The 55,907-nt window shown below is 61.8% G+C and carries 38 protein-coding genes; 19 read left to right on the forward strand and 19 right to left on the reverse strand.

All coding sequences use genetic code 11. The features are described from left to right. Positions 1-137 precede the first annotated feature (137 nt). Together QM624_RS03970 and QM624_RS03975 are read right to left on the reverse strand one after the other, a co-directional pair. Positions 138-1,631 (reverse strand): sugar transferase, encoded by a 1,494-nt coding sequence (locus QM624_RS03970; protein ID WP_415088955.1) that lies wholly within the window; start codon positions 1,629-1,631, stop codon positions 138-140. 1,152 nt (positions 1,632-2,783) lie between these two features. Next, complete coding sequence (locus QM624_RS03975; RefSeq protein WP_415088958.1) at positions 2,784-3,803, reverse strand: phosphotransferase family protein; 1,020 nt, start codon at positions 3,801-3,803, stop codon at positions 2,784-2,786. Positions 3,804-4,107: 304 nt separating this feature from the next. Here QM624_RS03975 and QM624_RS03980 point away from each other — a divergent pair, with 304 nt between their 5' ends. Next, complete coding sequence (locus QM624_RS03980) at positions 4,108-5,670, forward strand: oligosaccharide flippase family protein (protein ID WP_415088960.1); 1,563 nt, start codon at positions 4,108-4,110, stop codon at positions 5,668-5,670. A 4-nt stretch (positions 5,671-5,674) separates the two neighbouring features. Next, positions 5,675-6,562, forward strand: a complete 888-nt coding sequence (locus QM624_RS03985; protein ID WP_415088962.1) for a sulfotransferase family protein — start codon at positions 5,675-5,677, stop codon at positions 6,560-6,562. A 3-nt stretch (positions 6,563-6,565) separates the two neighbouring features. Here the strand turns inward: QM624_RS03985 and QM624_RS03990 are convergent, their stop codons facing one another. The 4 genes from QM624_RS03990 to QM624_RS04005 all read right to left on the reverse strand — a co-directional run bounded on the left by QM624_RS03990 (position 6,566) and on the right by QM624_RS04005 (position 10,584). Further along, entirely contained in the window at positions 6,566-7,168 is a 603-nt protein-coding gene (locus QM624_RS03990; protein WP_415088964.1) for a hypothetical protein, read from the reverse strand. A gap of 93 nt (positions 7,169-7,261) precedes the next feature. Continuing rightward, the gene (locus QM624_RS03995; RefSeq protein WP_415088966.1) at positions 7,262-8,218 is read right to left on the reverse strand and encodes a hypothetical protein; all 957 of its coding nucleotides are present in this window, start codon (positions 8,216-8,218) and stop codon (positions 7,262-7,264) included. A gap of 11 nt (positions 8,219-8,229) precedes the next feature. After that, on the reverse strand, positions 8,230-9,546 hold the full coding sequence (locus tag QM624_RS04000) for an O-antigen ligase family protein (RefSeq protein ID WP_415088968.1): 1,317 nt from the start codon (positions 9,544-9,546) through the stop codon (positions 8,230-8,232). Positions 9,547-9,672: 126 nt separating this feature from the next. After that, positions 9,673-10,584 carry a glycosyltransferase family 2 protein gene (locus QM624_RS04005; RefSeq protein WP_415088970.1) on the reverse strand — a complete coding sequence of 304 codons (912 nt, stop codon included), beginning with the start codon at positions 10,582-10,584 and terminating at the stop codon, positions 9,673-9,675. A gap of 169 nt (positions 10,585-10,753) precedes the next feature. Here QM624_RS04005 and QM624_RS04010 point away from each other — a divergent pair, with 169 nt between their 5' ends. The 3 genes from QM624_RS04010 (at position 10,754) to QM624_RS04020 (ending at position 17,829) form a co-directional block, all read left to right on the forward strand. After that, a complete protein-coding gene (locus QM624_RS04010) occupies positions 10,754-11,911 on the forward strand; it encodes a Gfo/Idh/MocA family protein (protein ID WP_415088972.1) in 1,158 nt (385 codons plus the stop codon). Next, positions 11,908-12,798 carry a hypothetical protein gene (locus QM624_RS04015; RefSeq protein WP_415088974.1) on the forward strand — a complete coding sequence of 297 codons (891 nt, stop codon included), beginning with the start codon at positions 11,908-11,910 and terminating at the stop codon, positions 12,796-12,798. The genes QM624_RS04010 and QM624_RS04015 overlap by 4 nt, the downstream gene beginning before the upstream one ends. A 210-nt stretch (positions 12,799-13,008) precedes the next feature. Continuing rightward, the gene (locus QM624_RS04020; protein WP_415088976.1) at positions 13,009-17,829 is read left to right on the forward strand and encodes a PKD domain-containing protein; all 4,821 of its coding nucleotides are present in this window, start codon (positions 13,009-13,011) and stop codon (positions 17,827-17,829) included. An 843-nt stretch (positions 17,830-18,672) separates the two neighbouring features. Here QM624_RS04020 and QM624_RS04025 read toward each other — a convergent pair. Next, positions 18,673-20,016, reverse strand: a complete 1,344-nt coding sequence (locus tag QM624_RS04025) for a hypothetical protein (RefSeq protein WP_415088978.1) — start codon at positions 20,014-20,016, stop codon at positions 18,673-18,675. Positions 20,017-20,125: 109 nt separating this feature from the next. Beyond that, positions 20,126-21,553, reverse strand: a complete 1,428-nt coding sequence (locus QM624_RS04030) for a carbohydrate binding domain-containing protein (RefSeq protein ID WP_415088980.1) — start codon at positions 21,551-21,553, stop codon at positions 20,126-20,128. A 414-nt stretch (positions 21,554-21,967) separates the two neighbouring features. On the opposite strand from QM624_RS04030, the gene QM624_RS04035 reads away from it, so the two are divergent. The 5 genes from QM624_RS04035 to QM624_RS04055 are packed head-to-tail and all read left to right on the forward strand — an operon-like array spanning position 21,968 to position 27,068. Beyond that, positions 21,968-22,918 carry a sulfite exporter TauE/SafE family protein gene (locus tag QM624_RS04035; protein WP_415088982.1) on the forward strand — a complete coding sequence of 317 codons (951 nt, stop codon included), beginning with the start codon at positions 21,968-21,970 and terminating at the stop codon, positions 22,916-22,918. Then, entirely contained in the window at positions 22,915-24,162 is a 1,248-nt protein-coding gene (gene cysC, locus QM624_RS04040; RefSeq protein ID WP_415088984.1) for an adenylyl-sulfate kinase, read from the forward strand. The genes QM624_RS04035 and cysC overlap by 4 nt, the downstream gene beginning before the upstream one ends. Then, on the forward strand, positions 24,152-24,916 hold the full coding sequence (locus QM624_RS04045; protein WP_415088986.1) for a 3'(2'),5'-bisphosphate nucleotidase CysQ: 765 nt from the start codon (positions 24,152-24,154) through the stop codon (positions 24,914-24,916). Before cysC ends, QM624_RS04045 begins: the two co-directional genes overlap by 11 nt. Then, positions 24,916-25,818 (forward strand): sulfate adenylyltransferase subunit CysD, encoded by a 903-nt coding sequence (gene cysD / locus QM624_RS04050; protein WP_415088989.1) that lies wholly within the window; start codon positions 24,916-24,918, stop codon positions 25,816-25,818. The genes QM624_RS04045 and cysD overlap by 1 nt, the downstream gene beginning before the upstream one ends. Continuing rightward, positions 25,818-27,068: a sulfate adenylyltransferase subunit 1 gene (locus QM624_RS04055; RefSeq protein WP_415088991.1), complete on the forward strand. Its 1,251-nt coding sequence runs from the start codon at positions 25,818-25,820 to the stop codon at positions 27,066-27,068. Before cysD ends, QM624_RS04055 begins: the two co-directional genes overlap by 1 nt. A gap of 94 nt (positions 27,069-27,162) precedes the next feature. On the opposite strand, the gene QM624_RS04060 is transcribed toward QM624_RS04055, so the two are convergent. The 3 genes from QM624_RS04060 to QM624_RS04070 all read right to left on the reverse strand — a co-directional run bounded on the left by QM624_RS04060 (position 27,163) and on the right by QM624_RS04070 (position 30,651). Further along, complete coding sequence (locus tag QM624_RS04060) at positions 27,163-28,779, reverse strand: metallophosphoesterase (RefSeq protein WP_415088993.1); 1,617 nt, start codon at positions 28,777-28,779, stop codon at positions 27,163-27,165. 39 nt (positions 28,780-28,818) lie between these two features. Continuing rightward, entirely contained in the window at positions 28,819-29,199 is a 381-nt protein-coding gene (locus QM624_RS04065; protein ID WP_415088995.1) for a hypothetical protein, read from the reverse strand. A 66-nt stretch (positions 29,200-29,265) separates the two neighbouring features. After that, entirely contained in the window at positions 29,266-30,651 is a 1,386-nt protein-coding gene (locus QM624_RS04070) for a glycoside-pentoside-hexuronide (GPH):cation symporter (RefSeq protein WP_415088997.1), read from the reverse strand. A 465-nt stretch (positions 30,652-31,116) separates the two neighbouring features. Here QM624_RS04070 and QM624_RS04075 point away from each other — a divergent pair, with 465 nt between their 5' ends. The 5 genes from QM624_RS04075 to QM624_RS04095 all read left to right on the forward strand — a co-directional run bounded on the left by QM624_RS04075 (position 31,117) and on the right by QM624_RS04095 (position 37,136). After that, complete coding sequence (locus QM624_RS04075) at positions 31,117-32,244, forward strand: Gfo/Idh/MocA family protein (protein ID WP_415088999.1); 1,128 nt, start codon at positions 31,117-31,119, stop codon at positions 32,242-32,244. Further along, positions 32,241-33,281, forward strand: a complete 1,041-nt coding sequence (locus QM624_RS04080; protein ID WP_415089001.1) for an NAD-dependent epimerase/dehydratase family protein — start codon at positions 32,241-32,243, stop codon at positions 33,279-33,281. The genes QM624_RS04075 and QM624_RS04080 overlap by 4 nt, the downstream gene beginning before the upstream one ends. Continuing rightward, the gene (locus QM624_RS04085; RefSeq protein ID WP_415089003.1) at positions 33,278-34,549 is read left to right on the forward strand and encodes a glycosyltransferase family 4 protein; all 1,272 of its coding nucleotides are present in this window, start codon (positions 33,278-33,280) and stop codon (positions 34,547-34,549) included. The genes QM624_RS04080 and QM624_RS04085 overlap by 4 nt, the downstream gene beginning before the upstream one ends. Positions 34,550-34,990: 441 nt before the next feature. Beyond that, complete coding sequence (locus QM624_RS04090; RefSeq protein WP_415089005.1) at positions 34,991-35,944, forward strand: glycosyltransferase family 2 protein; 954 nt, start codon at positions 34,991-34,993, stop codon at positions 35,942-35,944. A 73-nt stretch (positions 35,945-36,017) separates the two neighbouring features. After that, positions 36,018-37,136, forward strand: coding sequence for a polysaccharide pyruvyl transferase family protein (locus tag QM624_RS04095; RefSeq protein ID WP_415089007.1), 1,119 nt, complete (start codon positions 36,018-36,020; stop codon positions 37,134-37,136). Between the two features lie 514 nt (positions 37,137-37,650). On the opposite strand, the gene QM624_RS04100 is transcribed toward QM624_RS04095, so the two are convergent. Continuing rightward, positions 37,651-38,790: an acyltransferase gene (locus QM624_RS04100; protein WP_415089009.1), complete on the reverse strand. Its 1,140-nt coding sequence runs from the start codon at positions 38,788-38,790 to the stop codon at positions 37,651-37,653. 544 nt (positions 38,791-39,334) lie between these two features. Between QM624_RS04100 and QM624_RS04105 the strand changes: the two genes are divergently transcribed. Continuing rightward, positions 39,335-40,978 carry a lipopolysaccharide biosynthesis protein gene (locus QM624_RS04105; RefSeq protein ID WP_415089011.1) on the forward strand — a complete coding sequence of 548 codons (1,644 nt, stop codon included), beginning with the start codon at positions 39,335-39,337 and terminating at the stop codon, positions 40,976-40,978. Positions 40,979-41,378: 400 nt separating this feature from the next. Continuing rightward, positions 41,379-43,172 carry a LamG domain-containing protein gene (locus tag QM624_RS04110; RefSeq protein ID WP_415089013.1) on the forward strand — a complete coding sequence of 598 codons (1,794 nt, stop codon included), beginning with the start codon at positions 41,379-41,381 and terminating at the stop codon, positions 43,170-43,172. 93 nt (positions 43,173-43,265) lie between these two features. Here QM624_RS04110 and QM624_RS04115 read toward each other — a convergent pair whose 3' ends face one another. Continuing rightward, positions 43,266-44,573, reverse strand: coding sequence for an O-antigen ligase family protein (locus QM624_RS04115; RefSeq protein ID WP_415089015.1), 1,308 nt, complete (start codon positions 44,571-44,573; stop codon positions 43,266-43,268). A gap of 1 nt (position 44,574) precedes the next feature. Further along, on the reverse strand, positions 44,575-45,447 hold the full coding sequence (locus QM624_RS04120) for a hypothetical protein (RefSeq protein ID WP_415089017.1): 873 nt from the start codon (positions 45,445-45,447) through the stop codon (positions 44,575-44,577). A 417-nt stretch (positions 45,448-45,864) separates the two neighbouring features. On the opposite strand from QM624_RS04120, the gene QM624_RS04125 reads away from it, so the two are divergent. Beyond that, positions 45,865-46,449 (forward strand): acyltransferase, encoded by a 585-nt coding sequence (locus QM624_RS04125; RefSeq protein ID WP_415089019.1) that lies wholly within the window; start codon positions 45,865-45,867, stop codon positions 46,447-46,449. 21 nt (positions 46,450-46,470) lie between these two features. Here QM624_RS04125 and QM624_RS04130 read toward each other — a convergent pair whose 3' ends face one another. From QM624_RS04130 to QM624_RS04150, 5 genes are all read right to left on the reverse strand, one after another. Continuing rightward, a complete protein-coding gene (locus QM624_RS04130; protein WP_415089021.1) occupies positions 46,471-47,418 on the reverse strand; it encodes a glycoside hydrolase family 5 protein in 948 nt (315 codons plus the stop codon). Positions 47,419-47,690: 272 nt separating this feature from the next. Further along, positions 47,691-48,674 (reverse strand): glycosyltransferase family 2 protein, encoded by a 984-nt coding sequence (locus QM624_RS04135; RefSeq protein WP_415089023.1) that lies wholly within the window; start codon positions 48,672-48,674, stop codon positions 47,691-47,693. 253 nt (positions 48,675-48,927) lie between these two features. Continuing rightward, positions 48,928-50,244 carry a glycoside hydrolase family 1 protein gene (locus QM624_RS04140; RefSeq protein ID WP_415089025.1) on the reverse strand — a complete coding sequence of 439 codons (1,317 nt, stop codon included), beginning with the start codon at positions 50,242-50,244 and terminating at the stop codon, positions 48,928-48,930. Positions 50,245-50,391: 147 nt separating this feature from the next. Beyond that, positions 50,392-51,420, reverse strand: coding sequence for a class I SAM-dependent methyltransferase (locus tag QM624_RS04145; protein WP_415089027.1), 1,029 nt, complete (start codon positions 51,418-51,420; stop codon positions 50,392-50,394). Positions 51,421-51,432: 12 nt separating this feature from the next. Then, positions 51,433-52,947 (reverse strand): phosphatase PAP2 family protein, encoded by a 1,515-nt coding sequence (locus QM624_RS04150; protein WP_415089029.1) that lies wholly within the window; start codon positions 52,945-52,947, stop codon positions 51,433-51,435. Between the two features lie 247 nt (positions 52,948-53,194). On the opposite strand from QM624_RS04150, the gene ppdK reads away from it, so the two are divergent. Then, positions 53,195-55,816 (forward strand): pyruvate, phosphate dikinase, encoded by a 2,622-nt coding sequence (gene ppdK / locus QM624_RS04155; protein WP_415089031.1) that lies wholly within the window; start codon positions 53,195-53,197, stop codon positions 55,814-55,816. Positions 55,817-55,907: the final 91 nt, after the last annotated feature.

The raw sequence follows: 55,907 nt of genomic DNA on the forward strand, positions 1-55,907 counted from the left end.
GATGATGTCGGTGTTCCTCGACATCGTCGGGGAGCAGCGGGTGATAAAGAAAGAGCAGTGCGGGGCCGGTAGGGCCCGCACGGCTCCGGGAGCCCGGGGGGATGGGCTCGTCTATGGGGAGACGGTTTCGTCTCCGGTCAGTAGGCCCCGTCCGATCCGAAGACGGCGCGTGCCGTCTTCATCAGGATCGTGAGGTCCTGCATGATCGACCAGTTGTCGACGTAGTAGACGTCCAGGCGGACGGTTTCCTCCCAGGAGAGGTTCGACCGGCCCGAGACCTGCCACAGGCCGGTGAGGCCGGGCAGCACGTCGAGTCGACGCACGGTGTCGCTGTCGTACTGGGCAACTTCCTTGGGCAGAGCCGGACGCGGTCCGACCAGGCTCATGTCGCCACGGAAGACGTTCCAGAGCTGAGGCAGCTCATCGATCGAGAAGCGACGGATGACGTGGCCGACCTTGGTGATCCGCGGATCCTTGGCCATCTTGAACAGGACGCCGGCGCCTTCGTTCTGCGCCTCAAGTTCAGCCTTGCGAGCCTCGGCGTCGACGACCATGGAGCGGATCTTGAGGCACTGGAACTCCTCGCCACGGCGTCCGACCCGGGTCTGCTTGAAGAAGACCGGACCACGATCCTCCAGCTTCACCGCCAGAGCAACCACCGCGATGATCGGCGCGGCGACCAGCAGCAGCAGCCCGGAGCCGATGATGTCGAAGGCACGCTTGCTCCAGCGACCCGCGGCGACAGCCTGGGGCTGCTCCACGTACACCAGCGGCAGGCCGGCGACCGGACGCGAGCTGAGTCGCTGCGAACTGATGTCGGTCAGTGCCGGCGCGACGATCATCTGGACGTCGAGGTCTTCCAGCTCCCACGCCATGCGCTTGAAGTGCTGGCTGTCCGGGAAGGAACCCTCGGCGAAGATCACCGTGTCCACCGACGAGTCGGTGACGAGATCAACCACATCGGAAACCCGGCCGAGAACCGGAAGCCCAGCGGGAGTCTCCTCGATGGACGCCGACGTGACCGCACCCACCACCTGGTAGCCGAGCCACTTCTCGCGGCGCAGCACCCGAGCAACCTCGTCGACGTGGGACGGGGAGCCGGCAACGAGCACCGAGGTCTGAAGTTGGCCACGGATCCGGAGATGGCTCAGGGTGCGTCGTCGAGCCAGCCGACTCAGGAGCAGCGCTGGAACGCCGATCGTGAAGAGCAGGACGAAGAACCCACGCGACAGGTCGTACTTGGCGAGGAAGCAAGCTATGCCAACGGCGCCCGCAAACAGCCCGGAGCCGAGCGCCACTCGCTGGTACTCGACCATTCCTGTTTGAAGGTGATGAAGCGAGTACGCTCCGCACGCCGCCAGCAGCGCCATCCAGACACTCGGCACTGCGTAATAGACCCAGACGGATCCCTCAACCGTGAGGTGATCGTTCAGGAAGCTGAGCCCAAAGCGACCGGCATAGGCTGCCAGTGCCGTCGCAGTGATGATCAAGGCATCCAGCAATGCGACTCCTGCTTGGCGCACTGCTGCGCTGTGTCGCGCGGAGCGACCAAGAGTACGGCTGAAGCGTTGGTGGGCGGCGTAAACACGCTCATCTAGTGCAGTCACGTAAAGATTCCCCCCCGGAAACATCGCGAGAACCCCCGAACTCGCGAGCAGGTGCCCCCAGCACCCACCACCCGAACTATGCCATGTCTTGGGGGCTCGTCACAAGTAGGACGCGACCGGTTTACGGTCTAGTCAGACTGTGTTAAGGGGCCCCTTTAAGAGACCTCTGCTGCCACCCGCAACGTTCTCGGACGGCCGATACGGCCTAGCTAGCGAAGCCGATGCTTCAGTTACCAGATCCGGACGTACACGTTGTCGATGGTTCCGTTGAACTGGTCGGGGTCAGCCCCGACCCGTCCGTTGTCCCAAGTCTTTGCTCCGATGCTGAGCTGTGTGGTCGGGGACTCAGGCCGGACATCTCCGGTCTTTCCTTCCACGGTCCGAGACCAGACCTTCGTTGCCCCAAGTCGCCGAACGATCACTGTGACTGTGTCGCCTTCGCGGACGCACTGCGCTGTGTACCACGCATGCGGTGTCACAACATGACCAGATCGCGCGGTCACTTGGCCGGTGGAGCCTTTGATCGAACACGCTGGCCGTCCGCCGTCGATCTCAAGCTTGTATTGCCCGCGGTCGGTGTACAACCCGCGTTGGACGACGTTGTCACCATCGTCCCAGTCTCCGTCCGCCATGAAGTCGGCGCCATAGGTGAACTTTGCTGTTCCCGGTGTGAGATCACTTGGAGAACTGGGCTGGACCACAACTGCCACCGATTCACTTCCGAGGCTCGGAAACTGAAGCGCGGCGCCCCGACCAGCTGGACCCGCCACGGTCATAACACGGCCGTCACCTCTGGCGATTACTCGGGCGTCGATGCGTACGCCCCCTCGCCCTGTAACGGGAATCGTCGAACCCTCACCAAGGGTGCGACCGATCTCCTCACCGAAATCGGCCTCCAATACGGTGGTCGGTGCGCCGGGTGTTGGAAGGATGCTTGTCGGCCGGGGTGTCTCCGACACGACCCGGGCAGCGATGCGAGGCGTCGTGAGGGTCACCGCCACCCAAACCCCAACCACCACTGCTATGGCACCAGTTCCAAGGGCCCAACGAGACCTCGAACTCAACCTCACGGCACGAGTCTCCCACAGGCTAGGCGCGTGGTGACGGCCACGCTATTGGCTTCGGCGTTATGCAACGGGTCCTCCTGACTGGGTCGCGCGAACCGCAACCAATGGGTCACCGCAGGCTCGAGCCTTCTGAAAGTTGTGCGCTCCCCCACGCCAGAATCTGCTCCAGCAGCGCCGGGGAGTGCTTAACCCGCTCCCAGTCGCCCAGCGCCTCTGCGAGACGGACTTCGTTAGCCACCAGCGTCACGGCGTACCACGCGGCGAGTATGGAGGTTGATGCCGCGGAATGCCCGAGAGAGCGGAGTAGTGGCTGCGTGTGGGCGAGCGCCGCCTCGACGCGGGTTACCACGGAGTCCGGGTTCTCTGCATCCGCAGTGTGTGTGTACCAGTGGAGCGAGTCCATACCTGCGGGAGCGTCAGCCTGCGCAGTCTCCCAGTCGAAGAGCCAGAGTTGGCCTCGTGGATCGCGGCCGGTATTCCACCAGACGAAGTCGCCATGCCAGAAGTTTGCGATCGGTACCTTGGTAGACGCTGCTGCGACTCTCGCCGCAAGTTTGTAGGCACGTTCCGAGAGTGCCGGAGGGGTCGTCGATGTCGTGGTGCGGAGCCCCTGCAAGACGAGCTGGACCTGTCCTGAGTCGCCGATGGGTGCCCACCTTTGGACTGCGCCAGGACCTAACGCCTCGCTTGGTCGCAAGGATGAGTACGTTGCGGGCACATGACGTATCCCTCGCGGCAACGGCTCCGTCATGACGAAGCGCCGGCCATCGACCAGCCCGTCGGCTAGGACTCGCGGCGCCAGGATCGCCGAGCGTGACGAGCCGCCCATCGTAGTCATGGCAGTCGCTTCGTTCTCGACGGCCTCGGCGGTCACCGGATTCCATGCGAGCTTCACGAATCCGATCGCATCACCCTTCGGATCGCGGAGCTCGAGAGTTGGCTTGGCGTTCGCCGCTGTCCGCACGCCGAAGGTGGCGAAGGCACGAGCTGCGCCAACCTGCCTTGCGATCTGCGCGACTGTCGTCTCCGGCGCACGCTCCGGCGCGAGAATCTGCAACCTGTCCCGCGACAGCGGAACACCTGCGGCCGCGAGGGAGGTCAGTGCATGGCGCGCCAGTCGCTTCTTCAAGGGGCGAAGCTGTGCGTAATCGCCGAGGGTCCGAACGGCTGCTTGCCGATTGCAGGGGACGAGTAACTGCGCCGACCTCGCGTTTGGGACCGCCCAGTACTGCTCTCGGAGTTCCCAGCCCGCGGGTACCTCAGTTGAGATACTGGCTCGAGTCTCACCGCGCTTGACGCCGGGGCCCCATATCTGCTCGACGACATAGTCGAGCCGTGCTGATCCAGTGGTCCGCAATGCATGCTCCTTGGCTGTCACAATCCGCGAATCGCCATGGTAGTTGAGGCTCGCCACGCCGCTATAATCCACCACGATGAGCGCGGAGCAGGCAGCTAAGGCGGCAATGAGCGACAAGAGTCGACCAAACTCGGGCGAGGTCCTCAAGGCCACCGCTCGAAGCAGTGTATTGAGCTTCGTGGGTGCGATGATCAGTGGCCTCGCCGGCTTCGGGCTGTCGTTCATCCTCGGGAGAATGGTCGGCCCAGAGGGCAACGGCGTCGTCTTCCAGATGATCTCGGTGTTCATGATCGTGAGCGCCATCGCGAAGCTCGGCCTCGATACGACCTGTGTGTGGCTTCTACCACGGCTCGCGATCGATGGCCGCGCGGATGTGCGCCGAGCCACCATGCTGCTCCTAGCTGGTTCGCTTGTTGGAGGATTGCTTGCTGGCCTAGCAGTCCTGCTCAGCGCGTCGTGGCTGAGTGGGGGTCACCCCGACCTGCTGGTACTAATGCAGTGGTCATCCCTCTTCACGCCGATTGCGTCGGTCGGAACGGTGGCGCTGGCCGTGACCCGTGGGTTGGGTGGTATTCGGCCGTATGTGCTGATCGGCTCGGTCGGCCTGCCAACAGCAAGGTTGGCGGCGATAGCGGCTGCGATGGCGATCGTGGCGAGTGCCTTGCTCGCAGGCCTGATTTGGCTGGCATTGCTGGCGGTGGCGACACTTGCCTCTTTGATGGCAGTTGGAAGGCGACTTCGTCCGTTCGATAAGCCTGGGCCTAACACTCGATCCCGTCGCGCGATAACGAGACAGATCAGCTCCTACAGCGGGCCACGGCTGGCCTCGTCGATCATGGAGCAGGCCACTCTCTGGCAGGATGTTTTGATTGTGGGTTTGATTGCCGGCCCGGCCGCGGCGGGCATCTACGGTGTTGTCTCGCGGTTGGCGCAGGCGGGCTTTATTCCTTCAACCTCAATGCGTATCGTCGTTGGACCTGAGTTTTCGCGAATGCTCCACCAGAATCACATGGCGGAACTATCCGAGTTTTATCGAAGGACCACGCAATGGATCGCGCTGATGTCGACGCCGGTCTACGTTCTCTTCATGATTGACGCGCAGCCCGTTCTGTCCGTTTTCGGCGAAGGCTTCGACGCGGGAGCACGGGCCCTGATCATTGCCAGCGTTGGCGCGCTGGTATGGACAGGCGTTGGCAATGTGCAATCGCTGCTACTGATGAGCGGACTCACCGGCTGGGCGGCAATCAATAAGTTGTGCGTCCTGGCAGTCAGTCTGGTACTTCTTCTGGTGCTGGTTCCGATCTGGGGAATCGAGGGCGCAGCCCTTGCCTGGAGCATCTCGATGGTGGTCGACGCAGTCCTAGCGATCTTGGTAGTGCGCAAGGGTGTGGGGGTCCAGCTACATCTCAGCGGTACGCTGCTGGCGATCGCCGCTGCTGCGGTGAGCACGGCAATCCCTGCCGCCGGTGCTCGGTTGATGCTCGGCGACACGCTGCTTGCGCTGTTGGTCGGTGGACTCGGCGCGATTATGGTCTACGCCGTCGTAATGTACCTTATGCGCGAGCGGTTCGCGCTCCACCACGCGATCGCGCTTCTTGCGCGCAGGCCGCAAAATAACACCGGAATGAGGAAGCGCTGATCCTATGCTCAGTCGACTGAATGAGATCTCACCTAAGTGGCTCAAGACCGTTGCCAACGGAGCGACGCGCGGGTGGGCGGTGTTAACTGCGGGCGACCGTCCGCTGCCGGACTACGTCATTATCGGCTGCAAGCGCGGCGGGACAACATCCCTGTTCAACTACCTTGTGCAGCACCCGGGGATCCTCCGGATGTACCCATTGGCCAGAGGTCTCAAGAGCACAGACTTCTTCTTCAAGCGCGACGGTCGCTCGGTGCGTTGGTATCGCTCGCACTTTCCTTCCGAAGTCTACCGTCGACGATTGGCGCGAAAACTTGGTTATCGCCCGATCTCGGGGGAGGCGTCACCATACTATGTGTGGGATCCGCGGGTAGCTGGAAAAATGCGGGAGGTCGCGCCCGATGTAAAGTGCATCCTGTTACTCAGGGACCCAGTCAAACGGGCTTGGTCACACTATCAGGAGCGGCGCGAGAATAACACTGAACCACTCACGTTTGGCCAGGCGATTGAAGCAGAGGATGCTCGCTTGGAGGGCGAACTCGAGAAGATGCTAGCCGACCCTGACTATTACAGCGAGGCGCACGATTTCTACAGCTATCGCCAGCGCGGGGTCTATGCGCCGCAGATTCGCAACTGGCTGCAGCACTTTCCACGAGAGCAACTCCTGGTCATTTACGCTGAGGATCTGTACCGAAACACAACCGAGACGTTCGGCGAAGTCTGCGACTTCCTGGGCGTTCCTCGAGCAGAGATGGCCACAACCGAGGGTTACAACTCAATGCCTGGCTCTAAGGATAAGCCTCCGCAGGAGGTGGTCGATGCTCTACGGGAGTTCTATGCCCCGCTGCAAGCCGAATTGGAGGAGTTGGTCGGTAGGCCAGCCCCTTGGTGATCACTAGCAACTTGGCTTACTCGGGAAGGTGCGTTTCGCGACCAGCCAATGCCCATCCACTTCGTGGAGTACCAGTATCGATGCAACGCGCTGGGGCGCCTTCCGGTTCTTGACCGAGGTTCCGTCGGGCGCCTGAACGTCAACGGTGGAGTAGTCCAAGCAGATGCGCACGGTTGCTGTCGGCGGCTTGGCTCTTTCCTTGAGATTGGTAACAGTCGCTTTGATGAGCTTCGGTGATCCCACCTGCACGATGCCGTCCTCGGCCTTTTCCTGTGCGCTGACCTTGAGGTCTTCAAGGGCGGCTCCCGTAGCGATGGAACTGAAATCGATGGCCCGCGTGATATCTGTGCGGGAGGCCGTCTCAGCTGAGATGAACGGATCAACCATCCTGCTACCGTCGCCCTTTACGCGTCCGGGCTTCCCGGTGGCTGGGGGAACTGGGGCGGGCACCGTCGGGACAGGGGTGTTCTCGGTGTCCGAAGGAGTTGGCGCCGTGTCAGGTTCTGTGTTGGACGACGGGCGGTTCACGAGGAACACGATCACCGCCACGGCGATCAGGACGGCAGCTACTCCGGCGCCGAGGATGCGCACTGTTCCACGCTTCATGGATTCTCCCCCTCTTTCAAGCATTTGATTATCGCCCATGCCTAGGTCACGAAGTGGGTGGCACCCGGCCTCACAGCTTCAGCAATGCGTGGCCTATTGCGTAGGCTGAGTATCTCGACGACTGAAATTCGCCCGGCGTCGAGCACTCAGGCTGGCGGCCCGTACTAGGTGGTCCAAGCTGAGGTCGTCGGGGTCAACACTAATCGCCAGACCGCGCTCGGCGAGAACGGATGCAATCTCGGTTTGATGATCATCGACCATCTCCTTGTGGTGCTGTCGCCGGGGAAGAATCACGGGAACCTTCCCCTCATCGAGTGCCACTAGCACTGAGCCTACGCCAGCATGCATAACGACCACGTCCGACAGCGCGATAGCAGCGCGCAGCTTGTTGGCCGGGAGCCACTGGGGGAGTGGCTGACCTTCGCGGCTGTACTCGGTGACACCCACTTGCCAGGTGACGTCCGCGTCGGGGAGCAGTCGCTCGACCCTCTCGATGGCCCGGGGAAATTGCCACAGTTCCGATCCCAGGCTTACCGTCGCACGGGCGAGCTTCGATGGCCGGTCAGCGATGGGAAGTTCATATGCTTCGAACGCATCGAACACACTGGGCACGGGTGTCCACCTCTGATCCGTCCAGCGGTCGCTCTGAGTGTAGAGTTTGGCCTTCGTAAAGCGCTGTACGAACTTTCCGGTCGAAGAGGGTCCGGCCACGCGAGTGGCGCTGTCAATGAACCAGGTCTCACATCCTGCAAGGGCAGCCGCTAGGAGATGGGGGGTTGAGAACAACGCACCTGTACTCACCACGAGATCCGGCCTGATTCTGCGATGGATCTTCATAGCGGCGGGCAAGCCCAGTGCAGCCTTAGCGATCTCCCCAGAGCCGACTCGGGGCACCCAAACGACGTCCTGACCACTGAGCAGTGACTCGGTCTGCGGTGTCGGACTGGTCACCCATATGGTGCTCGACCGATCGATCCCGAGACGGTCGATGTGAATCATCAACTCATCCAGGTGTCCGCCGGCGGATGCGACGAGCAGTGTCCTGGTCATTGGGCGTGCTCCTAGGTGTATGACGGGTTGCGGATATAACGGGACCGATTGCGCGGCGGCGTGCGAGTGCGGGTTCGGAGTGCTAAGGCTGCAGCGATCATGATGAGCGGCAAAGTATGAGGCACTGCGCCGTAGTAGAAGAACTGAACGGTGCCCACGAGAAGCACCGTGCTTGCGGCCAATCCGGCTGAGCCTTGCCACCTGATTGAACGGATGAAGGCGAAGATGAACCATCCTACGAAGAACAAGACGCCTAGCACTCCGTATGACACAAGGACGATCCAGAACTCGCCCTGCGTTCCTACGGGGTCAATGGAACCCGGGACCGTTAACGTCCGACCGTATCCGAAGAATGGTGAGTCCTTGACAACGTCGAGAGACTGTAGATATAGCGACGCGCGGTCTAGGATGCTCGGAGCCGCACTCCGAGTCTCGAGCCTGTCCGATATCGGTAAGAGTTGGGCTACTAGCGCCGCAACCGCGGCAGCGCCTCCCAGAGCAAGTACACCCCGGACGTCGCGTCGAAACAGCATGCACCCTGCTGCATACACCGCGCCCACTGCGATACCCAGGAGCATGCCACGATTGGTGGTCAAAATGGCTGGGACGAAGGAGACGGGCAGCGCAGCGACGATCCACCAGAAACGCCGAGTCCCGCGGACACTTATCAGATAGGCGATGACGAATGGGAGTAGTAGCGAGTAAACGCTGCCCCATTGATTCGTATATACAAAGGGCGCACTTGGTCTGGGGTCGAGCTGGAAATATGAGTCGGGATTGTACTGATTCAGTGGCCTGATGACCATCAATCTAACCCACGAGTTGCTTAGCAACCAGTCGGGGAGAATCATACTCACAGGAGTCCGGACTGCTCCGGTCGGGAACATGAGTGCTATGTATCCGCCGGCGACCACGATCAGCCACCACAGGGTAAGTGTGCCCGTCACAAATCGGTCGGTGAGCGTCTTTCGGGAGTTGAAGACATAGAGGAAAACTATGGTGCAGGCGACGTAGTTGGCGAGCCGGTAGCCGAACACCAAGAGCTGGGGAGCCTGGGTGAGCCCGATGACCGCACATGTCGCACATACCAAAAACAGTAGCCACCCACCGAATCCCCGTGGGGCCAATGTTTGTCGACGCTGGACCATGTAGCCGGCCATGACTATCGCAAAGGGAACCCAGACGAAGTCCAGGATTCCCACAAGCCACCAAATTGGAAAGCCGACCAGCAACAGCGTTAGGGGCCAGGTGGGAAGCGTTTGGATGGAACGCGGTGACCCACCGGTAGAGACCCTTGAATCAGCGGTTCGCGTCGCGTGTTCGCTCATGTGTCTTCTTCCCTCCATGAACTCTCGTACGCGGCCCGGGCCCCGCGCGAACCAGTGCGTGCGGTCAGCGTGCGGGCATGTATCCGCGGGAAGTTTACCAGTTCACGTGAGTGGGGCGACGCCTAGCTAAATGCCCTTGCCGAGGCGCTGGACAGTCTTCGCGACCCATGTAGCGGACACCAGTCGCAATGAGATCGCCAGAGCAAGCCAGGCCTTGATTTGGGTCGGATCTCTCCGGACAGAGGTCCACACCCACCTACGTGCGGCGCCATGGTCTCCATTAGAGGCACGGGCGAACGCAATTTGGCCAGCCAGTCGACTGTAGGCCTTGGGGTCGAGTTTGAAGCCGGCATGCGTCTCCAATAGGTACTCAAGCCCCTCCGCGTACGCGCCCCACTTGCCAAAGAAGTACGAATTCTGGCTCCAAGTTACTGATACGAGCGGCCTATTGACTACACCGATGGCACCGAGTCGCGATGTCCTGAGCAGCAGGTCGTAGTCTTCGCCGTAGCTTCCGGGAAGGTCCTCGTCGACGAGGCCGAGCTCGCCGAGGAGCGCTGACCGGCGGAACACGAAGGAACTCGAGTGGAGCCCGGCCATTCTGTCACGCAGCAAGGCCTCGTGGGTCACCCGATCCACTGGGATGAGCCGTTCATGCTGTCGCTCCCCGTCGTCGAGGACGATCGCGGAACCGACGAGTAGCATGTCGGGTTCGAAGATCGCCATCTGAGCGGTCAGCTTTCCAGGCATCCACCAGTCATCGTCGTCGAGAAAGGCCACGTAGTCGTTGGTCGCTGCCAGGATGCCGCTGTTGCGGGCACCCGCGAGGCCCCGGCTCCGCCGATTGGCAATCGTTGCGACCGAGCGACGGTCGCCGATGTGCACCTCCGGGAGGTACGGCTCCTCGGCATCGAAGACCACAATGGTATCGATCGTGCCGCCGTACTCCTGGGCCAGTACGCTCTCAAGCGCTCGCTTCATCTGCTCGGGGCGATTGTGGGTCGGGATGACGACGGTGACCGCCGGAAGGGCGTCCATATCAACTCTCTTAAAGGTGTTCGCACTGTGGAAGCTCAGAGCCTAGCGGCTCGCGTAACCATACTGTCGAAGCGCCGAGGGTCGGATGTGCCGTTTGAGTCGATGCTAGGCTACGCCTCCGGCCCGACCCGTCGCAGAGAGCGGCGTGCGTGGATACTGATCTTTGGGAGTGAGTTACAAGATGATTCGCATTGCCGTGGTAGGAGTGGGCAAGATGGGATTATCCCACCTGTCCATACTCGGCGCGCATCCGCAGGTGGCACTAGCTGCCATCTGCGACACGAGTGGCTACATGCTGGATGTCCTCGAAAAGTACACGGGTGTGAAGGGCTATACGGACTATCAAAAGATGCTCGGTCAAGCCGATTTGGACGCCGTCGTGATCGCAACGCCCACCAAGGCGCATTATCCGATGGTCAAGGCGGCCGTTGATCGTGGGCTTCATGTGTTCTGCGAGAAGCCGTTGACCCTTCGATCAGATGAGTCTCGCGAACTCGCGAGGATCGCCAGTGAGAAGGGCTTGCACTGCCAGGTTGGATACCACAATCGGTTCGTCGCGGCGTTCAGTGAGGCCAAGCGACTATTAGATGCAGGGGCGATCGGCGAGGTAACGCATGCCTTGGCGGAAGCATACGGCCCGGTAGTGCTGCGGCCCAAGGGTGGGACGTGGCGCTCGCGCCGCAACGAGGGTGGGGGTGCGTTGTACGATTATGCGGCGCACCCTCTGGACTTGCTCACCTGGTACATGGGTGAACCCCGCCAGGTTGGGGGAACTGTGCTTGGGAAAGTCTTCTCCGCCGACACCGAGGATGAGGTCTACTCAACCCTGTTCTATCCAGGCGGTGCGACTGCCCAACTGTCGGTCAATTGGTCTGACGAGTCCTTTAGGAAGATGAGTACCAAGATCTCGCTGACGGGAACTGGCGGTCGAATCATGGTGGACCGGCAGGAGTGTCAGGTCTATATCCGAGATACGGTTGACCCCCCCGAGGGCTATCGGCACGGCTGGAATGTGCGATATACCACCGATCTTACCCCGCCGGTGTGGTTCTACGTCCGCGGTGAAGAATACAGCGGAGAATGGGCGTACTTCGTCGACGCAGTTGCCGGGTCGTTGCCGGACGGGCAGCCGGCGGGCCAGAACTCTTTCGATTCGGCGGCGGTTACCGATCGCGTGATCGAGTTGATGGTGGAGGATGCGACAAGCCCAGGCGTGGCTGAGCGTGCCGTCAACACGTCGGCGCGCCCTGAAGTTGGATCGACGCTGTTGCAGAGGTTTAGGGACATGTTGCCGTGGGGTAAGGCCAGTGGGAAGGGTTCGAAGTGACTGTGCATACCGAGGTCGAGCTTGACCGACTGCTATTCGGGGACAATCAGTTCTTTGGTGTCAACCATATGTCGGAGGAGAAGGCGAGGGCGCAGGCAATGCGATTCCAAGACTTCTCGGCGATGATGGGTGTTCTGGACGCCGCGTATGATCAGGGAATCCACACGTTCATGTGCACCACGCATGAACGCATCGCCGAGGTTGCCCAGCATGTGCGAAGCGACCGCGAGCGGTACGAGTCGTTTACCTTCTATCCGTGCATGCCGTACGCCCACAAGTACGCCAACGCCATGACGGAGTTGGGCCCGCTGGGTGCGGTTAAGTCCTTCTTGCCTGCGGATCAAAGCCTGTTGTCGATGGCTTTTCAGGGAGGGAAGGCGGTTGCAAAGAAGGACATCGAGGGCATTATCAAGATGCTGGTCGACGCAGAGATGTTGATGTTCGATGGGCTGCGCACTCCGGTGATATTCCTGCAGAACGTCGTCGTTGACTTGCTGCTGGGCTTGGGCTTCGATGAGGCATTTGTCGTCTTTGCGGACCATGTTCGAAGCCGGTATGGGGCGGAGCCCGGTTTTATCACGATGAACCTCCCACGTATGCTGGATACGCTCGAGCGTGTTGGAATTGAGCGGCCGATCGTGTGCAGCAATATGAACAAGATTGGTTTTCGTATGAGCGGTGGGGCGGAAGAGTACGAGCGGGTCCTCCGTGAGCGTGACTTCCGCGCCATCGCAATGTCGGTTTATGCCTCGGGCGCGATCTCGCCCCGTGAGGCCTTTGAATGGGTTGCTGCTCATCCCGCGATCGAGTCCGTCGTCTTCGGGGCGTCGAGCCTCGGGAATATCCGCGGCACCAGGTTGGCCGCCGAAGAAGCGGGGTTTGTCTGATCGCTCACCAATATCAGTGGCGAGGTGAGCCCGCCGGTCCAGGATTCGGGACCGGCGGGCTCATGAGTTGACGAGGGCGTCTGTGCAGTAGATCATTGCGCCTGGGCGTACGATGCGCCGTTGCTGGGTCCGGGGGGACCTGGAAGAACTCTGGGGGGAGTCAAGGTGTCCAGTTGGCACCGCCGCGTTCGCGGCTTCATAGGGTCTGTCGTGGCCCTGGCAATGGGAACCACGTTGATCGCGCTCGGCGCGCCGAGGGCGTCTGCCGAGGAGCCGGCGGCCGGGACGGCCGACGCGCCGTGGGTCGATCCATCGCTCTATACAGGCCTGACGTCCGACACGGCGGCTGCTTCGTGTTGGGAGATCAAGCAACTACATCCGGATGCTCCAACGGGCGCGTACTGGTTGCTGACGCCATCGATGGCGGCACCGCAGCAGTTCTGGTGTGATCAGGACACTGACGGAGGCGGTTGGGTCAAGGTTGGCCAGGGCCGGCAGAACTGGGAGTATGAGACGAAAGGCCGCGGTACAGCGTCCGATCTACTTCAAGCATTGCCCGCGGCCGATTCGGGCACCACCCAGTTGCCCACTCAGCTCATCGATCAAGTGCTCAACAAGCAGCCGATCACCAGCCTTGCAGACGGCATCCGGGTGCGTCGCGCGCTCAATGTTGGTGGTACCGACTGGCAGGAGGTGCGCCTCAAGCCGACGAAGAGCGTGGGCTGGTTCTGGAGCTTCGGCGCAATCTGGCCGCTGTCAAGCTGGACAGTTGGCACGGCGTCGGGTACCTCGGGCAACACCTCGAGCTTCGGATCGGGTAGTGGTCAGTTGGCGGTGAATACTCTTGATGCTCAGAACCAGAACTACACCTGGGGATTCTCCTACGGCTCAGGGGTGACCGGTTCGCCCGCCGCAGGCAGCTACCTGTGGTCGGCCACTGCTGGCGTAGGTGGCGCTCGACCCTACAGCTTCGTCTACGTTCGGCCCACGCTGATGAGTGCGGATATGTCATATACCCGAGTGCCGAACTCGGGCACGAGCAAGGTCGAGCAGGAGATTGTCCCCGATGCGAACGCGATGACCAACCCGTGGGGGGTCACCGGGCTAGCAGTCCCACGCCAGCGAGAAGGCGACGTCGAGGTGCAGGACATGGTGGCGATTGGCAACACCATGTATGTGGGTGGCCAGTTCCGCTACGTGCAGCGTGATGAGGCAGGCACGGGCCGCGTCGAGCAGCCGTTCCTCGCGGCGTTCAACGCGACAACAGGTGAGTACATCCCGTCGTTCAAACCAGTTCTCAATCAAGCCGTCCTTGCCGTCGCACCAGCAGGCAACGGGCGGCTTGCGGTCGGTGGAAAGTTCTCGACAGTCGGCGGTCAGCCCGCACCCGGGTTTGCGCTTATCGATGCCACCACTGGCGCGCTGTCGGGGCCGCAGCCGACCCTGACCGACGCCAGTTCGCCAGGAACTGTGCGTGTAGAGGTCATCAAGGCAGCTGCCGGCGATCTCTATATCGGCGGCTCATTCACCCATACTGCAGGGCCAACGGGAGCCACCCGCTACACGCGCAACGTCTCGCGGATCAACGCCACGACCGCGATGCCCGTCGTGGGATGGCAGCCTGAGTTCAACGGTACGGTGAACGATCTTGCCGTCGAAGACGATGGTGCAAAGGTCTTTTTCGCGGGCTTCTTCACCCAAGTCGGTACTGCCACGACCAATAGGGCAGCGGCGCTTCCGACCTCAGGTAGCCCGGTGCCCTATTCATGGAGCCCGGTGTGGTCGTCAACGAATGACTACCAGCGAACGATTGAGACCAAAGGCAATCGTGTTTACGTCGGTGGGTCCGAGCATTCGATGTTCTCGTTTGATACGACAAGCTTCGCGCGGATCTCGACGCACGTGACCAACCCCAAGGGAGATTTCCAGACCCTTCAGGTTGCCGGCGACTTCCTGATCGGTGGCTCTCACTCCAACTGGTTCATCTACCAGGGGGGGACGAACTGGCCGAATGTGGGCAGTGCCTGGGATCGGGCCGACGCTGTCTCCTGGATCAATGCCTGGCGCTTGGACGGCAACAAGACCCGATCCGTCGAGTCCTTCAGTCCAGCCATCACGTCCCGCACTGGTGAGGCTGGCTGGGCTACCGCGGTGGCGCCTGATGGCACGATCTGGGCAGGCGGTGATTTCACGCGAGCCCGAGTGCAGAGCGGCGGTGGTGCCTGGACAGGCGCATTCGTCCGTTTCGGGTATACGGATGGGGCCGCACCCAATATCCCGACCAACTTCCGCTCAACAGCGACCACAAGCACGACGGCCACGTTGGCTTGGAGCGCTCCGTCCGGAGGTGTCGGGAATGGCGGGAGCTATCAGGTCCTTCGCGACAACAAGGTAATCGCCTCCACTACCTCGACGAGCATCACAGTCCCCCTCGGTGGCGAGCGCCGGTACTTCGTGCGGGCCGCTGATCGGGCAGGCAATATCAGTGCCAGCACCGCTGTCGTGACGGTTCCGGGAGGCAATCCGGCTCCAGTTGCCAATATTCAGCACACGGTCAGCGGGTTGAATGTCGCCTTCGACGCCAATGGGTCAACGGACAACGGGTCCATCGCTAGCTACCACTGGTCCTTCGGCGATGGAGAGACCTCGACCGACCCGGTCGTCACGCATCACTATGCACATGGTGGAACCTACGATGTGCGTTTGACTGTCGTGGACAATGACGGGGCTTGGACGACGGCAACCTACTCGCTGGAGCTCGCTCAGCCGGCCCCGGCCGACATCTATGGAGCTACAGTCTTCGGCGATCAGCCTTGGGCCTACTGGCGTCTTGACGAACTCAGTGGTGACAGCGCGACAGATGTCGCTACGGGATTGCACAACGCCAGTTACCAGCAGGGTGTCACTCGTGGCGTCACCGGCATCGTGACGGAGAATGCGGCTGCTCGTTTCGACGGCGCAGACGACGTCGTCGTCTCTACTGATCGGGTCGCCGGGCCGACTACCTACTCCACAGAAGCCTGGTTCCGAACCACGACAAATCGCGGCGGTAAGATCATCGGCTTCGGTGGCTCTCCTTCGGGACTGTCGAGTAGCTACGACAGGCACGTCTACATGCAGAACGATGGCCGCCTGGTGTTCGGTGTCTATGTCGGCGGTGAGTACAAGATCACGACCAACAACGCGTTGAACGACGGCTCGTGGCACCATGTGGTGGCGACTCAATCGAGCGATGGCATGCGGCTCTACGTGGACGGGGTGCTTGCCGGCACCAATCCGCAGAACAGTGCCGAAGGCACGACGGGCTACTGGCGTGTCGGCGGCGACAACACATGGGGGTCGACGTCGCCGTACTTCCAAGGCGATATTGACGAGCCTGCGATCTACACCGTTGCGCTCACTCCGCAGCAGGTGGCGGCCCATTACGCGGAAGGCACTGCGGCGCCGAATCAGCTGCCGACAGCGTCGTTTACTGCGACGGTTGATCAGCTGAAGGTAGATGTGAACGGTTCGGCCTCGAGCGATCCGGATGGAACGATTGCGTCCTACAAGTGGGAGTTCGGTGATGGTTCGGACCCGGTGACGGGCTCGTCGCCGACTGCGGATCACACCTATGCAACTGCAGGTGATTTCACGATCAAGTTGACGGTGACCGATAACCGCGGTGGCACGGCGACGAAGACCGAACAGGTCACGACGGGCACTCAGGCATCAGGCCAAGTGATTGCCGAGTCTGCGAACTGGCGGTACTACTACGATGCGTCGGCCCCGGCCGCCGCCTGGAAGACGTCGACCTTCGACGATTCTGGTTGGTCAACCGGCGCAGCGCCGATCGGCTATGGGTCCGCCCTAGTGGCCACGAATCTGAACCCGACCTCGGTCACGAGCGATCGCCCACGTGCGGTGTATTTCCGCACGGACTTCACAGTCGTGGACCCGTCTCGGGTGTCGCAGTTGAAGTTGACTGGGGTGGCCGACGACGGCGTGGTGATCTACGTCAATGGCACTGAGGTGAAGCGGGAGAACATGCCTAGTGGCAGTGTGTCGCACGCAACCTATGCAACAGCACCGCCGCCGCGGACCACTGCGGCGAACGCGAATCCGGTCGAGGTGGAGGTTCCGACGAGTCTCCTGGTGGCGGGGCGCAATGTTGTCTCAGCGGAGACGCATGTGAACTACCGCGGGACGCCGGATGTGTCGTTCAAGCTCAAAGCCGATATCACGATCTCCAGCACACCGATCAACAGGAACCCGGTGGCCTCACTCACTACGAGTGTTTCGGGTTTGAAAGTTGATGTGGATGGGACGGGTTCGTCGGATCCTGACGGGACGGTGTCGACCTTCGCTTGGGATTTCGGTGACGGCGCAAGCGGGACTGGCAGCACTGCTACGCACACGTACACTGCGCAGGGAACCTATACGGTGAAGCTCAAGGTGACTGACAACCAGGGCGCAACGGACGTGGCCACCAAGCAGGTCACTGTTGCTCCGGCGGGTCCGGAGACCCAGGAGCTGGTGGCATCTTCGGCGTCGTGGAAGTACTACTACGACCTCACCGCTCCGGCAGCGGCGTGGAAATCACCGTCGTTCGACGACTCTGGTTGGTCCGCTGGTGTTGGGCCGATTGGGTACGGGTCGTCTAGCGTCGAGACGGCCTTGTCCCCGGCTGCGAATACGAGTGATCGGCCTCGCGCGGTGTACTTCCGTAACAGCTTCAATATCACGAACAAGTCGCAGTTCGCTTCGCTGGAAATAACAAGTGTGGCCGACGACGGTGTAGTGATTTACGTCAACGGCACCGAGGTGAAGCGTGAGAACATGCCGAGCGGTACCATTTCTCACACGACTTTCGCGAACGAGCCGCCGCCGCGGACCACAGCCGCGAACGCAAATCCCGTGGTTGTGCAAGTTCCGATGGATTTGCTGGTCAATGGCGTGAACGTGATCACGGCGGAGACGCATGTGAATTACCGCGGGACTCCGGACCTGTCGTTCAAGCTGAAGGCCGTGGCGACCCTTGGTGGGAACTAGACGTCTATAGCTAGCTAGACAGCTCCAGCAGGGGGCCAGTCCGTCGTTGACGGCTGGCCCCCTTCTGGCATGTGCTTCAGACGAGTTCTGAACTTCTGTGCTCGTCCTGACTATCGATGCTTTGTGGCTCTTTCGCGCAGGTGCGTGAGTGAGCTCCGCACGGCCGGTTCAGGGTCCGTGGTTGTCGCCCTATGGGCTTCCGTAGGCAGACGGCCCTACCTGCCCCATAGACGGCCCTGCCCATCTAGGAGCCATCGGCGCAGCCCTGGGCAGACTGTTTCGTCGTGCTGATCTGGCCGCTATCGCTGGACTTGGCGGCGCTCGGATTGGCTAGCCGTGGGCTAGGCTCACTCGGAGAGGTCACGGAATGTGCTAGACACTCTTGATGAGTAGGCCTTGACGAGTAGGCCGATGACGAAGTCCTGATGGATGACTGACGATCGACTTCCACTGGCGCGTGACCACCCGGGACCGGAGTTGGATCGACACGGTCGGCTGCCGTTGAAGCCGGAGCTCAAACCGACTCACCAGCCCGCGTGAACTAGGCATGGCGCGTGACCGAACTGACATCTGCTGCTATGGGCGGGTTCACCGGTTTCAAAAGACCGCTACCGAGCAGCCGTCCGGTGTAGCGACGGTGCTGAATGCGCTCCACGCCCGCCCGACGAGGTATTCAATGAGTGCCGCCTCACCGGACGATCCCGTTGTAGTGGTTTCGGGCCCCGGCGCTGGCCGATGCATTTCTGACTCGGTGAACGCTTCGGGCCCAGGCACGCCAAGCGTTCTTGGCCGGCCAGATCGGCTATCACATCCTCGAGGCAGCTCGGCGAGCAAGGAGGGAGCTTAGGCGGGGGTGCCTGCAGTGTCCTCTGCGCGGTTTGGTGCTGCTTCCTCAGCCGATGCATAGCGACCAGGGCGATGGGTCACCAAAGCCGCACCAATGATGTGGGAGCCCATCTCCGCTGCATCGCCGACCACTACCGCAAGATCTCGCATTCGTGTCGCGCCGGGCCGAACTACTAGAACGGAGGCGTCGCTGAGCCGTAGTGCTTGCAGACGAGCGGCAGTCGAAGCGTCAGGCGCAACGGGTATGATCACGAGCCCGGCACCCTCATTTGACAGGGCACCACCCGCCAGAGAAGGGTCGGCTGTGACTACAGTGCTGCCGGCAGCCTGGAGCTCTGCGACGATCCGATCAGTGAGTGCGGTGTATCCCGCGATGTGCGAATCAAAGACGAGAGACACAGCCCGTGCGCCGTCTCGGCTTGCAGAGCGGAGTAGTCGCTGCGCAACGGAGGCGGCATTCCGCGGTGCAGAATCATCGTCCATCGCGCCCAGCGTCTCGATATCGAACTCCCTACGTAGGTCGTTCGCCGAATGAATGGCCTTCCGGCGTGAGTGTGTGACGAATGCGGCAATAATGCCGAGCAACAGGCCTGCTGCGAGGCCGGTTGCCAACATGGTGATGCGAGCGGGCTTCCTTGTGATCTGAGTTACGGACGCGGGGTTCAGGATCACGCCCGCAGTCGAATCGACTCCCTCAAGTGACCGAGCGCGGGTGAAGAGGGCAGAGAGCTGCAAGCTGATGATCTGCTGGTCGGCGCTCGCCTCGGCTGCGGCAGGGCTACCGGGCTTTGCGCTGGCCAAGCGCTTCAAAGCGGCGTTGAGGCTCTGACGCAAGCTGCTGATGCGCTCTTGATCCTTCTGCATCGCGTTGTCGATGCTCAGCTTGACTTGGTCCGAGCGCGTTTTGATGTAGGCATCTGCCATTGCGCCTGCGCCGCTTCGAGCCTTCTCCTCCGAGTCTGCCGTGACGCTGATAGTCATGGTCGAACTTCCTGTACCCGCAGCGACTTCGGTGCTGTCCCGCAGCTCGATCGGGTTCCACTGATCGGCCCCTGACTTAGCGGCAAGTTCTGCAACCTTGAACGATCGGGCTGTCGTGGCCTCAGCGTTCATGTCGAGAAGGTTGTTGTTATTGCGATTTGCCGCGTATGGATCGGAGGTGATCGGAAGGACGGACAAGGTGGTGACCGCCACGTAGGTGGTAGGCACGATCAGCAAGTAGGATCCGGCAATCAACAGGCCGAGTATCACTCCCGCCACGACGGTCTGCCACCGAGACACGAGCACGGTCCAATAGCGACCGACGTCAATTCCAGGTTGCTCCGTCGTGGCGTCTGGCATTTTTTCGAGCTCCCTAGTGCAGTCCTGCAGACAGCTGTGGACCCACAGCCTGGACGATCTTACCCGAAGGTCTTGACCGCCCAAGCCGTGGGTCCGGAGCGAACCTCAGCTACCGCGGGGAGCTACTGACAGCCGCCCTCCAGGCATCCTGCGAAGGTTTGTCGAGAAGGCGCCACTCGCCATCATTGGTCGACTGGAAGTAGGTCACGAACTGGGCGCCGTTGGAGCGGGTGTAGTTCGCCACGTCGGTTAGCCATGCCGCGCGCTTGCTTCCACTCGGATCGCTGGGGATCTTCCGGGAACCGATCTCGGCGATTCCCCAAGGCTTTCCAGCGGCTTTCGCCACCTTAACAACGGTGTCCATCATGCTGGCTGGCGTGGCGTAGTAGTCGCGACCTGGATCGTGGACGCCGTTGTATGGGTCAAATGCGATCACATCAATGACATCCGAGCCCGCGTAGTAGTTTCGCCAGTCCTTCTTGGAAGCGGGCGTGGTCGTCCAAGCCATGAGGACGAGCGTCGCGTACATGTTCTTCCTGCACACGGAGTCCGCAATCTTGTCGATATGTTGCCACGCGCGACGGTACTGATCTGCGGAGAAGATCTTCTGATCATCGATCGGTGTCTCAGGCTCGTGGTAGTAGTTCCAATAAATCGTGGACGACGACGGTGCTTCCTGGAACCACTTCCGAAGCTCTGCGTCATGCTTACCGCTCAGGACATCAGCGGGCTTAGGACGGAACGACATCACCAGGGTACGGCCCTCTAGTGCCTTAAGTCGCGCGGAACTCCAAGCGAATGGCATGGGCTCGTCCCAGATGCGGACGGATGCGATCTTGCCGAACTTGGCATCGCGGTCCTTGAGTGCGTCCTCAAGCCAGATCGTGCTCGTCATGGAGACGCTGGACCCGAACTGGGTGCCCTTGGGTGGGGCTGGCCGTGAACAACTTGCGCCAGGGGCTGGAGGGTTGGGCTGAGGTGCGGGTTGTTCTACGGGAGTGGTGCCGGTTGCTCCTTCTAGGAACGAGACGTCGTCGACATAGAGTCTCTGACCGGCTTGAGTGCCGGTGAATCGGATCTCTAGGTCGAGCTTTGAACCTCCCCGCTTCGCCGTGAAGTCCATCGTCAGCTTGCGCCAGTTGGTGTCGTTGAGCTTGGTCGTGGCCGTTGTGGTGTTGTTCCCGGCGCTGTTCTGCTCTGTTACGCGGGCCTCGGCCGTGACTCCGGCGCGGCTCGAACGTACATAGAGGGCGACCGAGTACTTGGTACCTGCTGTAGTCGATGACACAGTGCTCGCCTTGTCGCCGAGAACCACCGTCGCGGCATTGGCTGGGGTGATCTGGGCACCTAAGCCGGAGCGCCCGGTATTGGTTGCAGTGAACGAGTGTTGCGTGCTGCTGGTCGCCCAGCCGGTGGTGCCCTGGCTGAAGTTCCCATTGACGATGCGTTGGCGGGTTGCAGCGGACGCACTCTCTAGTGGAGGTGCAGCGGTGAAGGCGACTACCAGTGCAGCAAAGATCGCGAGCGTAGCTCGCATGGTTCTTGGGGTGGGTCGGGCGTGGGGGATGTTCGTAGCCATGACGGCCTTTCGTTGTCGGACGGGTGAGCACGGGTTGGGAGGTCCGTGGTCGGAAGCTGGGTGGCTTGCCGGAGGCTCGTACAGGCGGAAACACGTCGAAACTGTGATTCGCCTGAGAGTCCTGAGAGAAACCTTAGAGTATTTACTTAGGGGAGTTCAAGTGATCTCACTCCAAGTGCGCTCGGCGGCATCCCAGTTGCCCTGCGACGGGCTGGGTGCGATCGGCCAACGAGAGTCCGCTCTGCCTCCTCCTTGCGAGCGTCACGACCAATGGCACCGTGTCAATCCCGCGGATACGGCTTGGGATCAGGTGATGGGCTGGCACCGATAGAGTGTCGGTGCCGCCCTCAAGTTGTTTCGAAAGGAGACGCCATGCCCGAGATCAGCCCGGCATTCATCCTGGCTGGCCTGTTCGTTGGGTTCGTGGTGGGTTTGACTGGTATGGGTGGGGGTGCGCTCATGACGCCGGCACTTGTGTTCTTCTTCAATGTCAATCCGTTGACCGCGATTTCATCAGACGTCGTGACCAGCCTCTTCATGAAGCCTGCCGGCGCAATCGTGCATATCGTGCGACGAACGGCCCACCTAGGTCTTGTCCTTTGGCTTTGCGTGGGCTCTGTTCCCGCTGCCTTCCTGGGGGCAGTGCTCGTCGACCAACTTCGCGTCTACGACGGCTTCGAGCAGATTCTGCTCACGATTCTAGGCGTCGCGTTGCTGGTCACATCAGGAGGATTGATCTTCCGGGCTTGGTCGACAATGGTGCGCTACAACAGCGCGGCGGGTGAGGGGCCCGCCGAGCCGCGGCGCCCGGACGTTGAGGTGCGGCGTCTAGTCACAGTGCTCCTGGGTGCGCTCGCGGGCCTGCTGGTGGGTCTCACGTCGGTTGGGGCAGGGTCCCTGATCATCACATTGCTGCTCGTGCTCTATCCAACCCTCAAGCCGTCTCAGTTAGTCGGAACAGACTTGGTGCAAGCTGTTCCGCTCGTTGCGTCTGCCTCCCTCGGCCATCTGCTGTTCGGTGAGGTGTCCTTTGATCTGACCTTGGCCCTGCTCATTGGTGCCATCCCGGGCGCGTTCATCGGTGCTCAGGTGTCCGCGCGAGCGCCCGGGGGTCTGATTCGCCGAGCTCTCGCCATTCTGCTAATGGCGTCAGGATTGAAGCTTGCCGGTGCCTCGACGGAGATCGTCCTTGTTGCCACTGGTGCGGCGATCATTCTCGGGCCGGTAGTGTGGGCGCTGCTACGTAAACGCTTCCGCGGCAGTCGGTCGCCGAACGCAGAGCCTCAAAATTCTCACTACGTCGAAGGAGAGTCAGAGCGATGACGGCGCCGGAATGTGGCACTCCTGTCGAGTGGTCGCAGATCGCTGAACTCTCGTCGCTGACCGTTGAAGGCGAGGACCTCGACATTGTCGAGTTGTGCCAGGAGGGGCTCGCCGAGCCGCTGGAGTTGACGGCAGAGGGCTTTGACCTGGTCGGTCACTCGTCGCGATTTGTGATACGCGACGTCGAGTCCACTCCATTGGTGCTCGGTACTCATCGAAATCGCGAAGCGTCTCATCAGTCGCTTATCGTCAGTGCGCAGGTTCTTCGCGCGGTGGCGCCAGGAGCGCCAGTGGCTGATGCTGAGTGGCGGCCTGATCTGGCGGTAGTGGTGAAATCGCTCCCGAGTCAGGATGACCTGGCGCGAGTCCAGACGCTGCTCCACAGTGATATGCGCGTCACCTGGATAGTCCTTGCCGGACGGGCTCGGCAAGGCCATCAACTGGTGGCGGAGGTAAACGAGACCGTGCAGGGCATCGGCCTAGGAGAGCATTGCGTCACCCGTCTGGCTTGGCCCGGCGCTGATGGGCAGTTCTTGAAGAGGCCCCGGCTCCCCGAAGCGGGTGCGATCGCAAGCCGGTTCGGAGCCCAGCATCATGTGATCGTGGGTGATCCGGATGCGCGGGGGGCATCGCGTCTGGATCGTGGGGGCACGGTGGTCTTCTTCACAGGTCTCTCGGGCTCGGGAAAATCTACCATCGCCAAGGCGCTGCGCGAGAACATCGAGGTGATCAGCGATCGGCCGGTGAACCTCCTGGACGGTGATGATCTGAGACGCATGTTGTCGGCTGGGCTCGGTTTCGATGAGGAGGGCCGTGCCGCCAATGTTCGACGAGTGAGCTGGGTGGCTGCGCTTGTTGCCGGTAACGGTGGGATCGCGATCACGGCTTTGATTGCACCGCATGCCGCCATTCGCGATGAGGCTCGCCAGATGGCGACCAAGGCCGGCGCGGACTTCCTGGAAGTATGGGTGTCCACGCCCCTGAGCGAGTGCGAACGACGTGATCGCAAAGGGCTTTATGCTATGGCAAGGGCGGGCAAGATTCCGAACTTTACCGGCATTGACTCGCCATACGAGGCTCCCGCGAGGGCTGACCTCATCGTCGACACATCTAAAGAATCGATAGAGAAGACCGTGGCGATTCTCGTCGAGGAACTTGAGCGCCGAGCTGTCCGTCGGGGCACTCCAGCATTGGCGCGGCGACCCACGCAACTAGCTGACCAGGGGCCAACCTATGACATCTGATGATCTTGATCTTGCCGAAGAGTTGGCACGCGGAGCCGGACAGATATTGCTTGCGCTTCGCGAGCGGGACGGATCGGCGGTCTCAGGCGCCAGCGGCGATCGTGAGTCAAACCAATACTTGCTTGATGCACTGTCGCGCAAGCGCCCAGGGGACGCGGTGTTGTCTGAGGAGGCGGCGGACGACCCGCGGCGACTGGCCGCCGAAAGGGTGTGGATCATCGATCCGCTGGACGGAACACGTGAGTTCGCTGAGCAATCGGACGACGGCAGTTGGCGTAGCGACTTCGCAGTCCATGTCGCGCTATGGACCCAATCTGGGGGCCTGGCCGGGGGTGTGGTGGGCCTGCCGGCGCGGGATCTGGTCTACCGCTCGGACAGTGTTCCGTTCGTTCCGCCAGCAGTTCCGAGTGAGCCAGTGCGTGTCGCGGTGAGCCGCAGTCGGCCTCCGCGCCTGGTCAGCGAGATTGGTCGCGAGTTGCCAGTCCAACTAGTGCCGATGGGATCTGCCGGTGTGAAGGTGATGGCGGTCGTGTCGGGAGAGGCCGACGCCTACATCCATGGTGGCGGCCAGTACGAGTGGGATTCTGCGGCGCCCGTGGCCGTCGCGCTCGGAGCAGGACTTCACGCCAGTAGACTGGACGGCTCGCCGTTACTCTACAACCAGAGCGACCCGTGGCTGCCGGACTTGTTAGTTTGTCACAAACAAGCAGCCCCCACGCTTCTAGCCATTCTGGCGAAAATCGAAGGAAACTGATGTCGAACTATGTGTTGAGTCATTTACGCGCTCTCGAGGCAGAGAGTATTCATATCATTCGCGAGGTTGCTGCCGAAATGCAGCGACCGTGCCTGCTATTCTCTGGTGGCAAGGATTCGGTAGTGATGAGTGCGCTTGCCCGTAAAGCATTTGCGCCGTCGCGGGTGCCCTTCCCTTTCATGCATGTCGACACTGGGCTGAATTTTCCCGAAGTCATTTCATTTCGTGACTGGTGGGCTGACCAACTCGAAGTGCAGTTGGTGGTCGCCTCTGTTCCCGATGCCATTGAGGAGGGTTTCGTGCGGCAGGAACCCAACGGATCTCGCAATCGCATCCAGACTCCCGTGCTCCTTCGAGCGACGGAGGAGCACCGCTTCGACGCACTCTTCGGCGGCGCACGACGTGACGAGGAGAAGGCTCGCGCCAAAGAGCGCGTGTTCTCATTCCGCGACGAGTTCGGCCAATGGGATCCGAAGAATCAGCGGCCCGAGTTGTGGAGCATGTACAACGGTCGAGTCAACCAGGGTGAGAGTATTCGGGTGTTTCCGATCTCCAACTGGACCGAACTGGATACTTGGGCCTATATCACCCAGGAAAGACTGCCGCTGCCGAACCTCTACTATGCGGCAGAGCGCGAGGTGGTTGAGCGGGATGGAATGCTGTACGCGGTCAACGAGTTCGTGCGCCCTCGCGACGGAGAGACTGTGCTATCCCGATCTGTGCGCTATCGCACCATGGGCGATGCCAACTTGACGGCTGCGGTTCCTTCTGAGGCCGATACGAACGAAAAGATCGTGGCCGAGATTGCTGCTACTCGCTACACCGAGCGAGGTGCCACGCGAGGCGACGACAAAGTCAGTGAGGCCGCAATGGAGGATCGTAAGAAGGAAGGATACTTCTGATGAGCAGCGACCTGTTGAGGTTCGCAACGGCTGGAAGCGTCGATGACGGCAAGAGCACGTTGATCGGGCGACTCCTCTATGATTCGAAGGGCATCTTCATCGACCAGTATGAAGCTGTCGAGCGCGTCAGTAGCCAGCGTGGTGACGACTATGTCGACTTGGCTCTTCTCACGGACGGACTGCGAGCCGAGCGTGAACAGGGCATCACCATTGATGTGGCGTACCGCTACTTTACGACTCCGAATCGCAAGTTCATCATCGCTGATACTCCGGGCCACCCGCAGTACACGCGCAATATGGTGACGGGGGCATCGACGGCGGACGCGGCACTGATTTTGGTAGATGCTCGGAAAGGCATGTCCGAGCAGAGTCGACGGCATGCATTCCTCACGACGCTACTTGGTGTCCGTCACCTAATTGTCTGCGTGAACAAGATGGACCTCGTCGACTACGCACGCGAGGCGTTCGACGCGATCGCCGATGAATTCACGGCCTTCGCCACGCGCCTGAACGTGCACGATCTCGCGTTCATCCCGATCTCCGCGTTGGCAGGTGACAATGTCGTGACTCGGAGCGATCGGACCCCTTGGTACGACGGGCCCTCACTGCTGTATCACCTCGAACATCTGCACGTAGCCAGCGACCGGAACCTGACGGACGTTCGGTTCCCGGTGCAGTACGTGATTCGCCCGCAGCAGGCGAAAGCTCGTGACTATCGTGGGTATGCGGGGACGGTCGCCAGCGGTCTGATTAAGCCAGGCGATCCGATCATGGCTTTGCCCAGCGGGTTCACAACCACTGTAGAAGCGATCGACAGCCCCTCAGGCCCGATTGATGCCGCGTATCCTCCGATGTCCGTGGTGCTGCGGTTGGCGGACGAAATCGACATCTCCCGGGGGGATATGTTGGTTCGGCCGAACAACCCGGCACCCGCGGTTCAGGACCTTGATCTCAGGGTGTGTTGGATGGATGAGGCTATGCGGCTCACCCCAGGGCGGACGTTGGCGATAAAGCACACCACGACCTGGGCGAGGGTCAAGGTTCGGGAGGTGCTGTACCGAATCGATATCAACACCCTTCACCGCGATGACTCCGTGACCTCACTTGGTCTGAATGACATCGGGCGCGTACGTATGCGGTGCACGAAGCCGCTGTTCATGGATGACTACAGCGAGAATCGAGTCACCGGTTCGGTGATCTTGGTGGACGAGTCTACCAATCGGACTGTCGGGGCGGGCTTCCTCCAGTAGGAGTGCGGCGCAGTCGCACTCAACTGCCTCGTGCCAGGCGGTGCCTGGCACGAGGCAGTCGCCGTTTCGCGTCCGGCGAGTTGAACGCGACGACCTACTTGATGATCGAGATCTTCGTGCTTCCAGCGCTGTAGGTCGTGGCGCCCTTGGGGCCTACCTCGCTGTAGACAGTGTTTGCGAGTTCTCCGGTGCCTGTGTTGATGGTGAGGATGCGAACTGGGTTGTTCTTCCCATTCAGATAGTTGCCCAAGTAGGCCGCCGTGACATTGCCCCGGTTTTTGTCCGTGCGACTCGTGAAGTGGCCCACATGCCCGGAGAGGACGATCTTCACGTTGGAGTATTTCGCGACGATCTGCTCGTAGACATACCGTGCGGTCTGGCCATCGCCTGCGTTTGAAGTCGATATGCCACCCTTGCTGTTGAGATACGAGTGGGTAGCAAGGATGACGTTGTAGTCGGAGTGGGAGGCGACTACCTTGCGTGCCCATTCGACAGCATCCTTGCGCGGAGCGAACTCTAAGTTCAGCACCAGCCACTTGGTGCCCCTTGCGGTGAAGCTTGTCCAAGCGTTGTCGATCTTTCCAGGTTCGAAAGTGCCACCGAGGTTGATGAGGTTCTTCACGGGGAAGCTGGCGTTGAACTCTTGCGTCTGGCGGGTGAGGCGCCAGTAGTTGCACTGGTACTCGGACAGCCTGATGGGGCATTCGGGATTTTTCGAGTAGGGCCCACCCCCGTATCCGCTGGATCCGGCGATGTTGTTCCAACCCGTCGAGCGGGTGTCGTGGTTACCAACCGCGACCGACCAAGGAACCCCGGCGTCGGTCAGCTTGCCCATCGCTTTCCGTGCCCGGGTGTACTGCGCGGGGTCCAACCAGCCCCAGTTCACCACGTCTCCGGTGTGCACGGCGTAGCGAAGGTTGAGCGCATTCCTGTTGGCGGCCAGCCATGCGGTCCGGTCACCAAAGCGGGTGTCAGCGTCCCAATTGGTCTCGGTTTGTGTGTCGCCAATTACGGCAATGCTGAATGTGTCGTCGGAGATTGCCGGCGGACGCGGGCTGAGACCGACCGCGGCCGCCTTTGCAGCTGAGAACGGGGCAACTGACTCCGTCTTATAGCTCAGGGTGTCGTTTCCGGAACCAGACGTCTGTGCCCGCAGCCAGACCTCGCCTGGCTGTCGTATCCGGCTTGCTGATGAATCCTTGGCGGCCAACTGCCACTTTGAAGGCCTCGGTGTGCCTTCTTTCCAAGCACGGAGGTAGAGCCGAACGGTCTTCTTGGCTGCGACCGTTGCTTGTAGATGGATGACGTCGCCCGGACGCGCAATGAATCCTAGGGGACTTGTCGCGCCGAGGTCGGACACCTTACCCGCCGCGATGCGATGGAACTTTCCGGTGACGGCCCGATCGCTGCCGACACTGACCATTGTCAGATACCCGGTAGACCTGTTGCTGGCGCGGAACTGCAACCCGAAGTCGATCGGCTTGGTAGGGACAGTGACCTTGACTTCGGCGATGGACGTCAAGCGGGCGGGGCCGACCTGTGCGAATGCGGGCGCGTTGCTGGTCAGGGGCAGAGACTCTGCAGCTTGAGCGGTGCTCGGCGCGCAGCCAAGCCCCAAAGTCAGAGTGAGCGCGACCGCGATCAGAGAGACGAAACTGGCCGGACGCGTCTGGCGGGCATGGGTAAGCCGAGGAAAGGGGGGGAGGTTCACAGTGCTCTCCAGTCCTGTGTTGAGGCTCGAACTTGGAAGTCACGGCCATGTTTCCCCCGAAACGCCTAACGGAATAGGAACACGGTCTGAGAGACGGTGCAACCGAGTTCCACCATGTAGACGCGTTCCACGGCTGGATTCGGACAACGCCGACCAGGTCAGCGTCGAACCGCCGCCGCGGGGTCGCTGACGCGGTGCGATTTTGATCTCGGCAGGGTGGTAGCCGCCCCCGGGATCGCGCAGCAGCAGGTCGGGGCGTCCGCTGCAATGCGCCACCAGATCGCGGGTAGCAGCGGCTCGATCAGCAAATCGATCCCGGACGTCCAACGCCGTCCGTTCCTGCTCGGCGCTCGACCGCTCGGCCAGACTTCGTCCGTCGAACAGCGAGCTGTCGAAGCCGGACAGCAGTTGCGCGACCAACTCGGCTTGGAAGGCGATGCGTCGTGGAACGCCTCGCGCAGGCCCCGTGCGCGGGGCCCCTTGCGGCTATCGGTGGTCGTCGGTGAGCTCTCCACGTGCGGCGAGTTCGGCGACGATCTGGCTGTATCGAGCCTCGTCGATCCGGTACTTGGCTCGGTAGACGAGGTATCCGGCCACGATCAGGATCAGCGGCAACACCAGCATCGCCACCTTCATCATCAGCAGGCCCTCGGCTGACACGTCGTCGGGGGTCGCTGCCGAGTTGATGCCCGACAGCACAACGACCACGCTGACGATCTGCGTGCCGAGTGCCGCGCCGACCTTGTTGATGAACGGCTGCAGGGCGAAGGTGACGGCCGCATTGCGGCGCCTGAGTTTCCAGTGTCCGTACTCGATGCAGTCGGTGAGGAAGACCAGCATCAGCACCACGATGAACGATTGGCCGATGAACAACAGCAGACCAGCCGCCCCGATCCAGATCATGTTCATCGGGGAGAAGAAGAACACTAGATAGCCGGCGACGACCATAGCGGTCGCGCCGGTGTAGAGGGCGCGGCGGCTGAAGCGGCGCCGGAACAACGGGAAGACCAGGAAACCAGTCAACTGCGCGATGCCGAGCACGGCACCGAACGGTGTGTACATGCCCTCGTCGCGGTAGGCGTACTTGAAGAAGTAGACGCCGAACGAGGTGGTGGTGACGTAGCCCGTCATGAACAGGACCATCGCAACCGCAGTCCACAGCAACTGATCGTTGCCTGTGACGACCCGCCACAGGCCGCGCAGAGTGACCTTGGGCTGTTCCGCGGCCAATCGGGGCTCCCGAACGCCGACCAGCGTGACGACCTGGCCGGCGAGCATGATCGTGACCACTGCGGCTGTGAACAGGAACCATGCCCGGGTGTCCCCGCCCAGTGCGCCGGTGACCGGGATGATCGCGACGACCACGCTGAATAGGCCGATCGTGGCGAAGATCTTGGTCAGAGCACCGATCCGCTCGCGCTGCTTCTGGTCGAGGGTAAGAGCGGGTAGCAGCGCCCAGTAGGGAATGTCGTTCATCGTCCAGGTCAGGCCCCAGAATAGGTAGAGCAAGGCGAAGGCGGCTACGTACTGGGTGTCCGGCAGTCCGAGGTCGGTGAACAGCAGCAGCGTGCAGACTGCCGAAGCGACGGCGCCGATGGTGATCCAGGGCTTGTAGTGACCCCAGCGGCTCCGGGTGTTGTCCACGATGGAGCCCATCACGATATCCATCACGGCGTCGAAGAGCCGGGCACCGAGGATCAGCCAGCCGGCCCACCAGACGAACGTGTCGGACGCGTTGAGCACCTCGGTGATGAAGACGATCAGGTAGAGGCTGACTAGGGCGTACACCATGTCGCGACCGAGCGTCCCGACGCTGAACGTCCAGCGGTTACGCTCGAACGGTACAGCTGGGGAGACTGGTTCGGATGTCATGCCTCAGGGTAGGCCCGAGAGGGAGGTGTCGCCAGAGAGCGAGTGCTCTAGTCGTCGCCTCGATCGAGGGTCGATGTCAAAGGTTCTCGCATCCAGTCGCCTAGCGATATCGGAGTGAATGGAGGGTCTCTATTGCTTGGCCGTCCGAAACACCGCTTGAGGGCCGAGGCAGTCAGCGCGAGGCAACCGCGACAAGGGCCACCTCCCGCTTCAGTGTCGGCTGTCGGGGTCGACCAACCGCCATGCGAGCGGGGCAAATTCGGGGGACGTCGAGGTCACAGAATGCTGGCAGCCTGCGGCGATGGTACCTCACTGTCACGTCCGCGGCGAAAGTGGACAAATCGTGCGTGCCAGCGTGGTTCCCGTTACCCTTGATCGCAGATTTCCACAGAGACGCCGTGTCGCCTTCGTTGCAGATCACGGCTGCTCACCCCCCGATCTGTGGTGTTGAGTGAGTGGAGAAGTATGTCAACAGCCCTGTCCGGTTCTTTTGATGCGCCCCCGTTGCGCGCCGCCGTCGTTGGAACGGGAGACATCTCCCGGCAACATCTCGCGTTCCTCGCCGCTTCGCCGCTTGCCGACCTGGTCGGGGTCTGTGATCTGTCGCCAATCGCGCGTAGCTGGTCGGCCGAGGAATATGGCACCGAGCCTTTCGCGTCGCTGGACGAACTGGTGGAGGTCGTTCGGCCGGACGTTGTGCACGTGCTTACGCCGCCTACAACGCATGACCGACTGGCTCGCAGTGCCCTCGCGGCTGGGGCCCACGTGATATGCGAGAAGCCGATCGCCCTCAATGCCGATCAACTGGTGTCACTACTCGCCGAGGCCGACCGCTGTGGACGTGTCATCGTGGAGAACCACAACTACCGGTTCAATCCAGAGATCCAGCAGATCGACCGGCTGATCGCCGACGGGTCGTTGGGTGACGTTGGCGAAATCGAAATCCGGATCGGGCTGCCGGTCACGGACCCCGCCGGACGCTTCGGCGACCCGAATCTTCCAAGCCCCATTCATGACCTGCCGGCGGGTGTGATCCACGACTTCATCACTCATATGACCTACCTTGTTGGTCACTTCGCCCCGTCAGTCACCTGGAGTCGGGTGCTGAGCAACTGGAGCAAACACAGCCCCCTGGCGCATATTCCGGTCGACGATCTCGACGCGGTCCTTGTTGGCGAGGGCTGCGGCGGTCCGGTGCATGCCCGGCTCCGATTCTCCGCGCTACTGGCGCCCGACTGCTTCGAGATCACCGTTCGCGGCTCACAGGGCTACGCGCAGGCAGAACTGTTCTCCGGCCGCATGACCACCATCGCTGGCCAGCCCGGGGGCAAGCAATTGGGCCCGATCGTCAACATGATGCGAGACGGCGTGCATCAGTTGATTGGCGGGCCCCGCTCGCTGAAGCGCAAGATCTTGCAGCAAGGTCCGTACGTCGGCCTCGCGAACTACCTTGAGCTCACTTATCGTGCGCTGGCTTCGGGGTCGCCGACCCCGGTCACCGCTGACGACATGCTTGCGGCAAGCCGCCTGATCGATCGATTGGTAGCCGGGCGTGCCACCGTCGACCACGCCGCTGAGGAGGGGACAGCATGAAGGTTTTCATCACCGGGGCAACCGGATTCGTTGGTAGCTATGTTGTGGGCGATGCGCTGGCCGCCGGGCACGAGGTACGGGCCTTGGTGCGCCCCGCGTCACGGAACCCGCTTGCCTCTATCGCCGGCCACCCTAGGCTCAGTCTGGTTCGGGCCGATCTGCGCGACCGCAGCACACTCGGCGGGGCACTCCGCGATGTGGATGCCGTAATCCACCTGGCGGCGGCGAAGTCGGGCGACTTTTCCACCCAGTTCGCGGGCACCGTGTTGACCACCGAAAACCTGCTCACCGCGATGGCCGACTCGTCGGCGAAGCGATTGGTTGCGGTGAGTACCTTCTCGGTCTACGACTACACCCACCTCAGTCCGGGCTCGGTGCTCGATGAGTCGTCTCCGATCGAGCAGACCGCTGCCCGACGGGACGAATACGCGCGGACCAAGCTCATCCAGGAGAGGCTCTATCGCGACGCCTCATCTGAGTTCGACGTGGTGATCCTTCGGCCGGGAATGATCTATGGGCGCGACAACCTGTGGCACTCGCTATTGGGTTCCCCGCTCGGCCCACTGTTCCTCAAGGTTGGTGGCCGCTCGGTGCTGCCGATGACCTATGTCGAGAACTGCGCGCAAGCCATCACGCTTGCCCTAACCAGTGCCGACGCCGTTGGCAAAGTGCTCAATATCGTCGACGACAATCTCCCCACCCAGGAGCAGTACATACGGGCACTCGGTGCGCGTTACGACGTCCCGGCCTCGATTACGGTGCCTTGGCCTGTGCTTCGGTTCTTCGCCCACATAGCGTCCTATGTCAACGCGCGCCTGCTAAGCGGCCGGGCGAAGTTCCCCGGAATCGTCGTGCCGGAACGACTAGACGCTCGGTTCAAGCCCTTCGTCTACCCGAACCATGCTGCGAAGCAGGCGCTCAACTGGCGGCCTGTCTATTCGCTGGCGGAGTCGTTCGCCCGCTCGGTGAGCGATGTCGATCTGATCGCCGAGCGCGCCTTTTCGGCCCCGGCTGAGGCAGGGACTTCCGCGGCATGAGGATCGCCTACCTGACCGGCGAGTATCCGCGCGCGACCGACACCTTCATCCAGCGCGAAATTCTCGCTGTCGAACGCGTCGGAGTCGAGGTCGAACGATTCTCGGTGCGCCGCACGGGTGATGAACACATGGTTGGGCCCCAGCAAGTGAGCGAGCGAGCGGCGACCACGTATCTACTGTCGTCGCCTTCGACGATGATTCTTCGCGATGTTTGGGCAGCCGCCCGGCGGTCTCCGAAGCGGTTTCTGGCGACGCTGAAGCTGGCCCTATCGACCCGACGCCTGGGTGTCGGTGGCGCACTCAAGCAGGCGGCATATTTCATCGAGGCTGCACACTTAGCCGAAGAATTACATCGTCGCGCCGTCACGCATCTACATAATCATTTTTCGGACGCCTGCTGCACGGTCGCCATGTTAGCGTCGGAACTCTCCGGAATCCCATTTAGTTTCACTCTGCACGGCCCAGGCATCTTCTTTGAGGCAAACGAATGGAAGCTTGGTACGAAGATCGACAAGTCGGTATTCTGCGCCACCATCAGCTCGTTCGCGCGCGCCCAGGCAAGCTTGTTCTGCTCCGCTGATGGCTGGCGGCGGGTCCGGATAGTTCACTGTGGGGTCGAGATTCCCGAAATCAATCCCGATGCCGCCCGCGAGGACGGTCCGCCGCGGCTGCTGTTCGTCGGTCGGCTCGATCAAGTAAAGGGTGTCACTGTGCTGTTTGATGCGGTGGCCGAACTCGCCACTTCGGGAACCCCGCTCGAATTGACCCTGGTCGGCGATGGGCCGCAGCGGCCGGAACTCGAGCGCCGTGTGGCTGAACTCGGTATCGGCGACGCCGTCCATTTCACTGGCTACCAGAGCCAGTCCGCGGTCCAGGAACATTTGCGGCGCTGTGACGTGTTTGTGCTTCCCAGCTTCGCGGAAGGAGTCCCGGTCTCTTTGATGGAGGCGATGGCGCAGGGCAAGCCGGTGATCGCTACCAACGTTGGTGGTGTGACCGAGCTAGTCGCGGACGGAGTCAACGGCCGGGTGGTTGTTCCCGGGAGCGTCTCGGCGTTGCGAGAAGCCGTTGCCGGGTTGGTCGCTGACGAGCAGTTGCGGGCGCGACTAGGTGCCGCAGGCCGCGAGCGGGTGGCTGCCGAGTTTGCGTCTGATACCGAGGCTCGGCGTCTGGTCACTCTTTTCCGGGCAGCCGAGGATGGCGCGCTGGGCAACGAGTCGGCGGACGAATGGACGGAGCGGCCCGCGCCTTATCAGGTCGGCGGTTAGTGGATAGCAAAGCGCAAATTGGTGCAAATCCAGTTGTTGATGGTGGGCATGCATCCTGCTGCTACAGCGTCGTGGAACTAGCCGAGTGCAGTGAATTGGAACGTGGATTGGCCCAAGTCTTGGTTCGTGACGGGGTGGCAGAATTTCTCGACTTAGAAACGAACGATACGACCCCAGTCGTCCCAGACGAGGCTCTCGCTTTGTGTCGTTATTGTACCGCGTGACCGGCAAATGGCTTTGAGTGTAGAGCCGACAGGCTGTCGACGAATATTTGAAGGCTCGGTCGCATTGTATTCACATCGCCATGTGCCGGGAGGTTGTCCAATAATTCCCAGCTGTCAGACGAGATAGTTCAACAACTCATTTGCTGATAAGCTGGCGTGCGGATCGAAGATGTGGGGGTCTCGATGAGCCGTCTGGGTTCGCGGTGGAGGGGTTAGTATGCCAAGGGTAAGTGTCATCATGCCTGCCTATAACGCGGGTGCCCGAATCGGGTTGGCCATCGGCAGCGTGCTGAGTCAGACCTATCCCGATGTAGAGCTAGTCGTGGTCGACGACGGCTCGACGGACGACACCTATCAAATAGCAAGCGGGTTCGGAGATCGAATCACGTTGCTCAAGCAGGCGAACGCTGGTCCAAATGCGGCTCGGAATGCTGGCATACGCGCAGCTACAGGTGAGGTATTTGCACTGTGTGATTCTGACGATCTACTGCTACCGAACTATTTGACCGAGGCATGCGCAGTGCTCGAGAGGGCTGCGGAGCGCGTTTGGGTGACCTGTGCCGCCTTGGCATTGACCGACGGTGGCTTGCGTGACTACGGTGTGTCACCGTTTGGTGAGATCCCTGTCCGCCAGCAGCGCGAAGCTATCCTGCAGATGAATTTCGTTTCGATCTTCTCGGTTTTTCCGCGCCGGATGGTTGATGAAATCGGCGAGTTCGCCGAAGACCTCCATCGGTGTGAGGACTGGGAGTACTGGGCGCGGGCACTCCTGTCAGGTTGGCGGGTGGCCTTCCAGTCCGAGGCTGCGGCCATGTATCGGCAGCAGGGATACAGCCAGTCGGCTGATGCAACTGCGATGATGGACGCCGAAGACGAGTTGTTCGTGGGCCTCTCGAAGCGTTTTAGCGGCATCCTCACTGAACGCGAGCAAGGCTTGCTCATGGCGCGGGCTGGGCACGGTTCTCCTCCACGGCAGCGGCAACGGGCGAAGCAGGCTTGGACGGCCGGTGACTTCCAAGAAGCAGCCTCGCTGCTGCGGATTGCCGCCGCGGATTATCCACGTTACCGCGGGCTGCGGAAGAAGGCGCTCATCGCCAGTGTTGCGGCACCGGTCTTGGAAGTTCTTCCCGAGTGGATGCCCCTGCGTCGCCAGATGAGGGATCGGCTGTGAATGGCGTCCGAACGAGTGGCGATCGACGGGTTCTGGACACGTGTCACCAGTTGCGAGGGATGAGACGCTGATCATGGCAGGACAGCGGGAAGTATTTGTCGATTTTTACGACTATCTGAACCTCGGGGACGATTTGCTGTTCTTTGTCCTGGCCCAGCGCTACGCTCACGTTCGATTTGCCTACGCTGAGCAGCACCCGAGGCCGGTGGCGTTCCGCCTTCCGAATGTTCGCAGAATGCCCCGAATACCCTACGTTGACGGCATGCTGCGTCGGCTGCGAATTCCTTTCAGTCTCAATGAAGCCTGCCGCCGCCGGGCTATTCGGCAGTCGCGGCACGCGGTCCGATTGGGCGGCTCGCTGTATATGGAGAGGGGGGAGTGGCAGGACAATGTGCGACGCGATCTGGCGTTGCTGTCCAGCCCCGGCGGCGCAATCTATCTCAACGGGAACTTCGGCCCGTGGAGGACTGAGGGTTTCTTGGCAACCTACGTTCGGCTGTTTTCCGAAGCCCTTGACGTGACCGTGCGGGACAACTGGTCGTTTGCACAGTTGGCGGGCGTTCCTCAGCTCCGTATGGCTCCCGATCTGATCTTCAGCTTGTCCTCAGACGTCAGAATGGCCGAGCGTGGCGGTGTTGTCATCTCGCTCATCAATCTCGATGGACGGCCTGGGATCAGCGAGCACCGAGAAGCGTACGAGCGCGCCATGGCCGAGCTCGTCGAGGATCTGGTGAAGGATGGACAACAAGTCACGTTGATGAGCTTCTGTGCCGCGGAAGGAGACGAACTGGCGGTCGACCGTGTTGCGTCGCTGGTGCCGTCGCCCGCCCGCGGCGCGGTCACAACGCACTATTACCGTGGTGATATGCGAGCGGCGCTTACCTTGCTCCAACGGACCGAGACGGTTGTGGCTACCCGGTTTCACGCGATGGTACTGGGCCTTGCCTTTGGCTGCCGGGTCAACTGCGTGGAATATAGCGACAAGGTGGCCAACGCTCTGGACGACCTCGGCCTGGGGCATCTGGGCTGGAGTATCGAGGAGTTCGTTACTGCTACTCGGGTAGAGCGTCACCGACGGGCGACGGCCCTGTCCGTAACGCTGGCCGACGGTGAGGATCTCGCTCGTCGCGCCAATCAGCACTTCGCTGTCCTCGACCAACTCCTGGCAGGACCACCACCTCGTACGGCCTGACTCGCAAAGGTTCGCGACCCGCGCCCGCAGCAATTCATGGCTCGTGCCTGCCTGGTGCCCACCAATGGTGCGAGCTCTCGTGTTGCCGGGCTGGTGGCATTCGGTCGCAATACGTCTGATCCTACGGGTTGGACTTGATTGGCGGAACAACACCCGTCGTGGAGGCCCTGTGTCTATGTCGGCCCGTTCAGACTTCCTTTCGGGACAGTCCGAAGGGCGTCGCTCGCGATCGCGGCCCGAGGCGGGCGCGGCTGGCGGTTTCCAGACGTCCGAAATGGATGTCCATTGGTGGCAACGGCTTTCCTGCGTACCGGGCCGACAAGGCCGGATGATCTCCGATCTCGTCTCACATTGCCCCAGGGGTGTGCAAGTCAGGAGGACGACGTCTGACGGGGACCAAAGCGGACTCGAGCAGTTCCCCTGCTTGCAGATCTTTTTGGGGGTACAGCGTTACCTGATCGGATCACCCAATGACCCCGATATTGCGCTCAGCGCCGAGCGCGTGGGCTCAGAGCTAGATCAACCACGAGTTGACGATTGGAATACGTACTAGCACGGCGCTAATTAATGCACAAAGTAGCAGAACGCCGACCCAGATGAGGGGAATCCCGATTGCCGTGGGCAGCAGGCCAGGTGAAACATCGAACTCGGAGAGAAGGCGGATGAACGCTGGGTGCATCAGGTAAATCGGCAAGGTCCAGCGTGAGATTGTCGCTAATCGCGGGCTGGTGATCGCCTCACCGCCGAGGTCTCGGAAGATCAGGAATACTCCGACTGAAGTCAATACGACGCCGAGCGTGAGGTAGCCGTAGAAACTGCCGACGCCTTCTCCCTTGCTGACCGACAGCGCTGACGTGCCCGCGATGGTCACCACCACTCCGAGTATCGCGCCCACGTAGCTGGCCGGCCGCACCCACCTCGGGAGTTCCTTATCGGACTCATGCAAGAAATGACCTAGGATAAAGTAGAAGGGGAAACCCGCCAGCAGGAATGGCGCCACCCTGTCCACCAGGTCCGTCGAGTGGCTGCCCAGGATGGGGATCATGGCCGTGGTCGGCACTAGGATGCTGGCAACCCCAGTGAGAATCAGCGCGTAGCGGGTTAGCGCAGGGACCGACACAATTCGTTGCAGCAGGGGAATCAGCGCATAAACGCCAGCCATCGCCGGCAGATACCACAGGTGGTAGTAGCCATTCCATAGATGCTGCAACAGATACGCCGGAGACCAATTATGTTCTGCCACCGCGTCCGCGAGGGTATAGGCGAAGCTCCAGGCCAGATACATCACGAACAAGCGAAGAATATAGTGGTTCCAGATCTTCCTCGGGCTGTCCTCACGATTCGGAGCCAGGAACAATACCCCCGAGATCATGAAGAAGATCGGCACGCACCACCTACTCACTGACCCGTAGATGTTCGCGGCCTGCCAGTCTGCCGAAGCCGGCGCTGCCGCAGTCCAACCGACCGAAGATACGTGAACCATGACCACTGCCGCCGCCGCCGCAACGCGCAGCCGATCGACATAGGCGAGTCTGGCGCGGTGATGGCTCCCGACGCCCGGGCTAGATTTCTCGACACTGATAGCGCGGCGCGGCAAGACATCGGTGCCATCTCTTCGGGGAGCGTCCCCTGGTTTCACTCGACCCCCGGACATAACGATTTAGCCGATGCGCCTGTCGGCGGTCAGCGATCGACTCGCATCGGGAGCGGCGGTGTCAACATTGGTGTTCATGGGCCGGTGGTGCGTCGATTCTCGAGATCTCGTGCGGCTTGCGGCGAGGTTGGCCGGCGCCAAGGCAAGCTAAGCCGCCCCGATCTTGGATCCCCACCAAGCAACTGTGATCGTGAACGCTATCACATACTTCCCGGGTGCCCATGCCGGGCCAATTCCAAGGGACGTATGGTTTGAGGCGTGGTCTAGCGTGTGGCGTAGGCTGAAGCGCCGGCGTGAGGGGTGTGCGCGTGGCGTGAACGGGGAGGAACAACTGTGCCGAGGGGGAACGTCATGGTGCCCGCCTGTAACCTGTGGACGCCGGTCGGCATCAAATACCGCGGGCATCGATACGGTCACCAACTGTCGCGGCGCGTAGCGAGCCAGGGCCTGAACCGCAGGGAGCCGTGGAACGCGGCACCGTGTCTCGCCACCACCCCAGCGCACAGGACGATGTTCCACTGCAGGCGATTACGGGGGAGCCGTTGTGGCTGACATCAACCAAGGCTCCTCGAACTCGGGTGAAGCTGAGGGTGAGATGAGTCGGGAGTCTGGTGTCAGCCAGGAGGAGATTCTCGAGCAGGGTGAGGCAGGGGCGAACCCCCCCGTTTCGGAGCCGAGCTTGTTTCGGCGGCTCGCTGGCGGCACGGGATGGCTGGCGCTGGCTCAGATGTCGCCGCTGGTGTTCAACCTGGCACTGACTCCATATCTCATCCACGGCTTCGGCATTGGTCTTTACGGAGTCTTTTTGCTGGTAGCAGTTATCCAGCAATTTGCTGGCAGTATCGACGGCGGGGTTGGTGCCAGTTCTCGACGCTATTTTGGTATCTACCTCGGCCGTGGTGACAATGCGGGAATGACGCGCCTGTTGACCTCGCTATTTGTGGTGATGGCGGTTGTGGCCTCGACTCTATGTTGTTTGTTGGTGTGGGCCGCTCCGCAGATCATGTCGTTCTTTCCTGGTTCGGCTGAGGATCCAGATGGCGCGGTGTACCTGCTCCGAGTAATGATCATTCTTGCGGCAATATCTCAAGTGCGTGGGATCTTCGCCCAGGTGTTGCTGACGTCCAATCTGTTTCGAATCACGGCGTTGGGAGACCTGTTTGGGTTCTTTGCCTATGCGGCGGGCATGATCTTCGCCGTGAGGAATGATCTTGGGCTGGTCGGTATCGCTTGGGCTTTTATTGCTCAGCAGATTTTTCCAACAGTCATGGTCATGCCGTCGGCATTGCGTCGGCTGGACTGGTCGGCCGTGAGATTTGCACCCGCGAGGCTCCTGAAAGAGTTCTTCGGATTCTCCTGGAAGATCCAGATTTCGGGCACGTTGACGCTACTGGCCGACTATGGCGATTCATTATTCGTGGGGCGCCTTGCTGCGCCGCAGATGACAGCCTTTGGTACCGGGGCCAGCTTCGCGAGCACGATGCGAGGGGTGCCGTTCAATGCGTCAGTTCCGATTGATGCGAACATTGTCCGGGCAATTGGTGAGCATGGGCCGGCAGGGGCAGTTGGTGAGGTTGCTAAGGTTCAGCGACTCTGGGTCCGACTAATCGCCGGATGGATCGCGGTCGGAGTGCCGGCGTCCGGTTTTGGCGTAACGGTCTGGCTGCATCTGGGCACGGACCTGCCGGGGCAGGTGGCCGCAGCCGTTCTGCTTGCCTACGGAGTCACCCTGACGATGATGGTACAGCGGTTCTGGTTGAACGGGTTGGGCAGATCCGGGCTCACTCTCTCCTACGACATCATCAACATGGTGATTAATTTGTCGTTGACATTTCCTCTGATTCTGTCGTTCGGTGTAGTGGGAACTATAGCGGCGACCCTGATTGCCGCGGTGACGGCAGCCGTCTATCTGACCTGGGTCGGTCAGCGGCACGTGGAAACGCGGATTCCGACCCCGTGGAGTGTCGTGCCCTGGCTGCCGGTGCTGGCAGCGTCTGCGATCTCCGCGGCCAGTTGCTGGGCGGTTGCTCGCTATGTCGTGGGTAGCATTGTGCCGTTTGGTGCTCTGGCGTTGCTTGCGGTCGGTGCCGCTGCTGCCCCCGCGTTGCTGCTCTACCTCATTCACATCGTCGGCATCGGACGGCTGCGTGAACTCATCGGCCGACGGCATGGGAAGCGCACCCGCTGAACTGAGGAGCTGCCGTCTGGCGCGCAGAGATAGTCCGCCGTCCTAGCGGCAAGGCTGATTCCTGAGGACGAGATGCGCTGTTGCGGACCTTCCTCCGGCCGAAGATGAACCCGCCGCGCAGCGGATCGCTAGACGACCGCGGTTGGTGGACGTTGTTGTTGCCCCTTGCGGCACCGGCAATTGGCAACCTGCTGAGGCGATGGGAGCTACTCCAGGCGCTAGTGTCGTGGGCGCTCGCGAGGCCAACGGATGATCGCGCGACCCGAGGAGATTTCAGCAAATCCTTAGTGTGCACTAAGCTTTCGCCTGTGCGTTGTGGGCTATGGCATCGACCCGCGGGGCACGGACAAGACCGCTAGGAAGCTCCCTGGCTTCTAACCCGACGATTGGACAACCCCACATGGCCAAGCTCAGCCGAGCCGCCCTCATCGTGCTCAGCGCCGGCGCACTCGTGCTCTCCGCGCCCATCCCTGCCGTCGCGAAGAGCAACTCTGGAACTGATAGTCGCCCGGTCTCCTCGCGGATCTTCGCGTCGAGTTCGCCGTTCTACCAGAAGCTACCCAACTCGACTCCCGCTGCGTCTGACTCCAATGCGCTGGTCTCAAGCCTTAAGAAGCAGGCGCACAAGTATTACGGAACGGCGACCACGCCGAACGTAGCCGTGAATACCGGCAAGTTCTCGACGCCTCTCTATGTGGCGCGAAACTCAGACCCAGTCTATGACATTACCGCCTGGAACTGTCAGAGCCACACGGCTAGCGTGGCAGTCTATCTGAATGCTCAACTTAAGAACATCCACATCCCGAATGACATGCAGCCCGACCCATCCAGTGACGGCAGCGTGGCGATTTATAATCCGGACAGCAAGGAACTCGTCGAACTGTGGAAAGCCCGCAAGTCAGGCGGCAAGTGGCAGGCGTGCTGGGGTGGGAAGATCGCGAACGCGGACAAGTCGTCTGGCGTCTTCAGCGGCACCTTTGGATCGTCGGCCAGTGGCATGTCGCTGTGGGGGACGATCATCCGTGAACAGGAGTTGCTGAACGGGCGTATCGACCACGTCGTCAGCTTGGCGATTCCCCAGACCAAGAAGGGCAGCGTCAGCTGGCCCGCGGTTCGTACCGATGGCTGGTGGAGTGGGTCCGAGCTTTCGATTGGCCAGATGCTCAGGCTGCCAGCCAGCCTCAATATTGACGCAATGAAGCTATCGCCGACGGCACGGGTCATCGCGAAGGCGGCCCAAGAGTACGGGATCATCATCACGGACACCTCCGGCTCGGTTAGCTTTGCTGCTGAGAACCCGATCGCGCTCCGCGAGAATCGATACCCGTCGATCTTCCGTGGGCGTGACGCTTGGGCTGAGATGGCCGGCGACCAGAAGAAGGGTGAGGTGGCCTTTCCGCTCGAGAAACTTGTGGCGCTCCCCATGAACTACAAGGCCCCGATCAATGGCTCGGTTAACACACCGCCCCCGGCAACGACCCCTCCGGTGACTTCGAATCCGCCCAGCAGCCCAACGATCGCCGGCCGGTACTCGGGCGCCGTTATTAACGCCAAGCCTTGGCTCTACTGGACTCTGTCCGACAAGGGCAGCACAGCTGCGGACTCCAGCGGCAACGGACGCAATGGAGCCCTGAACAGCGTCTGGACGGGCGCAGTTGGCGCTGTCGGGGGGAATGCGGCCATTACTACGCAGGGTAAGCAGGGTTCACTGGTCTCGACTACGGTAGCAAGCAGACCCGCCGCGTCCTTCAGCGTGCAGCTGTGGTTCAAGACCAGCAGCAAGTCGGGCGGCAAGTTGGCTGGTTTTGAGAGCGCCAAGATTGGCAATGGCGAGCACTATGATCGCTCCATCTACCTGACTAACGAGGGCAAGTTGGTCTTCGGCACATATTCAGGCAAGGTATCTACGCTCACGTCGTCCCGCACCTACAATGACGGCGCTTGGCATATGGTCACGGCCACCCAGAGCTCTGCTGGCAGCAAGCTGTACGTGGACGGTGCGCTTGTCGCCAGCAACGGAACTACCAAGGCCGAGGCTGGGGCTGGTTACTGGAGGGTCGGTGGCGGCAACATGAAGGATTGGCCGACGGCACCCAGCAGCTACTACGTTCAGGCCTCGCTCGACGAGTTCGCTGTGTACGAGAGTGCCCTCAGCGCGAGCACCGTGACAGCGCAGTACAAAGCAGCGTTCTGATTCGCCGAAGTCTAGAATGCGCTATCGGCGTCGACCATAGTGGCCGACGCCGATAGCGTTTTTCGACGTTCCCCCTTTGCGCATCACTTATTGCTACGCGTTGGTCGAGCGCCGCGGAAGATCAATCAAAATGCCACGAGCGGCGATCCCCCAGACAAGCCAGACCAGATAATTGGGCAGCACATAGGGATTGGGGCTGGTCAGCGAAGGAACGACCCAAACGAAGAATGCCGCCAGGCCCACCAGCTTCCAATGCCGAGCCCATACGCTATTGGGCTTTGCCAACAGGCCCAATAGTGGGCCTGTTGCGAAGCACAGAATCCAGAGCAGTGCGCCCAGCACGCCGGTTTCCGCTGCGCGAGACAGGAACACATTGTGGATCTCGATCGTTACGGTGGTCACCGGGTAGTCATCGGCCTGGCGGACCCAGAGCACGTTCTGGACAATGAATTGACCCCATCCGATGCCGAACAGCGGGAGCATCTGGATGATCTGCAGCGCCGCGTCGTTGGTGTTCTGCCGATCGAACACCGAGCGTTCGGTGAACAAGCGAGTGACTAAGGCATCGCGAAACTCTGGAAACACGACGAGCAATAGCGTCCCCACGCCGAGCAGGCCAATGATGATCATCGGCAACCAGCGGCGCAGTCGCGGCACCAACAGGCCTATGACGAGACCACCCAGGATCGCGGACAGCCAGGATGAGCGGGTGAGGCAGACCAGTGTGCCGACCAGGCCGCTGATCACGCCGATTGCACCGACCACCCGCCAGAGCCGATGGTTGCTGACATGGACGAGTAGGCCCGCCATGAAGATCGCCAGTACCGACACCATGCCAAGCGGTTCCGGGGCGAGCCATGGCCCCCCGGGTCGACTATTCGCGCCCTGGCTGATTCCGGCCACTAGGTAGCGCGGAAATAGCAGCGACTGGACGCCGAGATATTGCATCAAGCCGCTGAAGCCGACATAGGTCGCGATCAGCGCCATTGTTCTCAGCAGCAATTCTCGTCGATGACTGGTCGCGAAGATGGCTGCGCCTAGCGGAAACATCGCCAACGGCACGATGATGCGGTCGAGTAACGCGAACGCCGTGCTGGTGTCAGTGATTGGCCACGTGGACATCCATGACAGCGTCGTCCACAGGATGGTTGCGGCGGCGACGGCATAGAACGCGCGCATGCGCAGCCGCTCCCGGGCTGGGTCGAGAAGCCAAAGCAATACCGCGAGTGCCAGCAGCGCCCGGTCGAGAGGAACCGGGATGCCCAAGTCCTCGGTGTGGCCATTGAATACCGTCAAAACCAGGCCGGCCAAGAAGAGCCAGACATATGCCGGCTCTCGGGGACCGATGCTCGGCAGGGACGTTCGGTCAGGGGTTGTCGTCGCCAGAACGGACGCAGACACCTCACTCACCGTCCAGCACGGGCGCCTTCTGGTTGGCGACCGGCGCCCGCCGGCGCTCGAGCGCGACGGCGATAGCCAATCCGCCGGCGGCACCGATGATCAGGCCGATCAGGCCCAAGCGCGAGACCAGGCTGATCCGATTGGTCGTCGGTGTGTCGGCGGTGCGAATGACAAGCAGGTTGCCCGCGGTCTGGCTACCGTCAACCAGGTTGGTGTACTTCTGGCGCAGCGCGGCGGCCTTGGCTGACGTTTCGCCCGCAGTGCCCGCTGCTTTGGTGACGGCATCGCGAGCCCTATTCAGCGACCCCTTCTTGCTTTCGGTGTCGCTGAGCAGCAGATCCAGCTGATGCTGGGCTGCCGCGAGTTCCGTCTGGGCCTTCGCATCGTCCTTGGACGCCTTGGTGAACTGCTTGAAGACGTCCTCAATCGACTGCCGGCCACCGGTGTTCACCAAGGTGACCAGCTGATCGGCCGCGGAATTGGCGGCGGCTGTGGCCGCAGCAGGGTCGGCCGAAGCGGCCTCGATCCGGATCACGTTGGATTCGGGAATCTGAGAGGCGGACAGGGTGACGCCATCCGGGATGTCGGTCTGGGCAACACCGCGATCATTCACGTAGCGCGCGTAGTTGGAGGCCAAAGATGAGGATGCGGCCGGGAATCCCGCTACAGCGCCGGCACTCAGATCTCCCGCCCCGACGGCCACACGAGCTTCGGCCGTGTGCACCGTCGGCGCTACGAATCCGGCAGCCACTCCAACTAAAGCAATGGTAAGGGCGACGACCGTGCCCATGAGCCAATGTCGACGCCACGCCGTGAGCGGTCCCGCCGCAGCTTGCGTGAAAGGCTCTCTTTCGCGGTATTCAGTACTGCTCATTATCTTCCCCCTGGTTTTCGGCCCTAAGACGCTGATGGGCAAATCGGTGCGTGCGGCGTACTCCCGTGACCGCACAGCACCCAGCGCATAGAGTACCGAAAGTTGCGGCGAGAGATTTGTCTGTCCGCCACCACTGGTCATTCGCCTGGGTGGCACGAAACGTTCGCGGGATTCATTCAATCCGCGATCTCGGTCCGACAGTGGTCGGCGTGCTCGCTGCGGATCGCTCGGGCACTCGCTTGGCTAGGGTGGCCTGAGGCGTGCAAGCGAGGAGCGAACCGGCTGACTGCCGCTCGCAGAGCGACAAGTCGCACGCAAGCGTCTCGCCATGTGGCTCGTCCATGCATTGCGTTGTGCTCAGGTCGGACGGCCACCATGTCCCGGGCGCGGTCGTTGCATGCTGCTAGCATCCGTTCGGTGGCACACACTACGTATGCGTCGATTGCGTTGGCCAAGTCCGTCGCCCGTGATCTACTGAGCGAGATCAGTGCCGTCCGCAACTGGACCGCGCTGAGGCTGAGCGAGCCCACCGCGGTCATCAGTCGCCGCGTTCAGGTCATCGGCGATCCCCGCCGGATTCACTTGGGCACGCGGATTACGATCAGCGGGCCGAGCGTCCTCGATGTCGCCAATGGAGGTGGCCTGACGGGGTCTCGGCTTGAGGTCGGCGAGCACACCTACATCGGAGAGTTCGCCAATATCAGGGCTGCGGGTGCCCGGATCGCAATCGGTACGCACTGTCTGATCGCCCAAAATGTGACAATCGTGGGCAGCAACCATGGTACGCGGGCGGGCGTGCCGATCGCCGACCAGAACTGGACTGGCAGTGGTGTCGAGATAGGCGATGATGTGTGGATCGGCGCGGCCTGCGTGATCGTTTCCGGCGCACGCATCAGTCCGGGGGCGGTGGTTGCGGCCAACTCGGTGGTGCGGGGGGACGTGGCCGAGAACGCGATCGTGGCTGGTTCTCCGGCGCGCCAGATAGGTGAGCGAAGGCCTTGACCGCGGGCTCGGCGTCTGAGCTCAGTGCGCCAGAGCCCACAACTTTGTGCCGCCGTCGGAGAGGCCGCTGGCTGCGCCACCGTTCCAGAACGCTTCCCCATTCGCTTTGAGGGAGTAGTTGTCACCATGCGTGGCGTGCCACCACATTGCTCCGACGTCCAACTGGCGTGCCACGTCGAACACCGCTTGGGCGCCAGCATAGTTCGACGCGAAATCGCCGGCGCTGCTCGAGCGGTCTATCGTGTAGCCGAACTCGCCGATCAACGGGGTTAGCCCCACGTCGCGAACCTTTGCTAGATAACCGGCCAGCTTCTCGGCGTCCGAGTACATAGCGTACGCGCCGTAATTGTGCTGTTCTAGAATGAGATTGTCGTAGCGTCGGCTCAGAACTGGGGCCATATCTGGCTCGTAGCTGAATTTTGCGTCGGAGAAGTACGGCCGGTTGTACCCGACATCTTGTCCCCAGCACGGCGCCGCAACGAGGATCGGATTGGCGTTGCCGGTGTCGCGAACCGCCGTGGCCAAAGAATCAATGATTCGCAGCCACTCGTCGTTGATGTAACTCGGCTCATTGATCAGTCCGCACCACACTCTGGGGTTGTCGCGGAACCGAGCCGCCGCTGACTTCCACCAAGCAATCATCCCGGCTTCCACAGCCTGTTGGTCGTAGCCCTTCCCACGCGGGTTGTCATGGGCGTCGATGATGACCACCAGGCCGGCGGCGGTGTACTCGTCAACAACTTCAGCCACTAGGTCCAACAGTGAGTTTTCGCCGTAGACCTCTACATAGGACCACTTCGCCGCAGCGGTGACCATGACGTTGAGCCGGATCGTGTTCCAACCCCAGTCCAACGCATCTCGGGAGTGTCCGCGGGCGTCCCCCTTCCAATCGAAGGTCTTGTGAGTGCCCACATTGGCGCCGATCGGAGTGAAGATGGCGCCGTCGAGGTCGCGGATGACGCCGTCCATTGCTTGGAATCGCGTCGCCCGACGTGGACTGCTGCAGCCGGCTAGAAACGGTGCCGTAAGTGCGGCGCTGACGCTGGCTGCGAGTAGCGTCCGCCTGCCAAAGATGCGGTCGATAGGCTGTGCTGCTTGGTGGCGTGAGGTCATTGGATCAGCCGCTGGCGATGGCTGCGCGGCACTGACCGCCCCGCCCACGAACCGCGGTTGGGTGCTGGCACATGCGTCGACCGTAGCTGCACGATGATATCGGCCAAATCAGCGAATGCATGGGGTGGTTAGCCGAGTGAGGCCATCGAGCCCGCGTTCGATGAAGGTGTTGATTGACTGGCCAAGCAGGCGACTCGGTCGTGCCCTGGTGCTTGAGCATGAGCAGCGATGCGGGTGGCGCCAGAATGGCTGCCGTCCATGATCCTGCTGGATTCGTCTCGGCCCCAGTGATCGCCGCACACCTTTGCCCGCGCCTTGGCGGTGAGAACAGTGCCGGTGTATACCAACGCGGAAGGGATCATTGTCGGCTGTGTGGCAAGGGTCTCGATCAGGCTGCGGCTCGAAGAGACTGACGTGCGGCCGTAGTCATGGCCGGACTCGAGGGTGTCGGCCGCGGCGGCGATCTGTGCATTGCCACGTTCGACCCGGGTCCGGACTCGGACAAGGTCAGACCATTTCCGCGGAGTCCGGACGATGAACTCACCCCGTGTGCGGAGCCGTTCACTAGGTTCAAAGAGGCGCTGAATATAGAGGTCGTCGGCCATGAGGTCAGGGAACTCCATGAAGCGTTCGCGGCCGCGTGCCGATATGCCGTAGACGCCAAGGCCAACCAGGCCATCGGTCAGATAGGGCTGTTGCTCGAAGACCCGATAATAGGCGCGCACCCAGCGGTCGGCGCCCGTCAGATCGAAGCGGATTACGGGCGACCCCACCAGCGGCGCATCGACCGAGAGTAGGTCCACCATGCCCGGCAAGGCCCCTGGGCCTAGCAGGATGTCTGCGTCAAGGAAGATCCGAGGGAACGCGGTGGTTGCCCTGTCGCCGAGATTCAAGGCATTCGCCTTGCCGGGGGTGTCTGTCTCTATGACACTCAACCGCGGAAGCCGTGAGGCGAACCCGCGGGCGACTTCGGCTGTGTCATCGGTGCAGGCGTTGGCCACCACGACGACCTCCACCTCGGCGGCTATGGATTCACGAGCGATCCGGTCCAGAGTCGCCGGCAGGACCGATGCCTCGTTGTGTGCGGGAATTACTATGCTGGCGAGGGACAAGGGAACTCCATCGGGGTGCTGGATCGGTGCGGCGTGCGTGGCGCCAACAGGCTGCCAAGACGTCGAAACTTGGAAACCACTATAGTAAATTTTGAACCCCGCTATAGAAGCTGTCCGTTCAGTGTCCGCTGCCGTGCGGCGGCGAGCGTCTGTGAGCAGGTGATCCATCGGGCGGGAGCGGTGCGGTCCCGGGCGGGTCGACTGCCAACTCTCCGGCGGGCTCAGGGGCTCCACGCGGCCCATGAGCCCCACCTCATCCGGGTGTGGTGATTCTGGACGGCCCGGGATTCGGGGGAGTGTTCCTCGAATAGATCTGGTGGGCGACGTAGCGCTGGTACATCTCTTCGGTGACCCCGCGTTGGGCGGCGATCTCGGAGAAGAACCGTCCGGAATCCCGCATCGTGCGTTCTTGGGTCTCGTAGTTGACACGAATCAGGCCGAACCGGGCCGATTCACCTTCGAGCCACTCCCAGTTGTCCATGAACGACCAGTGGTAATAGCGCTCGATCGGCAGATCCGAAGCCGCGATCTCGGCCAGGTGTTCATGGATGAATCGGCTACGGAAGCCGTCGTCCGAGTTTGCCGTGCCGTTCTCGGTCACGTAGAGCGGTCCGGGATGTGCTTCATGTAGCCAGTTGGCGACCTCGATCAGCCCTTGGGGATAGATCTCCCAGCCGAGATCGTTGATGGGGACGTCGGCGCCGACGCCGTCGTCGAGACGGCTGACCGTGCTGCGTGAGTAGTAGTTGATGCCGTGAAAGTCGTAGTAGATCCCGGGACGGATACCGGCAGGCTGAGATAGGGGAGCGAGAAATCGACCCTTACACATGGCCTTCGTGATCACGCGCTGGAACAACCATTCCATGGTCTGGGCGGAGGCCCAGTGTCCGGGATGCCAGGCGATCCGGGGACGGAACACCCGCAGATGCTGGGCCACTCCGACGCGAGCGTCGGGCTGCAGCTCATGGATCAGTCGGTAGGCGTCGATGTGGGCGGCGGCCAGGTTGGTGTAGACGTGAGTCAACGTCTTCAAGGAGCGGATGCCGGGTGGCCAGACGCCGAAGTAGTAGGCGTGGGTGGCGTAGATGTTCGGCTCGTTGATCGTGATCCACTCGTTCACCAGGTCACCGAGCGCAGACACCATTCGCTGGGTGTACTGCTGGAAGACCTTGGTGCCGTCCGGGTTGAGAAAGCCGGCGGCATCCTCGAACCAGGTCGGATTGTTGAAGTGATGCAAGGTGACGAGCGGCTTGATGCCCGCGTCGATCAGTCGGCCGAGCTCGTCGCGGTAGTGGTCGATTGCTGCGGAGTCGAACTCGCCGGGAGATGGCTCGACGCGGGCCCATTCAAGACCCATCCGGTAGTGCTGAACGTTGAGATCGGTGAGCAGCGCGACGTCCTCGGGGACCCGATTCCAGTGATCACACGCACGAGCCGGGCTCGAGCCGTCCTTGATGCGCCCCGGTTCCTCAGCCCAGCGATGCCAGTTGGTCCGGGCATGGCCACCCTCGATCTGAGTGGCTGCGGTAGCGACGCCCAACTCGCAGTTCTTGAGTGTGAACGCGTGCACAGCATTCCCTTCACTAGCACTGGGAGTCATAGTCGGTGGTGTGACAAGGGGTGTCAACGTGCTTCACCGATCAAGCCCACGGCTTGAAACAGTACTCGTTCAAGTCGCGTGAGGCGGCACCGGGGCAATTGCCGGACGGCCGACGGTTCAGTCATCGACGCCGGTTCTCCGGCGTGATCGGGTCACCAGATAGGCCCGATCGCGGGCGATGATCTGCGTGGGGCCGATCGTCTCGCGTAACCAGTTCAAGTATGGCAAGTGGGAGTTGTAGACGCACCACAGTTCGCCGTGCTCGGCCAAGGCCCGCCCCGCCTGGGCGAAAAGGGAGCGGGTGGGCGTGGTGTCTTTGGCGCTACCGATGTGGAACGGTGGATTGGTGACAATGAGGTCTACCGGACGGCGCCAGTCGGCAAGGCCGTCGCGACGTTCAACCTGCACCGTGGCGCCGTTGGCTTCCGCAGTGAGGCGAGTCGCGTCCGTGGCGCTCCAGGCGACATCCACCGCGGATATCTGAAGACCGCGCCGGGCGAGCAACGCCGCCAGAATGCCGCTGCCGCAGCCTAGGTCGATGGCGGTCGCCGCGGAGGAGGGAAGCCGCTCAAGGCAGCGCACGAGGAGAGCGGTCCCGCGGTCGAGACGATTGGTGTTGAACGTCGCGCCGTGGGCGACGACATTCAGGTCGAGCGGATGGATCCGTGCGGTTCGAGGCCACGACAATGCGTGCGGACGTGGGTCGGAGGCTAGGAGCGCGCGAGCCTTGCGGTGCCCTAGCGACGCACTCACGGCCTGAAAGCTTCTTGCTAGGGCAGAATTCATCGAGCGGGCCAGATCCTTGTCACGGGCGGCTGCGACCACCTGCACGCCGGAGTGGGCGTGTCTCGCGATGAGTTCGGCGTACTCGCCCACCGCACCAACGGCGCGAGGCAGTCGCCAGAGCACGGTTCGGGCGCCCTCAAGCGCCTGCTGCGGCGTCGCGCACCTCCACGCCGGAGGCACGCGCTGTTCGGCTCGTACGTCATCGCACCAGACGCGAGGAGCCTGACCGCTTGTAGCGAGCGCCTGGGTTAGGCCGTCGGCGACATCGTCCAGAACTGCAACCGGCTCGGCGAGGTCGCCGGCCTGAGCGAGCAGTAGCTCCGTGACCGCGTCGGGCCGTTTGGTCTGGTCGATGTCCACCGGATCAGACAATCACTTTCTGTGCACGGTAGTTGGTGATCCACCCACGGCAAGCACCTTCACGGTTCCGTCGGCGCGCACTTCTACGGTGGCAGACATCGCTGCAGCAAGATTCAGACGCTGCCACGAGCCAGGGCCGACCGCTTTGGGCGTGGGTGGTGTGGTGTCGAGCGCATTGCCGGAGTCGATCTCGGTTTGAGCAAGCACGTCCCGGCGCTGATCAGAGGTGAGTGACGGGAACGTGGTGAGAAGGAGGTTCTCCGCGCCCGACGGGACAGAGGCGGCGAGGCCGCGTGGCCTGGTGGCGGAGAATCCATAGCTCAGTCGCTCGGTATAGACGGCCAGTGCCTTCGTCGGCTGCCCCGTGGTCGCTTGATCGGTACCTCCAGGAACTATCGCGCCGCTGTAGGGGTCGTTGGCGTAGGGCTTGTCGTCTTTAATGCAGGTTGCCAGCCGTGCGCCGCACGAGGTTTCCAAATAGTTGACAAGCTCAACTCGGGCTGGACTCAGCACGTCATTGCGGAAGCGTTCGTCGGACCACCGCGTCGACGCGGCGGCCTCACCCGTTATACGGCCCCCGATTACGTCCAAGGGATAGTGGACGCCGAGCACAATTCGGTTGTTCGCAGCCTCGGAGGTCCGAGCCAGAATGGATGGTGCGAGTTCCGGCACCAAGGTTGCGAGCGTGATGCCGACTGCATAGGCAGCGCGGGCATGCCCACTTGGAAATGCCCCGTTCCGACACATGGACTCGCCCCGGTAGTAAGGGTCCAAGCGCACATCCTTGGACGTGAACGACCTTGTGGTGTCCGTTGCGGCTGGAACCCGAGTGATCAGCAGATTGCCGTTCGCGTCACCCCAGGGTTTACCTTTTCGGAGTTGTGCCAGCGATTGTGCATTGACCTTGTCGGGTGCGCAGGACTGCGAATCACCGTGGACCGGAGTAGCCGAACTGCTGCGCAGGTAGGGCCGTGGATAGCCATAGGCATCCTTTGCGGACCCGCTTGTGAGGTAGTCGCCCACCAAGCCATCTGTGGTGTTGAGCAGCCTCGATGTGAGCGGCAACTTGCCACTAAGTCGTCCTCTGACGTAGAGGGATCCGAGGCGCTGACCGAGAGCATCGGCCATAGTGATCGACTGGTCGTATTCCGCACCGTCGGACGCCCGAAGTTGGCTGTCCTGCAGTGCTCGGAACTGTTGGGTGGGGGTGGAATGTTGATTGATCCAGCTGGCCAGCCGATCATTCCAAGAGAGCTGGCGGGGGTCATGGACGATGCCCTGAAGCTTCGCGGGTTCGGTCGGGTGCCAGAGGGCCCCGTATCCGCCGAGCAGATCCATCGGTTCCGGCTTGCCGTGATCGCTCGTGAAACCGGACGGCGGCGGGGTGGCCGAACTGGTGTCAGGTGAGGCAACAGGACTGGAGTTGGTCACGGGCGCTGAGGTGCAGGCTGCCGTGGCTACGGCCAAGGCGAGCACCGCCGCGCGCCAAACGGAGAAATTGAGTCGACGCGCGGAAGTTGTCTGCACGCTCACATCGTATGTGCCCGATCTGCTGGGAGGTCGAGCTCTTTGACCCGTCGGAAGCCCGGATCGCTCGGGCGGTTCCTGAAGACAGACCGCCCGAACGGCGGCTTGGTATCCGTGGTGCCGCTGGACTCGATACGGTGGGGTCTGTCTGACCGGTTCCCGGCCCCCGCTCCGCCGGGCACCGGCGATTGGATCCGCCGCTGTTGGCGGCCATGCAATGGAGCATCCGAAGGAGATTCATCACACGATGACCACCAAGTATGTCTATGAGTTCAGCGAGGGTGACGGTTCCATGCGGAACCTGTTGGGCGGTAAGGGCGCCAACCTCGCCGAGATGACCGGGCTGGGTATGCCGGTTCCGCAGGGCTTCACGATCAGCACCGAGGCCTGCACCCGCTACTACGCCGACGGCGAGAAGATCGGCGACGACATCCGTGAGCAGATCGTCGGCTACATCGGAAAGCTCGAAGAGCTGACTGGTAAGAAGTTCGGCGATCCGGACAACCCGCTGCTGGTCTCGGTGCGGTCGGGTTCGCGCGCCTCGATGCCCGGCATGATGGACACCATCCTCAACCTCGGCATGAACGAGGAGGTGGTTGAGGCGTTCGCCGCGAAGACTGGCAACCCGCGCTTCGTCTACGACTCGTACCGCCGCTTCATCCAGATGTACTCCGATGTCGTCATGGAGGTCGGTAAGGCGTACTTCGAGGAACTCATCGATGAGATGAAGGAGCACAAGGGCGTCAAGGACGATCTCGAGCTCGATGCCGACGATCTGAAGGAGCTGGCTCGCCAGTTCAAGGACGAGTACAAGAACAAGATCGGCTCTGAGTTCCCCTCCGACCCGATCGAGCAGTTGTTCGGCGCCATCAAGGCGGTTTTCCGTTCCTGGGACAACCCGCGTGCGGTCTACTACCGGCGGCTCAACGACATTCCCTCCGACTGGGGGACCGCGGTCAACATCCAGTCGATGGTGTTCGGCAACCTGGGCGACACCTCCGGCACCGGTGTGGCGTTCTCGCGTAACCCGGCCACCGGCGAGCCCGGCCTGTACGGCGAGTACCTGATGAACGCGCAGGGTGAGGATGTGGTGGCCGGCATCCGGACGCCGCTGACGATCGATCAGTTGAAGGCGCAGAACCAGGGGTTGTACGACGAGTTCCAGGCGATCGTGACCCGGTTGGAGAACCATTACCGGGACATGCAGGACATGGAGTTCACCATTGAAGAGGGCAAGCTCTTCATGCTCCAGACCCGTAACGGCAAGCGCACCGCGGCGGCCGCTTTCAAGATCGCCTGCGACCTGGTCGATGAGGGCATGATCGACTCCAAGAAGGCCGTGTCGATGATCGATCCGAAGCAGATCGACGCCCTGCTGCACCCGCAGTTCGACGACGCCGAGCTTGCCGGTGCGACGCCGATCGGCAAGGGCCTGCCGGCCTCCCCGGGTGCCGCTTGCGGCCAGGTGGTGTTCACCTCCGAAGAGGCCGCCGAGCGCGGCAAGCGTGGCGAGGACGTCGTCCTGGTTCGTTTGGAGACCACGCCTGAGGACATCGAGGGCATGCATTACGCGAAGGGCATCTTGACCGCCCGTGGCGGTATGACCTCGCACGCCGCCGTGGTGGCGCGCGGTATGGGTACCTGTTGTGTGTCGGGTCTGGGCGAGATCACCTTCGGCGTGAAGAACTTCACTCTGGGCGGCAACACCTACAACGAGGGCGACTGGATTTCGCTGGACGGCTCCACCGGCAACGTGTACGGCGAAGCGATCAAGACCGTGCCGGCCGAGATCGGCGGCTACTTCGGCCGGATCATGGAGTGGGCCGATGAGTACCGCACCATGAAGGTCCGCACCAACGCCGATACTCCGCTGGATGCTGCCCAGGCCCGTGACTTCGGTGCCGAGGGCATCGGTCTGTGCCGTACCGAGCACATGTTCTTCGAGCCCGACCGGATCTCGGCGATCCGGGAGATGATCGTGTCGAAGTCGGTCGAGCAGCGTGAGGCCGCTTTGGCGAAGCTGCTGCCGATGCAGCGCGGTGACTTTGAAGGCATCTACGAGGCGATGGAGGGTCATCCGGTCACCATCCGGCTGCTCGACCCGCCGCTGCACGAGTTCCTGCCGCACGAGCATTCCGACGTGGTCGCCTTGGCTCGGCAGATGAACATGGAAACCGTCGCGCTCGAGGCGGTCATCGACTCGCTGCACGAGTTCAACCCGATGATGGGGCACCGTGGTTGCCGTCTCGACGTCACCTATCCCGAGATCGGCGCCATGCAGACCCGGGCGATCATCGAGGCCGCGATCAACGTGCAGAAGAAGCATCCGGAATGGGATCTCGTTCCCGAGATCATGATTCCGCTGGTCGGTGAGGTGAAGGAGTTGGCGTTCGTTAAGAAGATCGTCACCGACACCGCCGACGCGATCATCGCCGAGGCCGGCGTCGACCTGAAGTACCTGGTCGGCACCATGATCGAGATCCCGCGGGCGGCTCTGACCGCTGACGAGATCGCGACCGAGGCCGAGTTCTTCTCCTTCGGCACCAACGATCTGACCCAGATGACGTTCGGCTTCAGCCGTGACGACGCCGGGAAGTTCCTGGACGCCTACTACGAGAAGAAGATCTACGAGAACGATCCGTTCGCCCGGCTCGACCAGATCGGCGTCGGCAAACTCGTCGAGACCGCGGTCAAGCTCGGCAAGCAGACCCGCCCCGACATCAAGCTCGGCATCTGCGGCGAACACGGCGGCGACCCGTCCTCGATCGACTTCTGCCAGCGAGTCGGCCTCAACTACGTGTCCTGCTCACCGTTCCGGGTGCCGATCGCCCGGCTCGCGGCGGCTCAGGCTGCGTTGGCCAACGGCTGATCGAGTACTCCCCGGCCAACTCAAATAGTCAATAGACGGGCGCGGGGTGCGCCCGGGGGGGAACCCCCCCCCCGTGGGGTAGAGCTCCACC

It is taken from the genome of Micropruina sp., assembly GCF_047606365.1.
Classification (GTDB): domain Bacteria; phylum Actinomycetota; class Actinomycetes; order Propionibacteriales; family Propionibacteriaceae; genus Micropruina.

What these genes read in the sequence shown, in the direction of transcription:
- QM624_RS04130 (WP_415089021.1), bottom strand. Translation starts at nt 47,418, where the DNA reads ATGGACGGCGTCATCCGCGACCTCGACGGCGCCATCTTCACTCCGATC.
- QM624_RS04070 (WP_415088997.1), bottom strand. Translation starts at nt 30,651, where the DNA reads ATGACATCCGAACCAGTCTCCCCAGCTGTACCGTTCGAGCGTAACCGC.
- QM624_RS04120 (WP_415089017.1), bottom strand. Translation starts at nt 45,447, where the DNA reads ATGAGCAGTACTGAATACCGCGAAAGAGAGCCTTTCACGCAAGCTGCG.
- QM624_RS04085 (WP_415089003.1), top strand. Translation starts at nt 33,278, where the DNA reads ATGAGGATCGCCTACCTGACCGGCGAGTATCCGCGCGCGACCGACACC.
- QM624_RS04005 (WP_415088970.1), bottom strand. Translation starts at nt 10,584, where the DNA reads ATGGACGCCCTTCCGGCGGTCACCGTCGTCATCCCGACCCACAATCGC.
- QM624_RS04000 (WP_415088968.1), bottom strand. Translation starts at nt 9,546, where the DNA reads ATGAGCGAACACGCGACGCGAACCGCTGATTCAAGGGTCTCTACCGGT.
- QM624_RS04035 (WP_415088982.1), top strand. Translation starts at nt 21,968, where the DNA reads ATGCCCGAGATCAGCCCGGCATTCATCCTGGCTGGCCTGTTCGTTGGG.
- QM624_RS04090 (WP_415089005.1), top strand. Translation starts at nt 34,991, where the DNA reads ATGCCAAGGGTAAGTGTCATCATGCCTGCCTATAACGCGGGTGCCCGA.
- QM624_RS03995 (WP_415088966.1), bottom strand. Translation starts at nt 8,218, where the DNA reads ATGACCAGGACACTGCTCGTCGCATCCGCCGGCGGACACCTGGATGAG.
- QM624_RS03990 (WP_415088964.1), bottom strand. Translation starts at nt 7,168, where the DNA reads ATGAAGCGTGGAACAGTGCGCATCCTCGGCGCCGGAGTAGCTGCCGTC.
- ppdK (WP_415089031.1), top strand. Translation starts at nt 53,195, where the DNA reads ATGACCACCAAGTATGTCTATGAGTTCAGCGAGGGTGACGGTTCCATG.
- QM624_RS04025 (WP_415088978.1), bottom strand. Translation starts at nt 20,016, where the DNA reads ATGCCAGACGCCACGACGGAGCAACCTGGAATTGACGTCGGTCGCTAT.
- QM624_RS03980 (WP_415088960.1), top strand. Translation starts at nt 4,108, where the DNA reads ATGAGCGCGGAGCAGGCAGCTAAGGCGGCAATGAGCGACAAGAGTCGA.
- QM624_RS04030 (WP_415088980.1), bottom strand. Translation starts at nt 21,553, where the DNA reads ATGCGAGCTACGCTCGCGATCTTTGCTGCACTGGTAGTCGCCTTCACC.
- cysC (WP_415088984.1), top strand. Translation starts at nt 22,915, where the DNA reads ATGACGGCGCCGGAATGTGGCACTCCTGTCGAGTGGTCGCAGATCGCT.
- QM624_RS04095 (WP_415089007.1), top strand. Translation starts at nt 36,018, where the DNA reads ATGGCAGGACAGCGGGAAGTATTTGTCGATTTTTACGACTATCTGAAC.
- QM624_RS04100 (WP_415089009.1), bottom strand. Translation starts at nt 38,790, where the DNA reads ATGTCCGGGGGTCGAGTGAAACCAGGGGACGCTCCCCGAAGAGATGGC.
- QM624_RS03985 (WP_415088962.1), top strand. Translation starts at nt 5,675, where the DNA reads ATGCTCAGTCGACTGAATGAGATCTCACCTAAGTGGCTCAAGACCGTT.
- QM624_RS04045 (WP_415088986.1), top strand. Translation starts at nt 24,152, where the DNA reads ATGACATCTGATGATCTTGATCTTGCCGAAGAGTTGGCACGCGGAGCC.
- cysD (WP_415088989.1), top strand. Translation starts at nt 24,916, where the DNA reads ATGTCGAACTATGTGTTGAGTCATTTACGCGCTCTCGAGGCAGAGAGT.
- QM624_RS03970 (WP_415088955.1), bottom strand. Translation starts at nt 1,631, where the DNA reads ATGTTTCCGGGGGGGAATCTTTACGTGACTGCACTAGATGAGCGTGTT.
- QM624_RS04080 (WP_415089001.1), top strand. Translation starts at nt 32,241, where the DNA reads ATGAAGGTTTTCATCACCGGGGCAACCGGATTCGTTGGTAGCTATGTT.
- QM624_RS04075 (WP_415088999.1), top strand. Translation starts at nt 31,117, where the DNA reads ATGTCAACAGCCCTGTCCGGTTCTTTTGATGCGCCCCCGTTGCGCGCC.
- QM624_RS04055 (WP_415088991.1), top strand. Translation starts at nt 25,818, where the DNA reads ATGAGCAGCGACCTGTTGAGGTTCGCAACGGCTGGAAGCGTCGATGAC.
- QM624_RS04110 (WP_415089013.1), top strand. Translation starts at nt 41,379, where the DNA reads ATGGCCAAGCTCAGCCGAGCCGCCCTCATCGTGCTCAGCGCCGGCGCA.